The following is a 57,671-nucleotide window of genomic DNA, read 5'->3' as shown; positions in this document are numbered from 1 at the left end:
GGTCAGTTTCTCGAAGTTATCCGCGCCAGTGACACCTTCCAGCTTGTTGATGATCGACGGTTGACCGCCAACGTAAACGTCGTCCGGGGCATGGATAGTGATAGTGCCGGTGGCGCTGCCCGCCGGAATGGTCACTTTGGTGCCGTCGCTGAGGGTGAAGACCAGGCCGTTATGGCCAGTAACCGACAGACCTTGGGAGTTGGTCAGGGTGACGGTGTAAGTGATCTCGCCGCCTTCAGACACAGTGGTCTTGTCTGCGGTCAGGGTCGCGACCACTTCACTTTCGGTGTCAGCGATTTGAACAGTTGCCGAGCCACCCAGCTCCAGGTTCTCGAAGGTCTTGCCTGGGACGGTGGCATCGGTGATGCCGACAGTCAGAGAGCCCGAGTCCTTGAAGACGTCGTCGCCCTGGGCTGGCGCCTTGTACTCAACCTGCGTCTGGCCCGCAGCGATGGTGACCTTGTCGCCATTGCTCAGAGTGACGGTGAGCGGACGATCCAGCGGTTGGCTCACTTTGACAGTGAACGACGGCTGCTGGTCTTCAGTGACGTTGCCATTGCTGACGATGGTGACGGAAACCTTGTCGCCTTCGTTGCCGGTGCCCGGGGTGCCGGTACCTGGCTCGTCAGTCACTGTGGTGGTGACGGAGTTGTCGCCGAGGGTCAGTTTCTCGAAGTTATCCGCGCCAGTGACACCTTCCAGCTTGTTGATGATCGACGGTTGACCGCCAACGTAAACGTCGTCCGGGGCATGGATAGTGATGGTGCCGGTGGCGCTGCCCGCCGGAATGGTCACTTTGGTGCCGTCGCTGAGGGTGAAGACCAGGCCGTTATGGCCAGTAACCGACAGACCTTGGGAGTTGGTCAGGGTGACGGTGTAAGTGATCTCGCCGCCTTCAGACACAGTGGTCTTGTCTGCAGTCAGGGTGGCGACAACTTCACTTTCGGTGTCAGCGATCTGAACAGTTGCCGAACCACCGAGCTCGAGGTTTTCGAAGGTCTTGCCCGGAACGGTGGCATCGGTGATGCCAACAGTCAGAGAACCCGAATCCTTGAAGACGTCATCGCCTTGGGCTGGGGCTTTGTACTCAACTTGGGTCTGGCCGGCAGCGATGGTGACCTTGTCGCCATTGCTCAAGGTGACGGTCAGCGGACGGTCCAGTGGCTGGTTCACTTTGACGGTGAACGACGGCTGCTGATCTTCGGTGACATTGCCATTGCTGACGATGGTGACAGAGACTTTGTCGCCTTCGTTGCCGGTGCCTGGAGTACCAGTGCCCGGTTCATCGGTGACGTCAGTTTTCACTTCGCCCTGACCCAAGGTCAGTTTTTCGAAGTTGTCGGCACCAGTGACCGATTCCAGCTTATTCACGATGCTTGGCTGGCCGCCAACGTACACGTCGTCAGGTGCATGAATGGTGATGGTGCCGGTAGAACTGCCTGCTGGAACGGTGACTTTTGTGCCGTCCGAGAGGGTGAATACCAAACCGCCATGACCTTTGACGTCCAAGCCTTGGGCGTTGGTCAGAGTAACGGTGTAAGTGATCTCGCCGCCTTCGGACACAGTGGTCTTGTCAGCGGTCAGAGTCGCGATCACTTCACTTTCGGTATCAGCAATCTGAACGGTAGCCGAGCCGCCGAGCTCGAGATTTTCGAAAGTCTTACCTGGAACACTGGCGTCGCTGATCCCAATGGTGAGCGACCCGGAATCCTTGAAGACGTCATCTCCCTGGGCTGGCGCCTTGTATTCGACCTGCGTCTGGCCCGCGGCGATGGTGACCTTGTCACCATTGCTCAGGGTGACGGTGAGCGGACGATCCAGCGGCTGGTTCACTTTGACGGTGAACGACGGCTGCTGGGCTTCGTTCACATCGCCATTGCTGACGATGGTGACCGAGACCTTGTCGCCTTCGTTGCCAGTGCCCGGAGTGCCAGTGCCAGGCTCGTCAGTCACGGTGGTGGTGACGGTGCCGTCACCCAGCGTCAGTTTCTCGAAGTTATCTGCGCCAGTGACCGACTCCAGTTTGTTCACGATCGATGGCTGACCGCCAACGTACACGTCGTCCGGTGCGTGGATGGTGATAGTGCCGGTGGCGCTGCCAGCCGGAACGGTCACTTTGGTGCCATCCGAAAGAGTGAAGGTCAGACCACCGTGGCCTTTGACATCCAGACCTTGGGCGTTGGTCAGGGTAACGGTGTAAGTGATCTCGCCGCCTTCGCTGACAGTGGTTTTGTCTGCAGTCAGGGTGGCGACAACTTCACTTTCGGTATCGGCGATCTGAACGGTGGCCGAACCACCGAGCTCCAGGTTTTCGAAGGTCTTGCCCGGAACGGTGGCGTCACTGATGCCCACGGTCAGGGAGCCCGAGTCTTTGAAGACATCATCGCCCTGGGCCGGTGCCTTGTATTCAACTTGGGTTTGGCCCGCAGCGATGGTGACCTTGTCGCCATTGCTCAGGGTAACGGTGAGCGGACGATCCAGCGGCTGGTTCACTTTGACAGTGAACGACGGCTGCTGATCTTCGGTGACATTGCCGTTGCTAACGATGGTGACGGAGACCTTGTCGCCTTCGTTACCGGTGCCCGGAGTACCAGTGCCTGGCTCATCGGTGACGTCAGTTTTCACTTCGCCCTGACCCAGAGTCAGTTTCTCGAAGTTATCCGCGCCGGTAACACCTTCCAGCTTGTTGATGATCGATGGCTGGCCGCCAACGTAGACGTCGTCCGGCGCATGGATGGTGATAGTCCCGGTGGCGCTGCCAGCCGGAACGGTGACTTTGGTGCCGTCGCTGAGGGTGAAGACCAGGCCGTTATGGCCGGTAACCGAGAGACCTTGGGCGTTGGTCAGGGTAACGGTATAGGTGATCTCGCCGCCTTCGCTGACAGTCGTTTTGTCAGCAGTCAGGGTCGCGACAACTTCACTTTCGGTATCGGCGATCTGAACAGTTGCGGAGCTTCCCAGCTCAAGGTTTTCGAAGGTTTTGCCCGGAACACTGGCATCGGTCACGCCAATGGTGAGCGAACCGGAATCCTTGAAGACGTCATCGCCTTGAGCTGGAGCCTTGTACTCAACCTGCGTCTGGCCCGCAGCGATGGTGACCTTGTCGCCATTGCTCAGAGTGACGGTGAGCGGACGATCCAGTGGCTGGTTCACTTTTACGGTGAACGACGGCTGCTGATCTTCGGTGACATTGCCATTGCTGACGATGGTGACGGAGACCTTGTCGCCTTCGTTGCCAGTGCCCGGAGTGCCAGTGCCCGGCTCATCGGTGACATCGGTTTTCACTTCGCCCTGACCCAGAGTCAGTTTTTCGAAGTTATCGGCACCAGTGACCGATTCCAGCTTGTTGATAATCGACGGCTGACCGCCGACGTACACGTCGTCCGGTGCGTGGATGGTGATGGTGCCGGTAGCGCTGCCAGCCGGAACGGTCACCTTGGTGCCATCCGACAGAGTGAAGGTCAGGCCGCCATGGCCTTTGACGTCAAGGCCCTGGGCGTTGGTCAGGGCAACGGTATAGGTGATCTCGCCACCTTCAGACACGGTGGTTTTGTCAGCAGTCAGCGTCGCGACAACTTCACTTTCGGTGTCAGCGATTTGAACAGTTGCCGAACCGCCCAGCTCGAGATTCTCGAAGGTCTTGCCTGGGACGGTGGCGTCACTGATGCCCACGGTCAGGGAACCCGAGTCTTTGAAGACATCATCGCCCTGGGCCGGTGCCTTGTATTCAACTTGGGTCTGGCCCGCCGCGATGGTGACCTTGTCGCCATTGCTCAAGGTAACGGTGAGCGGACGATCCAGCGGCTGGTTCACTTTTACGGTGAACGACGGCTGCTGATCTTCGGTGACGTTGCCATTGCTGACGATGGTGACCGAAACCTTGTCGCCTTCGTTGCCAGTACCCGGAGTGCCAGTGCCCGGCTCATCGGTGACATCGGTTTTCACTTCGCCCTGACCCAGAGTCAGTTTTTCGAAGTTATCGGCACCAGTGACCGATTCCAGCTTGTTGATAATCGACGGCTGACCGCCGACGTACACGTCGTCCGGTGCGTGGATGGTGATGGCGCCGGTAGCGCTGCCAGCCGGAACGGTCACTTTGGTGCCGTCGCTGAGGGTGAAGACCAGGCCGTTATGGCCAGTAACCGACAGACCTTGGGCATTGGTCAGGGTAACGGTATAGGTGATCTCACCGCCTTCGCTGACGGTGGTCTTGTCAGCAGTCAGGGTGGCGACAACCTCACTTTCGGTGTCGGCAATTTGAACAGTTGCGGAGCTTCCCAGCTCGAGGTTTTCGAAGGTTTTTCCTGGAACACTGGCATCGGTCACGCCAATGGTGAGCGAACCGGAATCCTTGAAGACGTCATCGCCTTGAGCTGGAGCCTTGTACTCAACCTGAGTCTGACCCGCAGCGATGGTGACCTTGTCGCCATTGCTCAGAGTGACGGTGAGCGGACGATCCAGCGGCTGGTTCACTTTGACGGTGAACGACGGCTGCTGATCTTCGGTGACATTGCCATTGCTGACGATGGTGACCGAAACCTTGTCGCCTTCGTTGCCAGTGCCGGGAGTGCCAGTGCCTGGCTCATCGGTGACGTCAGTTTTCACTTCGCCCTGACCCAAGGTCAGTTTTTCGAAGTTATCCGCACCAGTGACACCTTCCAGCTTGTTCACGATCGCTGGCTGGCCGCCAACATAGACGTCGTCCGGAGCAGTGATAGTGACCGTGCCGGTAGCACTGCCCGCCGGGATGGTGACTTTGGTGCCATCCGAAAGGGTGAAGGTCAGGCCGCCATGGCCAGTGACATCCAGGCCCTGACCATTGGTCAGGGTGACGGTGTAGGTGATCTGGCCGCCTTCGGACACGGTGGTCTTGTCGGCAGTCAGGGTCGCGACGACTTCGCTCTCGGTGTCGCTGATCTGGACGGTGGCCGCACCACCAAGCTTCAGATCCTCGAACGTCTTGCCCGGTACGCTGGCGTCGGTCACGCCCAAGGTCACGGAGCCCGCGTCCTTGAATACGTCGTCACCCTGCGCCGGCAGGCTGTAGGTGGCCTGGGTCTGGCCTGCGGTGATGGTAACTTTGTCGCCATTGCTCAGGGTCACGGTCAGGTCGTGGTCGAGCTTCTGGCTCACGGAGACGGTGAAGGTCGGCTGTTGGGCTTCAGTCACGTTACCGTTGCTGGCAATGCTGACAGTCACGGTATCGATGCTGTCGCTGACCACGGTCTGTGCCGGGGTCGGGTTGGGCACCAGGTTCTCGAAGTTGCCGCCGGTGGCGCCGGTAATGGTGGTGCTGACCGTGCTGCCATTGACGAAGACGTCGTTGGCTGGGGTCTGGAAGTCGACCGAGCCACTGGTCTTGCCGGCTTCGACGGTGACGGTCTGGCCGTTGGACAGGGTGACGGTGACCGGCGTCTGTGCCGGGTTGGTCAAGGTTACGGTGTAGGTGATCACGCCGCCTTCGGTGACGCTTGGCGAAGCGGTCAAGGTGGCGGTGGTGGTGTCGACCGAGTCGTTGATCACGGTCTGTGCCGGAGTCGGGTTCGGCACCAGGTTCTCGAAGTTGCCGCCGGTGGCGCCGGTGATGGTGGTGCTGACCGTGCTGCCATTGTTGTAGACGTCGTTGGGCGGGGTCTGGAAATCGACCGAGCCGCTGGACTTGCCAGCCTCGACGGTGATCGTCTGGCCGTTGGACAGGGTGACGGTGACCGGCGTCTGCGCCGGGTTGGTCAGGGTCACGGTGTAGGTGATCACGCCGCCTTCGGTGACGCTTGGCGAAGCGGTCAGGGTGGCGGTGGTGGTATCGATCGTGTCGGTGATCTGGGTCACCGCAGGCGTCGGGTTCGGCGTAACGATCAGGCCATTGCCACCGGTGGTACCGGTGATGGTGGTGGAAATCTGGCCACCATCGATGTACGGCGTGTCATTGGCAGGAATGTTGACGTTGACCGAGCCGCTGGTCTGGCCAGCCGGAATCACGATCACCGCGCCGTTGGACAGGGTGACGGTCAGGTTGCTCTGCGGCGCCTGGCCAACCGTGGCGGTATAGACGATGACGCCGCCCGCTTCGCTGATCGAAGGGGTGGCGCTCAGGCTCAGGCCGGTTGGAATGGGATTGTTGTTGGTGGTGGTGTCGTTGTTGCTATCCAGCCCACCGACTTCTTCGTTTGCCAGGCCTGCGGCGAAGCCCAGGGGGCCGGTGGGGAAGCCGATGCTCGGGTCGACAACGCCTGCGGTTTCTTCCAGCAGCACGAAGCTGTGGCCACCACCGACCGAACCACCGCCTGCGGCAGCAGGGCCGGCAGCGGGCGCTTCCAGCTCGGTGGTCGGGTCGACGCCGGAGGCGATGGCCTGTTGCAGCTCTTCGATCGAGGGTGCGGCCTGCGCAGTGGCCTGGGCCAGGTCGGTGCTGCTGTCGGGCGCATCGGCGCTCCATTGAGAGTCGCGGCCCAGGTCGAGCATGCGACCGTCGGCCAATTCCAGGGTCACGGCGCCGCCCGGGCCGGTAAGGACTTCCTCGCCTGCGAACAGGCGGTCGCCTTCGATCAGCACGCGCTTGATGCCTTCCGGGGATACTGCGATGACTTGGCCAACAATGCTTTTGACGATGGCAACGACAGTGCTCATGGAACTCTCCGGGATGTGTCTCAATTGGCTTCCGGCCGGCGTGCGAACCTGCTTCCGCTGGAATGTTACAAAAATGATTTGACGCCTTTATGTGTCAATTTTCTGTCAATAATTTTCGGCTATTAAGTTTATGCCAAAGTATTGACCTTCGTCTCGCCATCCTAAACAATCGGCAAACTAATGTCACATTGATATTTGGGTAAAAGCCTCTTCCTTTCGTATTAATTACGTACAGTCTCGCAAGCTCGCCAATCGTTCAGTTTCGGCCGCTATTTTCACGGGCCAGACCCGCTTCGGCCGTGATTTGGGACAACAGCGCCACTTGGGAATCAGTAAAAATGCGTGCGTCACTTTTCACCGTTCTTCCTCTCGCCCTTGCAGCCTCCATTACCCAAGCACAAACCCTGCCGCAAGCCATGCAACAGGCCTTGGACGTGCACCCGGAAATCCAGGCCGGGGTCAACGCCCGCACCGCCGCGGACTATCAACTGCGCGCCGCCCAGGGTGGTTACCTGCCGCGCGTCGACATGACCGCCGGCTACGGCCGCGAGGGCAGCGATTCGCCGAGTACGTCGCATCGCTGGGAGACCTTGAACCGCGGCGAGTCAAGTATCCGTCTTCGACAAATGGTTTTTGACGGTTTCGCCACCTCCAGCGAAGTCGGTCGTCAACAAGCCACCGTCAATGCCCGCGCCTACTCCCTGATGGGCACCTCCGAACGCACGGCGCTGACCGTCGCCCAGGTCTACCTCGATGTGCTTTCGCGGCGCGAGATGGTGCGCCTGGCCGAAGACAACCTGCGCAACCACGAACGCATCCTCGACCAGATCAAGCTGCGCACCAGCCGTGGCGTAGGCCGCCTGGCCGACCTCGACCAGGCTGAAGCGCGCCTGGCGCAGGCGCGCAACAACCTGATCACCGAACAGACCAACCTGGCCGATGCCAACACCAACTACCTGAGCGTGGTCGGGCAGATGCCTGACGAACTGAGCGCGCCCGCGCCGTTCATCGACCTGCTGCCGGCCACCCTGGACGAGGCGCGCCACCAGATGGTCGAGAGCAGCCCGATCCTGCGTTCGGCAGAATCCGACATCGCTGCGGCCGAAAAACAATACGAAGCGGCTAAGTCTAGTTTCTATCCACGTTTTGACGCGGAGCTCGGACGGACGGCAGACAACAATCTCGACGGCTCTGTCGGCCACAACAATGAATGGCAGGCCATGCTGCGCATGAACTTCAACCTGTACGCCGGTGGTAGCAACAAGGCCGACCTGGAATCGAAGTCGTATCTGGCCAACCAGGCGCTGGATATCCGCAACAACGCCTTGCGTCAGCTCAATGAGGAGTTAGGCTTGGCATGGAATGCTCTGGACAACGCCAACGCCCAGTTGCCGATCGCCCAGCAGTATGTCGATCACAGCACCCGGGTGCGCAGCGCCTACCAGCAGCAGTTCGGTCTGGGCGAGCGAACCCTGCTTGACCTGCTCGACAGCGAGAATGAAACCTTCACTGCGCAACGTCGTCTGGTAGAAGTGAAGAACACTCAGTTGTTTACTCAGTACCGAATCAAGGCGACCATTGGTCAACTGCTGAAGAGCCAGGGTGTCGTAGCCCCCATGGCGACCGTCGTACAGAACGACCTGAAGCCAAAGGTGAACCTGCCAGGCATGAACTGAAGGCGCACCTGTCCTATCCAACCGCAAGGATGAAGAGAGCGCCGCGTGGAATCTGAAGTCAGTCGAGTACAACTCAACCATGATCCACGCAGTCAGCATGACGATCCGCTACTGGACAGCCTGCTGACCCTGTGTGTCCTGCACCAGAAGCCCGCCAGCCGGGCCATGCTGACCACCGGCCTGCCGCTGCCGGCGCAGCGCCTGAGCGTCGAGCTGCTGCCGCGCGCCGCCGCGCGCGCGGGCTTGCAGGGGCGTTTGCTGCAGCGCAAGCTCGAGCAGATCCCCAGCATGGCCATGCCGGCCATGCTGCTATTGAAGGAAGGCCGCAGCGCCGTCCTGGTCGGTTGGGAAAATGAAGACACCGCGCGCCTGCTGCTCAGCGAGAGCGACGGTGGGGAAGTGCTGGTCACCCGCGAGGCGCTGCTCAGCGACTACAGCGGCAAAGTGTTCTTCGCTCAGCCGCAGCACAAGTTCGACGTCAACCACGGCAACTTGATCCCGCGCGCCCGCTCCTGGTTCCGCGACACCCTGATGCGCAGCAAATGGCTGTACATCGACGCCATCGCCGCCAGCCTGGTGATCAACCTGATTGCCCTGGCGGCGCCGCTGTTCGTGATGAACGTCTACGACCGCGTGGTTCCCAACCAGGCCACCTCGACCCTGTGGGTGCTGGCAGTGGGTATCGCCGGTGCCTATGTCTTCGACCTCATCCTCAAGGGGTTGCGCAGCCTCTGTCTGGACCTCGCCGGCAAGAAGACCGACCTGATCATTTCCGCGACGCTGTTCGAGCGGATCGTCGGTATGTCGATGAAGTACCGCCCCGCGCGTGTCGGCAGCTTTGCGCAGAACATCCACGAGTTCCAGGGGCTGCGCGACTTCCTCGCTTCGCTCACCCTCACCAGCCTTATCGACCTGCCGTTCACCCTGCTGATCCTGATGGTGATCGCCATCATCGGTGGGCACCTGGTATGGATTCCGGTTTTGGCCTTCCCGCTGGCCCTGGGCATCGGCTATGCCCTGCAGAAACCATTGATGGCGACGATGGAGCGCACCATGGCGCTGGCTTCCGAGCGCCAGTCCAGCCTCATCGAGACCCTTGCCGGGCTGGATGCGGTGAAGGTCAACAACGCCGAGAGCGAGCGCCAGTACATGTGGGAGCAGACCCTCGGCACGCTCAGCCGCCTCGAACTGCGGGTCAAGGTGCTGTCGGGCCTGGCGATGAACATCACCATGCTGATCCAGCAGCTCGCAGGTGTGGCGATGATCTGTGTCGGCGTCTACCTGATCATCGACGGCAACCTCAGCATGGGCGGCCTGGTGGCCTGCTACATGCTCAGTGGTCGCGCGCTTGGCCCGCTGGGTCAGCTCAATGGGCTGTTGGCTCGCTACCAGCAGGCCAAGGTAACCATGGTCGCCACCGACCAGATGATGGAACTGCCCCAGGAGCGCAACTTCGAAGAGCGTCCGCTGAGCCGCCAGGTACTGCAGGGCGCGGTCGAGTTCCGCGGCGTCGAGTTCACCTACCCGAACCAGCAGAACCAGGCACTCAAGGGCATCAACCTGGTCATCCGGCCTGGTGAGAAAGTCGGCATCATCGGCCGCAGTGGTTCGGGCAAGAGCTCGCTGGCCAAGTTGATCGTTGGCCTTTATGAGGCCGACGGCGGCTCGCTGCTGGTGGATGGCGTCGATATCCGCCAGATCGACGTCAGCGAACTGCGCCACAACATCGGCTACGTGCCCCAGGATATCCAGTTGCTGGCCGGCACCCTGCGCGACAACCTGGTCAGCGGCGCCCGCTACATCGAAGACGAGCTGATCCTGCAGGCCGCAGAGCTGGCGGGCGTGCATGAGTTCGCCCGCCTGCACCCCGACGGTTACGAGCTGCAGGTCGGCGAGCGCGGCCAGAATCTCTCCGGCGGCCAGCGCCAGAACGTCGCCCTGGCCCGTGCGCTGTTGCTCAATCCGCAGATCCTGCTGCTCGACGAGCCCACCAGCGCCATGGACAACACCGGCGAAGAGCGCCTCAAGCAGCGCCTCGGCGCGGTGATCGAAGGCAAGACCGTGCTGCTGGTCACTCACCGGGCGTCGTTGCTGTCGCTGGTGGACCGGTTGATTGTCATCGATCGTGGACAGATCGTCGCGGATGGCCCGAAAGCCGCCGTCATGGAAGCGCTGAAGAAGGGGCAGATCAGTGTTGCATAAGCTGGATATCGGGCGTTTCAAGGACAACCTGCGCCGCTACTTCAAGGGCTCCGAATCGCTGGCAGGCCAGCCGCTGCCTGAGGTCAACAAGGCACTGATCGAAGATGCCCCGCGCATCGTGCGGCTGACCATCTGGGGCGTGATCGCCTTCTTCGTGTTCCTGATCGTCTGGGCCAGTGTCGCGCCCATCGATGAGGTGACGCGCGGCGAAGGCAAGGCCATCCCGTCGTCGAAGGTGCAGAAGATCCAGAACCTGGAAGGCGGGATCGTTGCGCAGATCTACGCCAAGGAAGGGGAGATCGTCGAAGTCGGCCAGCCGCTGTTGCGCCTGGACGAAACGCGCTTCGCCTCCAACGTCGACGAAACCGAGGCCTCACGCCTGGCCATGGCGCTGCGTGTACAGCGCCTGAGCGCCGAGGTCGACGACAAGCCACTGCAGATCGACGAGGAACTACGCAAGGCCGCGCCGAGCCAGGCAGCCAGCGAGCAGTCGCTGTACCAGAGCCGCCGCCAGCAACTGCAGGATGAAATCAGCGGCCTGGAGCAGCAACTGGTGCAGAAGCAGCAGGAGCTGCGCGAGTTCAACTCCAAGCGCGCCCAGTACGCCAACAGCCTGCAGTTGCTGCGCCAGGAAATCTCCATGTCCGAGCCGCTGGTGGCCCAGGGCGCGATCTCGCAGGTCGAGGTGCTGCGCCTGCGTCGCGCCGAAGTCGAGAACCGTGGCCAGATGGACTCTACCGCCCTGGCCATTCCCCGCGCCGAGGCGGCGATCAAGGAAGTGCAGAGCAAGATCGAGGAAACCCGCGGCAAGTTCCGCAGCGAGGCCCTCACCCAGCTCAACGAGGCTCGCACCGAGCTGAACAAGGCCACGGCCACCAGCAAGGCGCTGGATGACCGGGTCAACCGCACAATGGTCACATCGCCGGTGCGCGGTATCGTCAAGCAACTGCTGGTGAACACCATCGGCGGCGTGATCCAGCCGGGCAGCGACATCATCGAGATCGTGCCGCTGGACGACACCCTGGTGGTGGAAGCGAAGATCCTGCCCAAGGATATTGCCTTCCTGCACCCGGGGCAGGAGGCCACGGTCAAGTTCACCGCCTACGACTACACCATCTATGGCGGCCTGAAGGCCAAGCTCGAGCAAATCGGTGCCGACACCATCACCGATGAAGACAAGAAGACCACCTATTACCTGATCAAGCTGCGCACCGAGAAGAGCCATCTGGGCTCGGATGAGAAGCCGCTGCTGATCATCCCGGGCATGGTCGCCACGGTGGATATCCTCACCGGCAAGAAGACCATCATGAGCTACCTGCTCAAACCAATCATCAAGGCCCGCTCCGAGGCGCTGCGCGAGCGCTGATCACGACCCGGCCCGGTCCTTGTAGGAGCAACTGTCTTGTTCAAAATCTAAAGGCCAGCCCGATCCCTGTGGGAGCGGGCTTGTCCCGCGAACACGGGCGTAGCCCGTGCCAGGCAGCGCGGTGTCTTTTTCGCGGGCAAGCCCGCTCCTACAGAGGTTTTGGGCTGGTCTTTGGATTTTGAACCCCGTCAGGCCATTCCGGGCCGCATATGCATATTCGCTAAAGATATTTAAATTTCCATTCTTATGACTTTATAGTCGCTCCTACTGCGTACCTGCCGACCAATCGGCGCGCCGCACGACTCGAACCCACACGGGAAATCCCCGTGCGTTTCTGAATCGATGCGCGCCCCTGGAAGTCGCGCACTGCGTGGGAGTGAACAATGTCAGCCGCCTCGAACGCCTTGTCGTCCATCGACAGCGCGCAGCCGCAACGCTTCGAAATCCGCCCCTTCTCCGGTGCCGTCGGTGCCGAGATCATCGGGCTGGACCTGTCCCGGCCGGTCAACGCCGAGGACTTCAACCGCATCCATCGCGCCCACCTCGACCACCATGTTCTGGTGTTCCGCGACCAGCGCATCACCCCCGAACAGCAGATCGCCTTCAGCCGCCGTTTCGGCGTGCTGCAGATCCATGTGCTCAAGCAGTTCCTGCTGGAAAACCACCCCGAAATCCTGATCGTTTCCAACATCATCGAAGACGGTCGCAACATTGGCCTGGGTGATGCCGGCAAGTTCTGGCATTCGGACCTCTCCTATAAAGAGCTGCCGAGCCTCGGTTCGATGCTGCATGCCCAGGAGCTGCCCAGCGAGGGCGGTGACACCCTGTTCGCCGACATGCACAAGGCCTGGGACGCTGTGCCCGACGCGCTGCGCAAGATCGTGGAGGGGCGTAGCGCCGCGCATTCCTACACCGCCCGCTATTCGGAAACCAAGTTCGAAGGCAACTGGCGTCCGACCCTGACCGCCGAGCAACTGGCCCAGGTCAACGAAGTCATCCACCCGGTGGTGCGTACTCACCCGGAGAACGGCCGCAAGGCGCTGTTCGTCAGTGAGGGCTTCACCACTCGCATCGTCGGCCTGCCCGATGACGAAAGCCGCGATGTACTGCAGCAGCTCTACACCCTGAGCGTGCTCGAGCAGAACATCTACCGCCACGCCTGGCAGCCCCACGACATGGTGTTCTGGGACAACCGTTCGTTGATCCACCTGGCTGCCGGCTGCCCTGCGCACCTGCGCCGCAAGCTCTACCGCACCACCATCCAGGGCGATGCCCCGTTCTGACGACTGAGGACTCTCATCATGCGTAAATCCATCAGCCGCCTGGCGGCCAGCATCGGCCTGGGCGCGAGCCTGATCGTAGGCGGCCTCGCGGCGCCGGCAGTGGCCCAGGCCGAAGGCAAGATCCGTATCGCCGAGCAGTTCGGCATCGTGTACCTGTTGCTCAACGTCGTTCGTGACCAGCAACTGATCGAGAAGCACGGCAAGGAGCAGGGCATCGACATTCAGGTCGACTGGGCGCAGCTTTCCGGCGGCGCGGCGATCAACGACGCGTTGCTGTCGGGCTCGGTGGACATCGCCGGTGCCGGCGTCGGGCCGCTGCTGACCGTCTGGGATCGCACCTACGGTCGGCAGAACGTCAAGGCCGTGGCCTCGCTGGGCAATTTCCCGTACTACCTGGTCAGCAGCAATCCCAATGTGAAGACCATCGCCGACATTTCCGAGAAGGACCGTATCGCCGTGCCGGCGGTGGGTGTTTCGGTGCAGTCGCGCTTCCTGCAGTACGCGGCGGCCAAGCAGTGGGGCGACAAGGAGTACAACCGCCTCGACAAGTACACCCTGGCCGTGCCGCATCCGGATGCCACAGCCGCGCTGCTGGCCGGCGGCACCGAACTCAACGGGCATTTCTCCAACCCGCCGTTCCAGGACCAGGCCCTGGCCAACAAGAACGTGCACATCGTGCTCAACAGCTATGACCTGCTCGGCCCCAACTCGCCGACCCTGCTGTTCGCCACCGAGAAATTCCGCAAGGACAACCCCAAGACCTACAAGGCATTCATCGATGCGCTCGCCGAAGCCGCCGACTTCGCCCAGAAAGACAAGGCCGCAGCCGCCGACACTTACATCCGCGTGACCAAGGCCAAGATCGATCGCGATGCGTTGATCAAGCTGATCGACAATCCGCAGTACGAGTTCACCATCACGCCGAAGAACACTTACCCGCTGGCCGAATTCCTCTACCGGGTCGGCGCCATCAAGCACAAGCCCGAGTCGTGGAAGGACTACTTCTTCCAGGATGAGCGCCCATTGCAAGGGAGCTGATCGACCATGACCGCCCCATTGCCAGGCCACACGGCCAGCAACCTGAGCCGTGTCGACACCCCACCGCTGCTCAAGGTGGACAATCTCAGCCTCGAATACCGCACCGCGCAGCGCGTGGTGCGGGCCACTCACCAGGTCAGCTTCGAAGTCGATCGCGCCGACCGCTTCGTGCTGCTGGGCCCATCCGGGTGCGGCAAGTCGACCTTGCTCAAGGCCGTGGCCGGCTTCATCGAGCCGCGCGAAGGGCAGATCCTGTTGCAGGGCCAGCCGGTCAAGGGCCCAGGCCCTGACCGCATCGTCGTGTTCCAGGAGTTCGACCAGTTGCCGCCATGGAAGACGGTCAAGCAGAACGTCATGTTTCCGCTGCTGGTCTCGGGCCAGCTCAAGCGCGCCGAAGCCGAGGCGCGGGCGCTGCACTATCTGGAGAAGGTCGGCCTGGCCGCCTTCGCCGATGCCTACCCACACACCTTGTCTGGCGGCATGAAGGCGCGCGTGGCGATTGCCCGCGCGTTGGCCACGCAGCCGAAGGTGCTGCTGATGGACGAGCCCTTCGCCGCGCTCGACGCCCTGACCCGGCGCAAGATGCAGGAAGAATTGCTGCTGTTGTGGGAAGAGGTGCGCTTCACGCTGCTGTTTGTCACCCACTCTATCGAGGAGGCGCTGGTGGTGGGCAACCGCATCCTCTTGTTGTCGCCGCATCCGGGACGGGTACGGGCCGAGGTGCACAGCCACCAATACGATCTGGGCAGCCTGGGTGGCAGCGATTTCCAGGCCAGCGCCCGGCGTATCCATCGCCTGCTGTTCGACGAAGCCGGTGAGCCGGAGCAGGCCTCGGACCTGGGCTTCAACGATATCCGCATCGCTTACTGACAGGAGGAGCCTGCGCATGACGACCACACCTGCACGCCAGGAATACGAAGTGCCGCTGCAGCCCCTGCCAGGGCTTTCGCTGGAGCGCGATCTGCCGCTTGCCCAACGTCTGTGGCAACAGGCCTGGTTGCGCAAGACAGTGATTCTTGTACTGCTCGCCTTGATCTGGGAGGCGGTGGCGCGCTACACCGCCAACGACCTGCTGCTGCCGACCTTTCTGCAAACTGCGGCGGCATTCTGGGACGGTATGGCCAGTGGCGAGCTGCCGGCCAAGGTCGGCGTCTCGCTGGTGGTGCTGCTCAAGGGCTATGTGCTGGGGATCGTACTGGCCTTCGGTTTGACCAGCCTGGCGGTCTCGACCCAGTTCGGCCGCGACCTGCTCGGCACCCTGACCTCCATGTTCAACCCACTGCCGGCCATCGCACTGTTGCCGCTGGCCCTCTTGTGGTTTGGCCTGGGCGACAACAGCCTGATCTTCGTGCTGGTGCATTCGGTGCTCTGGGCACTGGCGCTCAACACCTACGCGGGCTTTCTCGGGGGGTCCGAGACCCTGCGCATGGCCGGGCGCAACTATGGCCTGCGTGGGTTGCGACTGGTGCTGCACATCCTGGTGCCGGCGGCATTGCCGTCGATTCTCTCGGGTCTGAAGATCGGCTGGGCCTTCGCCTGGCGCACCCTGATCGCCGCCGAGCTGGTGTTCGGCGCCAGCAGCGGCAAGGGCGGGCTGGGCTGGTACATCTTCCAGAACCGCAACGAGCTGTACACCGACAAGGTGTTTGCCGGGCTGGCGGTGGTGATCCTGATCGGCTTGCTGGTGGAGGGCCTGGTGTTCAATACCCTCGAGCGGTTGACCGTACGGCGTTGGGGGATGCAGAGGTAGTTCCGCGTGGGAGCAGTTTCTGGGCCTCGGGAAACAATGCCTCGTTATCAGGGGGCGGCAGCTTTTCTACGATGCCCGTGCGGTACATAAATCAACGTATGGAGAAAATCGTATGAAATCACTGATCACAGCCCTTGCTCTGAGCCTCGCCGCCTTGGCCCCAACCGCGTTTGCCGACAATCACAATGCGCCGAGTGGTGCAACTACCCGAGGTGTTGCCCCTGTCGTAGGTATGCCGTGCGAGCCGGGATACAAGCTGGTCGGCGATGACTGCGTACTCGCCAACATCGAGTTTGAGTAAACCCTGGGCGCTTGTCGAGCTCACCTGTGCCTGCGTCATTCGCAGGCACACTCGCGTGTTTCGCAGCGCGGATGCCTGGTTCGCGCGCCATCAGACCATGTATCGAGCTGCTGCATTACTCAGCGTCCTGCGAATCTCATCCCTCAGCGCCTCCGGCTGCTCGACCACCACCGCCTCCCCCTGGCCCAGCACCCACCAGCGCAACGTCCAGCCGTCTTCTACCGTCGCCCGCAATCGATGGCCATGTTGCAGCGCCGTCAACTGCATGTTCGCGCTCAACGGCACTTCTCGCAGCTGTCGCGCCAGCTGATCGCTGACCCACGCCTGCAGTTCCAGCCCCGTGCCCTGGCGGGGCTGCTGCGGGTCGCCGCGCAGGTAGTCCAGCAAGTCAAAATTGCCACGCGGCTCGCCCATGGCGCTGGCCGACCAATGCCAGCCGAATGGAATGCTCTTGTCATTGCGCTCCAGCGGGAAGATCAGCGACAACTCGTTGAGGTCGCGCTCGACTGTGCGCTTGCTGACATTGAAGCCGACATCGCGCAGTCGCCAGACCAGTTCGGCGCTGGTGACTCCCGGTGAACGGCTGGGCAATTGACGCAGCAGCGCCCACTGGCGGCTGAGGGTGGCGCGGGTAGTGGCGAACGGCAAAGGGTAACGTCCTTGTCTAGGCTTGCGGCATTAGCATGGCGGGCACCGCGGCAGATGGCAATTCGCTACTTTGCGCTGAGATCGCGGAACCGCGATTTGGTTGCGTCGAGGTGAATCGTTCGCGACAGGTTTCGTCGTGTCGTCGCGCAGAATCGCCTCATCACAGTCGAGGTCGGAACTGTGGGACGTTCAATGAGGATGAACATGTCTGCTGCCAGCAATATCCATTCGCTGCTCGCCCGTCTCCTGCCCGAGCGCATCGTGCCTGAGCCAGCCATTCCACGGCGACACCTGCGCCTGTTCGCTGGCGTCGGCATGCCCACCCAGTGGGCGGTGCTGGGTGAGCGCTCTGCGCTGGTGAGCCGTCTGGACGAGGCAGTGGATGTGCAGGCGATCTACACCGACCTGCGGCACCAGGCACTGGAGGGCAATGCCGCGGTGCTCAACGACCTGGGCTGGATCTGGCTCAATGGCCGCTACTGGCGCGCCGACACGGCGCTGGCCAGCCATCTGCTGCGCATGGCAGCGTTGCAGGGCAATGCTGCAGCCTGGTTCAACCTGGGGCAGCAGCACTATTTCGGCAAGGGCGTGGCGGTGTGCTATGCCACCGCTGCGGAGCATTACCGGCATGCTTTCGAGCGGGGGCTGTCGCACGCTGCCGCGGCCCTGGGCGACCTGTACGAGGAAGAAGTCTGCGATGCCGATCAGGACTGGGAGGTGGACCTGGCCGAGGCTTACCAGTGGTTCCTGCGCGGAGCCCAGCGTGGCGAGGCACGTTGCCGGTTCGAGGTGGGTTACCGGCTGCTGTATGGACTGCATGTCGAACCGGATACGCGGGCGGCGCTGTACTGGCTGGAGCTCGCGGCAGGGGCAGGGGTGATGCAGGCGGCCGAGGAACTGGCAGTGCATTTCAGTCGCCGCGATGGGGCGCGCTACCTGGAATGGCGCGATCAGGCGATCGCCTTGGGCAGCACCCTGGCCTTGACCATGAAGCTGGAGGATCAGGTTCAGTCTTGAGTCCGGTGGGGTGGTGGTGAGGCCTTCGCGGGCGCGTGGGAGCGGGCTTGCCCGCGAAGGCCTCGCCACCGATCCCGGTTGTAAACACACTGTTCATCGCCCCCGGTTGACGAGGGGGGGAGGGCTGAGCGTATATTGATAGTTAGCAAACTATGAATATCCTCGGTTCCTCCATATGACACTCGATGCACTGCACCTGAAAGTCAGCAGCGGCATGGTCGTTGCCGGTCGTCACTGGCGACGCATCTGCCATGCGGCGCTGACCGGCTATGGCATCTCCGAGGCCTGCGCGGTGCCGTTGCTGATGATCGTGCGCCTGGGCGATGGCGTGCATCAGGTGGCCGTGGCCCAGGCCGCCGGCCTGGAAAGCCCGTCGCTGGTGCGTCTGCTCGACCAACTGTGCAAGGCCGGGCTGGTGTGCCGCACCGAGGATCCGCTCGACCGACGCGCCAAGGCGCTGAGCCTGACCGCCGAAGGACGTACCCTGGCCGAATCCATCGAGCGCGAGCTGGTGCGCCTGCGTCGCGAGGTGTTGCATGGCATCTCGGCTGCCGACCTGGAAGCGACCCTGCGGGTGATCCGTGCCTTCGAAGTCGCTGCACAGGGGACGTCGGCGTGAACGGCTTCTTCAGTTCAGTGCCGCCTGCCCGCGACTGGTTCTACGGCGTGCGTACCTTCGCCGCGTCGATGATTGCCCTGTACATCGCCTTGCTGATGCAACTGCCGCGCCCCTACTGGGCGATGGCCACGGTCTATATCGTCTCCAGCCCCTTCGTCGGCCCCACCAGTTCCAAGGCGCTGTACCGCGCGGTCGGCACGCTGCTCGGTGCGGGTGGTGCGGTGCTGCTGGTGCCGCCGCTGGTGCAGTCGCCCTTGTTGCTGAGCATCGCCATCGCCCTGTGGACCGGCACCTTGCTGTTTCTCTCGCTGAACCTGCGCACGGCCAACAACTACATGCTGATGCTGGCCGGCTACACCTTGCCGATGATTGCCCTGGCCGTGGTCGACAACCCGCTCGCGGTGTTCGATGTCGCCTCTTCGCGGGCCCAGGAAATCTGCCTTGGCATCGTCTGCGCCGCCGTGGTGGGAGCGATCTTCTGGCCGCGTCGTCTGGCGCCGGTGGTGATGGGCGCCACGGGCACCTGGTTTGGCGAGGCGATCCGCTACAGCGATCTGTACCTGAGCCGAGAAGCTGTGGCCGACAAGGTCGCGGGTTTGCGCGGCTCGATGGTTGCCACCTTCAACAGCCTGGAGCTGATGATCGGCCAGCTCGGCCACGAAGGCGCCGGCCCGCACACCGTGAAGAACGCCCGCGAGCTGCGCGGCCGGATGATTCACCTGCTGCCGGTGATCGATGCCCTCGACGACGCGCTGGTCGCCCTCGAAGGCCGTGCGCCGGAGCAGTTCGCACAGGTCCAGCCGCTGCTGGCATCGGCCCGCGAGTGGCTCAAGGGCACCGCCGACAGCGCTTCGGTCGCGCGCTGGACCGCGCTGCACGAGCAGATCGACCGCCTGCAACCGCGCGCCGATGCGCTCGACCAGCGTCACGCCCTGCTGCTGTCCAACGCCCTCTACCGCCTCAGCGAATGGCTCGATCTCTGGCAGGACTGCTGCACCCTGCAGCATGCACTGCGCCTGGACGACACCAAGCCCTGGCGGGCGGTCTACCGTCATTGGCGGCTGGGCCGCCTGACGCCATTCTTCGACCGCGGCCTGATGCTGTATTCGGTGTTCTCCACCGTCACCGCGATCGTCGTCGCCTGTGGCCTGTGGATCGGGCTGGGGTGGAACGACGGCGCCAGTGCCGTGATCCTCGCCGCCGTGGCCTGCAGCTTCTTTGCGGCGATGGACGACCCAGCGCCGCAGATCTACCGCTTTTTCTTCTGGACGCTGATGTCGGTGATCTTCTCCAGCGTCTACCTGTTCCTGGTGCTGCCGAACCTGCACGACTTCCCGATGCTGGTGCTGGCATTCGCCGTACCCTTCATCGTGGTCGGCACCCTCACCGTGCAGCCGCGCTTCTACCTCGGCACCCTGCTGACCATCGTCAACACCTCGACCTTCATCAGCATCCAGGGCGCCTACGACGCCGACTTCTTCACCTTCCTCAATGCCAACCTGGCAGGCCCGGTGGGGCTGCTGTTTGCCTTCATCTGGACCCTGGTGGTGCGCCCGTTCGGTGTGGAGCTGGCCGCCAAGCGCATGACCCGCTTCACCTGGCGCGACATCGTCGAGATGACCGAGCCTGCGACCTTGGCTGAACAGCGCAAGGTAGGCGTGCAGATGCTCGATCGCCTGATGCAGCATCTGCCGCGCCTGTCGCAGACCGGCCAGGACAGCGGCATCGCCCTGCGCGACCTGCGTGTGGGCCTGAACCTGCTCGACCTGCTGGCCTACATGCCGCGCGTGGGCCAGCAGGCCCGTGAGCGCCTGCAGACCGTCATCGAGGAAGTCGGCGGCCACTACTCGAATTGCCTGCGTGCCGGCGAGCGCCTGCACGCACCTGCAGCGCTGCTGCGCAACATGGAGCGGGCACGCCTGGCGTTGGCGCCTGACCAACTGAACGAGCGCGGCGAGCCCCGTGTCCACCTGCTGCATGCCCTGGCCGGCTTGCGCCTGGCACTGTTGCCAGGCGTCGAGGTGATGCTCGAGCCGGTCGAACAACCGCAACTGCCACCTGGAATCGACGGAGCGCCGCTGTGATCGGTGAACTGGATATCAGCGGGGTGTTCCTGCCCACGCTGCTGGTGATGATGTTTGCCACCTACCTGCTGTTCCTGGGCGTGCACGCTGTGCTGGTGCGCCTGCATTTCTACCGCCTGGTCTGGCACCGGGCGTTGTTCAACGTTGCCCTCTACGCCGTACTGCTGGGTGCGGTGGATCACTTTTGCCGAAGCCTGATGCTGCCATGAAAAAACCGTTGTTGACCTTGGGCCGTGTGGTCCTGACATTGCTGGTGGTGACCTTCGCGGCCGTGCTGGTCTGGCAGATGGTCGTGTACTACATGTTCGCCCCCTGGACCCGCGACGGCCATATCCGCGCCGACGTGATTCAGATCGCCCCGGATGTGTCCGGGCTGATCCAGAAGGTCGAGGTGCGCGACAATCAGGTGGTCAAGCGTGGTGACGTGCTGTTCACCATCGACCAGGACCGCTTCGGCCTGGCCTTGCGCCAGGCCCGGGCGACCCTGGCCGAGCGCGAGGAAACCCTGGCCCAGGCCGCCCGCGAAACCCGGCGCAATCGCAAGCTGGGCAACCTGGTGGCGGCCGAGCAGCTTGAAGAGAGCCAGTCGCGCGAGGCCCGTGCCCGCTCGGCGGTGAGCGAGGCGCAGGTGGCGGTCGATACCGCCCAGCTCAACCTCGACCGTTCGGTGGTGCGCAGCCCGGTGGATGGCTACCTCAACGACCGCGCCCCGCGTGCCCATGAGTTCGTCACGGCGGGCCGGCCAGTGCTGTCGGTGGTCGACAGTGCCTCGTACCATGTCGATGGCTATTTCGAGGAAACCAAGCTCAGTGGCATCCATGTCGGCGATGCCGTGGACATCCGCGTGATGGGCGATGACACGCGCCTGCGCGGCCATGTCGAAAGCCTGTCGGCAGGGATCGAGGACCGTGACCGCGTCAGTGGCGCCAACCTGTTGCCCAACGTCAACCCGGCGTTCAGCTGGGTGCGCCTGGCCCAGCGGATCCCGGTGCGCATCGCCTTCGATGAGGTGCCGGCAGATTTCCGCATGATCGCCGGGCGTACCGCGACAGTGTCGATCATCGAGGGCCCGCGGCCATGAAGCGCCTGATGCTGGCAGGGCTGGCGCTGTCGCTGGGGGCCTGCGCCATGGTCGGCCCCGACTACCAGGTGCCCGAGGATGCCGCGGTGCAGCGCAGCGACCTGAACGGCCCGTTGCGCCAGGATGCCGCGAGCGTGGTGTCGGCACCGGTGCCGGATGATTGGTGGCAGTTGTACCAGGACCCGCGCCTCAATGCGCTGGTGCGCCAGGCGTTGAGCGCCAACACCGAGTTGCGCGTGGCGGCGGCGAATATCGCCAAGGCCCGCGCGCAGGTCGAGGTCGCCGAGTCGCAGGGGGGCTTCAGCGGCGGCGCTAAGGCCGGTGCCCAGCGTCTGCAGGAGTCCGGCGAAGCGTTCCTGCTGCCGGAGAAAGTCCCGGTGGCCAACATCGGCGAGGCGATTCTCAGCGCCTCGTACCAGTTTGACCTGTGGGGCACCTTCAAGCGCGGCACCGAAGCTGCCAAGGCCAATGCCGACGCGGTGCAGGCAGCCGCCGACACCGCGCGCATCACCCTGGTGGCCGATGTGGTCAAGGCCTACACCCAGGTGTGCTCGGCCAATGAGGAGTACCACATCGCCCGCGAATCGCTCGACCTGCAGCAGCAGAGCGTGCAGTTGAACCAGCGCCTGCGCGATGCCGGCCGTGGCGACGAGACCCTCGTCACTCGCTCGCAGACCCAGTTCAAGTCGTTGCGCGCCGAGCTGCCGCGCTTCAAGGCCGAGCGCGAGGCTGGGCTCTATACCCTCGCCGCATTGCTGGCCAAACCGGTCGACCAGTTGCCGCCTGGCACCGCCGAGTGCGCCGAGCTGCCGCATCTGGCCCAACTGATTCCTGTGGGCGATGGCGCGGCGCTGCTCAAGCGCCGTCCCGACGTGCGTCAGGCCGAGCGCCAACTGGCGGCTGCCACCGCGACCATTGGCGTGGCCACCGGCGCCCTGTATCCGAACATCAGCATTGGTGCCCAGGTCGGCACCATCGGCATTCTTGATAACCTCGGCGAGCCTTCGACCAACCGCTGGGGCTTCGGCCCGCAGATCAGCTGGGCCATCCCAACCAACGGCACCCGCGCCCGGATCCGCGAAGCCGAAGCCTCGACCCAGGCCGCGCTGGCGCATTTCGATGGCGTGGTGCTCAACGCCATCCGCGAAACCCAGACCCGCCTGGCGCAGTACAGCGCCCTGCTGGACCGTCGCGATGCCCTGGCCGACGCCGAGCGTTCGGCGCAGGAAGCGGCCGACCAGACCCATCGCCGCTATGAGGCCGGGCGCGAGTCGTTCCTCGCCGACCTGCAGGCGACCCGCGCCTACACCGACGTGCGTGCGCAACTGGCGGCAGCCAATACCCAGGTGGCGATGGGACAGATCGGCGTGTTCCTGGCGCTGGGTGGTGGCTGGAAGGCCACAGCGGGGCAGTGAGTAGCACCGCGTCGTTGTATTGGTGAGTTTGTAGGAGCGGGCTTGCCCGCGAAGCAGGCGCCGCGATTCCACGGTCACACCGCATGGAAAACGTTTGCGCATTTCCCGGTCCGACACTCAAGTATTCCCCCGCGACGCCGATCTATTAGCACCAGCGTCCCGGAAGAGGACGCGATTTCCCGTTCAATATGAAGCGGGTGGTCAGCGTGATCAGGACGATCCCGGCCTCTTGCCAGGAGCTTCGCAATGTCTCGACCCCGTGCCCGGATTGCCTCGCAACTCGGCATCGCCCTCGCCATCGTGCTGGCGCTGGTGATCACCGGCAGTACCCTGTTCGCCCTGCGCTCGCTGGACGACGCCAACCTCGCCACCCGCCAGCAACACCTGGCCAGTGAAGCGCGGCTGCTGGCCGACCAGCTCGATACCTTCCACGGCTCGCTCAAGGACAACACCCAGCGCCTGAGTGGCCTGTTCGAGCGCCGTTTCGCCTCGGGCCTGTCGCTGCATGCCGGCGAGACCGTGCAGGTAGCCGGCCAGGCCACGCCCGCCCTGTACCTGGGCGACCAGCTGATGAACAACGACTTCAGGGTCGTCGATGAATTCCAGCAGATGACTGCCGGCATCGCGACGCTGTTCGTGCGCAGCGGCGATGACTTCGTGCGCATCACCACCAACCTCAAGAAGCAGGACGGCAGCCGCGCCATCGGCACGCAGCTGGATCGCCAGCACCCGGCCTACGCCAAGCTGCTCGCCGGGCAGATGTATGTAGGGCGTGCGCTGCTGTTCGACCGCAACTACATGACCCGCTACGTGCCGGTGAGCGATGCCAGCGGCCGGGTGATCGCCGTGCTGTTCGTCGGCTTCGACTACACCGATGCGCAGAATGCGCAGTTCGCCAATCTCAAGCGCTTCCGCATCGGCCAGACCGGCTCGCTGGCGCTGCTCGACAACCAGGGGCAGTGGCTGGTGCCGCCTGCGGGCGTGGCCGATCCGCAGGCTGCGGTTGCCGCAGTGGCCGGCCTGGGCGCCAAGGGCCGCTTCTGGACCAACGGCCAGCAGCAACTGTTCAGCGTGGTCGAACCCTTTGCCGAGGGGCCGTGGACTGTTGTGGCGAGCATGCCCGAGGCGGAAATCCGCGAGGTGACCTGGAGTGTCGGCCTGCGCCTGGCGATCGGCAGCCTGCTGGCGATGGTCCTGGCCGTGCTCGCCACGCTCTGGCTGCTGCGGCGCAAGCTGCGCCCGCTGGACGATCTGGTGCGCCAGGCCGAAGCCCTGGGCGCGGGTGATCTCAGTGCGCGCCTGGCGGTGACCAGCGAAGACGAGATTGGCCAACTGGCGCGCAGCTTCAACCAGATGGGGAATGCCCTGGCGACCATGGTCGAGCACATTCGCAGTGCTTCCGAGCAGGTCAGCGCGCGCTCGCGCTCCCTGGCCGGGCTTTCGTCTGGTGCCTGCGAGGGCATGGAGCAGCAGTCAGGCGAGATCACCAGCATGGCTGGCGCTGTCGAGGAGTTCAGCGCCACGTCGATGAACATCGCCGAGAACATGGCCGGCACCGAGCGCATGGCCCAGGACAACGCCCAGCAGACGCGCATCGGCCGCAGCGCCATGGACCAGGCGTCCGTCTCGCTCAAGCAGATCGCCGAGGCGCTGGGCGGCACCGCCACGGTGATGGACAGCCTGGGCGCACGGTCGCAGGAAATCGGCGGCATCGTCGGGGTCATCACCGCGATTGCCGAGCAGACCAACTTGCTGGCGCTCAACGCCGCCATCGAGGCGGCCCGCGCTGGCGAGCAGGGCCGTGGTTTCGCCGTGGTCGCCGACGAAGTGCGTGGCCTGGCGGCGCGCACGCGTCAGGCCACCGACGAGATTTCCGGGATGATCGCCAGTATCCAGCAGCAGACCGGGCATGCCATCAGCACCCTGGAGCAGGGCAATCGCCTGATGCAGGAAGGCCTGGAACGCAACGACAAGGTCGCCGAGGCACTGGCGCGCATCGACGAGCAGAGCCGCGCGGCGGGCGAGCAGTTCACGGCCATCAGCACTGCGACCCAGGAGCAGAGCAGCACCGCGAACCTGCTCAGCCGTAACCTGCAGAGCATCGCCCAGGCCAACAGCGAGCAGCACGACGTGGCCAATGAACTGGCGGCCACGGCCAAGGAGCTCGAGGGCCTGGCCGGGCAGTTGCGCCAGGAAGTGGATCGCTTCCGGGTCGGCGGTTGACCTGATCGGACCAGGGCTGCGATGCGGCCCTGGATGCAAGTTTTTCCGCAACATCGTCGATCCCTTCCTAGACTTGTAAGTCTCCACGAGAACTGGTCCAGGAAGAGAAGATCGCCATGTCCCAGTCGCCATCCCTGCAGCAACTGCAAGTGCCCAACCCTTTTCTGCAGCGCCATCTGGGCCCCGATGCCAGCGAGCAGAGCGCCATGCTCGCGGCCCTGGGCGTTGCCAGTCGCGATGCCCTGATCGAGCAGACTGTCCCGCCAGGTATCCGCTTTGGTCGCCCGCTTGACCTGCCCCCCGCCCTCGACGAGCAGGCGGCCCTGGCCAGGCTGGCCGGATACGCCGGGCAGAACCAGGTGTGGACCAGCCTGATCGGCATGGGCTATCACGGCACCGTCACGCCAACCGTCATCCTGCGCAACGTGCTGGAAAACCCTGGTTGGTACACGGCCTATACACCGTATCAGCCCGAGATCGCTCAGGGCCGCCTCGAGGCGCTGCTCAACTTCCAGCAGATGATCATCGACCTCAGTGGCCTGCCGCTGGCCAACGCGTCGCTGCTCGATGAGGCGACCGCCGCCGCCGAGGCCATGGCCCTGGCCAAGCGGGTTGCACGCAGCAAGAGCAATGCGTTCTTCGCCGACGAGCACTGCCACCCCCAGACGCTCTCGGTCTTGCGAACCCGTGCCGAAGGTTTCGGCTTCGAGCTGATCGTCGATTCGCTGGAAAACCTCGGCAAGCACTCGGTGTTCGGCGCGCTGCTGCAGTACCCCGACACCCATGGCGAGGTCCGCGACCTGCGGCCGCTGATCGAGCACCTGCACGGTCAGCAGGCGCTGGCGTGCGTTGCCGCCGACCTGTTGAGCCTGGTGGTGCTGACACCGCCTGGCGAAACCGGGGCCGACGTGGTGCTTGGGTCGAGCCAGCGCTTCGGTGTGCCGATGGGCTATGGCGGGCCTCATGCTGCGTATTTCGCCTGTCGTGACGATTACAAGCGGGCGATGCCTGGGCGCATCATCGGCGTGTCCCGCGATGCCCGTGGCAACACCGCCCTGCGCATGGCCCTGCAGACCCGCGAGCAACACATCCGCCGCGAGAAGGCCAACTCCAACATCTGCACCGCCCAGGTGTTGCTGGCCAATATCGCCGGCTTCTACGCCGTCTACCATGGGCCCGACGGCCTGCGGCGCATTGCCCAGCGTGTGCAGCGCCTGACCCAGATCCTGGCGGCCGGGCTGCAGGCCAAGGGCATCAAGCGCCTCAACCAGCACTTCTTCGACACCCTCACCCTTGACGTGGGCGGCACCCAGGCCGCGATCATCGAAAGTGCCGAAGAGGCGCGCATCAACCTGCGCATCCTAGGGCGCGGGCACCTGGGCGTGAGCCTGGACGAGACCTGTGACGAAGCGACGGTACTCAAGCTGTTCGACGTCTTCCTTGGTGTCGACCATGGTCTGGACGTCGCCACCCTCGACCAGCAGCCCCTGCCCCCGGCGGTGCCGGACACTCTGCTGCGCAGCACGCCGCTGCTCGAACACCCGGTGTTCAACCTGCACCACAGCGAAACCGAGATGCTGCGTTACCTCAAGCAGCTGGAGAACAAGGACCTGGCGCTGAACCAGTCGATGATCCCGCTGGGCTCGTGCACCATGAAGCTCAACGCCACCAGCGAGATGATCCCCATCACCTGGCCTGGCTTCGCCCTGCTGCATCCCTTCGCACCGGCCGCACAGGTGCAGGGCTACAAGGCGATGATCGACGAGCTGGAGGCTTGGCTGTGCGCGATCACCGGGTTCGATGCGATCTGCATGCAGCCCAACTCCGGCGCCCAGGGTGAATATGCCGGGCTGATGGCCATCACCCGTTATCACCGCAGCCGTCATCAACCGCAGCGCACCCTGTGCCTGATTCCGTCGTCGGCCCATGGCACCAACCCGGCGTCGGCGCAGATGGCGGGCATGGAGGTGGTGATCGTCGACTGCGACGAGGCGGGCAATGTCGACCTCGATGATCTCAAGGGCAAGGCGCGCCAAGCCGGGGATCGATTGTCGTGCCTGATGGTCACCTACCCCTCGACCCATGGGGTGTACGAGGAGGGCATTCGCGAAATCTGCGAGGTGGTCCATCAACAGGGCGGGCAGGTGTACATGGACGGCGCCAACCTCAACGCCCAGGTGGGCCTGGCGCGCCCGGCGGATATCGGTGCCGACGTCTCGCACATGAACCTGCACAAGACCTTCTGCATCCCTCACGGCGGTGGTGGGCCGGGCATGGGGCCGATCGGGGTGCGGGCGCACCTGAAGCCTTTCGTCGCCAGCCATCCGGTGGTGCCTGTAGCGGGCCTGGACCCGAACAACAGCGCTGTCAGCGCAGCGCCCTGGGGCAGTGCCAGTATCTTGCCGATCAGCTGGATGTATATCGCCCTGATGGGGCCGCAACTGGCCGATGCCAGCGAGGTGGCGATCCTCAGCGCCAACTACCTGGCCAGTCGCCTGGCGGGGGCCTTTCCGGTGCTCTATCGCGGACGTAACCAGCGGGTCGCCCATGAATGCATCCTCGACCTGCGTCCGCTCAAGGCGCAGACCGGGATCACCGAGGAGGACGTGGCGAAGCGCCTGATGGACTATGGCTTCCATGCGCCGACCATGTCGTTCCCGGTGCCGGGCACGCTGATGGTCGAGCCGACCGAGAGTGAGTCGAAGGCGGAGCTGGATCGCTTTGTCGAGGCGATGCTGGCGATCCGTGACGAGATCGCTCAGGTGCAGGAGGGGAACTGGCCGGCGGACGATAACCCGCTCAAGCATGCGCCGCACACGCTGGCCGATGTACTGGGGCCCTGGGATCGGCCCTATGGTCTGGAGCAGGCGGTCGCACCCAGTGCGCATGTGCGCTTGCACAAGTACTGGCCGGCGGTGAACCGGGTGGACAACGTGTACGGCGATCGCAACCTGTTCTGTGCTTGCGTGCCGGTGGACGCGTATCGCTGAGCCCGGGCCTGCTGTGGAGGCGGTGCTGCGCGGGTCTGTGCGCGCAGCCCGCTCCCGCAGCGGGCGTGGGGGGCAGGTTACTGAGCGGTGAGGTTACGGGCCAGGATTGCGTTGGCCAGTTCCATGTCGCTGGCCTGGACACCAGGGTTGTCGGCGCGCACCTGACGCATCGCCGCTTCCAGGTAAGGGCCGCGGATCGATCCTTCGCTCGCCACGAAGCTGCCGGCATCGTCCTGGGCGGCCGCGACGAGCTTGTGGTCCTTGAACGTCAGGTAGGTGGAACCGGTGGTCGCACCGGACGAAATGACGTTGCGCCAGAAGCCGTCGGCCATGGCGGAGCCGATCGGCAGGGACAGCAGGGCAGCAGCCGCAATGGCGGTTTTGAAACGCATGTGAATTACCTCGAACGATGAGGGCGGGTGATGCGAGTTTGGATCGCCGCGCGGGCCGCAAGTTCCTTTGCACGCTGCGTATGCCGGGCGCTCAGGCACATACCCGCAGGACTTCTTCCAGGCTGGTCAGGCCCCTGGCCACCCGGTCTTCACCGCAGCGGCGCAGCTCGCGCATGCCCTGTGCCAGAGCCTGCTGGCGCAGGCTGGCAAGTTCGCTGCCCGGGCCAATCCGGGCTCGCAGGGCGTCGTCGAGCACGAGCAGTTCGAACAGCCCGGTGCGCCCCTGGTAACCGGTGCCGCGACAGAGGCGACACGCCGCTTCACGTGTGCCAGGACATCCCTTGCAGGCGCTGCAGAAGGTGCGTGCCAGGCGCTGGGCCATCACGCCGATCAACGTGGCCTTTATCAGGTAATCGGCCACACCCAGCTCCTGCAGGCGAGTAATGGCGCTGCAAGCGTCGTTGGTGTGCAGGGTCGATAGCACCAGGTGTCCGGTCAGCGCTGCTTGCACCGCCACCTGGGCGGTTTCGCGGTCGCGTATCTCGCCGATCATGATGATGTCCGGGTCCTGGCGCAGCAGAGCGCGCACGCCGTTGGCAAAGCCGAGGTCGAGGCTGGGTTGGACCTGCAACTGATTGAAGCCGGGCTCCAGGCGCTCGATCGGATCTTCGATGGTGCACAGGTTGACCTGTGGCGTAGCCAGGTGCTTTAGGCTGGCGTAGAGCGTGCTGGTCTTGCCCGAGCCGGTGGGGCCGGTGAGCAGAATGATGCCTTGGCGTTTTGCCAACAGCGCGTGCCACTGACCCAGCAAGGTCCCTTCGAGCCCCAGGCGCTCCAAGTCTTCGTGCAGCTGTTCGGGGTCGAAGAGGCGCAACACCAGTTTTTCGCCGAACGGTGTCGGCAGGGTCGACAGGCGCAGCTCCACCTGCGCGTTGCCGGGCAGGCGGCTTTTCAGGCGTCCATCCTGTGGGCGGCGTTTCTCGGCGACATCCATGCGCCCCAGGTGCTTGAGGCGGCTGACCAGCGCCAGGACCACGCTGGCCGGAAACAGGTAGACCGTATGCAGCAGGCCGTCGATACGGTAGCGCAGGCGGCCCTCGTCGCGCTGCGGCTCGAGATGGATATCGCTGGCGCGCTGCTCGATGGCGTACTGCAGCAGCCAATCGACGATATGCACGATGTGCGCATCGTCGGCGCTGATGGCGCCGCCGCGCCCACCGAGCTCCAGCAACTGCTCAAGTTCGCCCAGGCTTGCCCGCTGCTGCTGGTGGGCGCCCTGTACGGATCGCGACAGGCGCTGGAACGTGTCGCCAAGCTGGCGCAGTTGTACAGGGCTGGCCAGCACCCGGCGAATCGGCTGGCCGAGGCTGCGGCTCAGGTCGGCTTCCCACTCGCGTTGGTAGGGTTGTGCGCTGGCCACCGTAACACCGGTCGCGTCCATGGCCACGGCAAGGATGCCGTGGCGCTGGGCGAAGGCGGGGGAGATCAGGCCGGCGACGTGGGCCAGATCGACCTGCAACGGGTCCAGGCGCAGGAAGGGTTGGCCGACGCTGTCGGCGAGCCATTGGCAAAGGGTGTCGAGGTCCAGCGTATGGCCGGGGCGCAGGCGGTCGCTCAGGGCGAGGCTGGCAAGGATTTCGAGTGGATGGCCAGGGTGGCTGGGGGCCTGTTCGAGTGCACGCAGGGCGTCGCCGGGGGCCAGGCGATGTTCGGCGAGCAGCCTGTCGAGAAGGCGCTTGAGGTCGAGGCTGTCATCTTGAGTGTTGTGCATGGCGGCGTCCTTGCCGAGGCTGCTGAAAGGCCCAGGCAAGGGTAGCTGCACAGCGGGGCAGTGCCTTGGCTAAGGCGTTTCTGGATCTTGCGGGGCAGATGTCAGCCCGCCGCCACCTCAGACAGTTTCGGCACGCTTTCCAGAAAGACCTCGCCGACACACACCAGGTTACGCATCTTCTGCGCGATCACCCCGGCGCGGTGCCAACTGAGGCCGTCGATCCCGATCTCCAGCTCCAGCAGGTCGTCGCGCTGGCACACCTGCACGCTGTGCGGCGTGAGGAACTGCAGGGCGAAGAGGTTGAGTACCCGGCACAGGCTGTCCGGCTCGGCCTCGATGTCGAGGCGGTAGCGGACCTCGCCATGCAGGGCGCTGGCGGCCCAGGCGTCGCTACGGGGCTGAGGGGTGTGCCGTTCGAGTGCATTCATGGAGCGTCTCCTTCGATGTGGAGAAATTCTCGCAGGTCGAAACCGGCATTTCTTCGCTATGATTCACCTGGTTTTGTAGTTTGGCGAATAATAATTGTCGCATTGGTAGGCTTTGGAGAATTGATCATGCAAAGCGAGTTGGATGCCTACGACCGACGCATCCTTGAACTGCTGCAGGAGGATGCGTCGTTGTCCAGCGCGCAGATCGCCGAACGTGTCGGGCTGTCGCAGTCGCCGTGCTGGCGTCGGATACAGCGCCTGAAGGATGAAGGGGTGATTCGCGGCCAGGTCACCTTGCTGGACCGCAAGAAGGTCGGGCTGAACACGCAAATCTTCGCCGAGGTGAAACTCAACGCGCACGGGCGGTCGAACTTCACCGAATTCACCGAGGCGATCCGCGGCTTTCCGGAAGTGCTGGAGTGTTATGTGCTGATGGGGGCGGTCGACTTCCTGCTGCGTATCGTCACCTCGGACATCGAGGCCTACGAGCGGTTCTTCTTCGAGAAGTTGTCGAACGTACCAGGGATACAGGAAGTGAACTCGATCGTGGCGCTGTCGGAAATCAAGTCCACGACCTGCCTGCCGCTATCGAGGTGAGGCCTTCGCGGGTACATCGGTTCGGTGCCCCGATATACCCGCGAAGCAGCTGATGCGGTCTTACACCTTGAGCAGGTGCTTCCAGGCGCGGCTCTGGTCGATGGCGCGGGCCTGCTCGATGCGGGCTTCGAACAGCTCGCCCGACTGCTCTTCGGCCAGCGGCTGCTCGGCCAGTTCATGCAGCTTCTTCAGATCGCCGTACAGGCGGTCCAGTTGCGGCACTTCCAGCACCTGGCGGGCGTGGTGCAGCCAGGTCAGCAACTGCTCGATGCGCGGCAACTGTTCACCCAGATCCTCCGGGCGCTGGGTGTACAGCGGCAGCTTCAGCGCGCGGCCTTCTTCACCCAGCTGGTGGTGCAGCCAGCTGGCCAGTTGCGCCTTGCCCTGGCGCTCACCGCGGCCCTTGCGCTCGACGGTCCAGGCGCGCGCCAGCAGCCAGCGCGAGGTTTCCAGTGAGAACTGGCCCCAGCGCGTGTCTTCCAGCTCTTCGGCGAACTGCTCGGGTGCGGCGCGGCGGATGTCTTCGTCGTCGTTGCCGGCCTGTACCAGTGGGCGCCAGTCTTCGAGCAGGGCGTCGAGGCGGCTGCGCAGGTCACGGGTGGTGGCCCGTGGCGCGGCCTGGCCCAGGCTGCTGGTGAGGGCGCGCAGCTCTGCCAGGCACTGCACCCATTCCTGCAGCAGGCGCCAGTGGCCGTTATGACGGTACTGTTCGGCCAGGCGCTGGCTGCTGCCCAGCAGTTGCCAGGCGAGCGCGGTGTAGGCGTCGTCCACGGCCATTTCGGCGTCCAGCTCGGTGTGTGGCAGGCTCAGCTCGTAGCTGTCGGGATCGAGCAGACGATAGCCCCGCTCGGCCTTGCTGATGTCGCAGGGCATCAAGGCCAGCGTGGCGGACAGCTCGGCGGCCAGCTCCAGCAGAGCTTCCGGGGCGCCTTCACGCAGCTCCAGTTCGAGCTCGCAGATTTCTTCCTTGCGTTTGCCGGCGATGACGAAGCCTTGGTCGAGCGCGGCTTCGATCACCACCTTGGCCTTGCCGCGACCCCAGGAGATCTCGGCGTATTCGCGGGTGAAATCGGTGGTGAACAATGGCTTGATGGTTTTTTTGTCCAGCTCGGCCAATTGCTCGGGCCAGCAGCTGGCGTCGAGTTTCTTCAGGTCCAGCTTGACCTTGTCCAGGTACCACTCGTACTCGTTGCGCTCGGACAGGCCGGCAACGCTCTGCCCACGGCATTTGAGGGTCTGGATGATGACCTCGCCGTCGCGGCGCAGGCGAAGGGCGACGCGGGCTGCAGAGAGCTCGCGGTCGGGGGTGTCGAAGTACTGGTTGAGCAGTTCGCGGGTCTGCCAGCCGGACTTGTTGCGCTTCTTCAGCAAGGGGTGCTCGCGCAGGGCGGCAAGGGTCTCGCGGCTGGCGCGGAGCTTGAGTTCGGTTTCTTTGTGCATCGCTGGCTCGAAGGAAGGCGTGGTTGGCGGAGAGTCTACAGGAGTTGCCCTGCCAAGGGACGGCATTGCTATGATGACCCCATGCTTTACGAGGAGTCCGTGCATGCCGTTGCCATCGCTCAAAGACCAGTTCGCCGCCCTGATCGCCGCCCCCTCGGTCAGCTGCACCCAGGCCGCATTGGACCAGTCCAACCGTCAGGTCATCGACCTGCTCGCCAACTGGCTGGGCGATCTGGGTTTCCGTTGCGAGATCCAGGAGATCACTCCAGGCAAGTTCAACCTGCTCGCCAGCCGCGGTACCGGCCCGGGCGGCCTGGTGCTGGCCGGCCACAGCGATACGGTGCCGTTCGATCCTCAGTTGTGGAGCAGCGACCCGCTGAAACTCACCGAAGTGGACGGCCGCTGGATCGGGCTGGGCAGTTGCGACATGAAGGGCTTCTTCGCCCTGGTGATCGAGGCGGTGATCCCGCTGCTGGAGCACGATTTCAAGCAGCCGCTGCTGATCCTCGCCACCTGCGATGAAGAAAGCTCGATGTCCGGTGCCCGCGCCCTGGCCGAAGCCGGGCAACCGCTGGGCCGGGCGGCAGTGATCGGCGAACCCACTGGGCTGAAGCCGATCCGCATGCACAAGGGCATCCTCATGGACCGCATCGATATTCTCGGGCGCAGCGGCCATTCGTCGGATCCAAGCCTGGGCCACAGTGCCCTGGAGGCCATGCACGCGGTGATGGGCGAGCTGATGGGCCTGCGCCAGCAGTGGCAGCAGACCTACCGCAATCCGCAATTCACCGTGCCCACGCCGACGATGAACTTCGGCTGCATCCATGGCGGCGACAACCCCAATCGCATCTGTGGCCAGTGCGCCCTGGAGTTCGACCTGCGCCCGTTGCCAGGGATGGACGTGGAGCAACTGCGTGCGGCGATCCGCGCGAAGCTGACGCCCGTGGCCGAGCGCCATGAAGTGCGCATCGACTATGCGCCGCTGTTCCCCGAGGTGCCGCCGTTCGAGCAGACCGCCGATGCCGAGCTGGTGCAACTGGCCGAGCGTCTGACCGGCCATCGTGCCGAAGCGGTGGCCTTTGGCACCGAAGCGCCTTATCTTCAACAGCTGGGTTGCCAGACCATCGTGCTCGGCCCCGGCGACATCGCTTGCGCCCATCAGCCGGGCGAGTACCTTGAAATGTCACGAATCGAGCCTACCGTGCGTCTATTGCGTGATCTTGTCCGGCACTACTGCCTGAGCTAAACGTCCACTGACCTGATTCGTTCCTGCCTAGAGGAGACCGCGCGTGACCGCAAGCCTGTTCCGACGATGACTTTCGAACGTTGTGCGCCTTCACCCGTCTCGTTCACTTATCCACAGGCCCTGTCATGCCCGAATACGTCAACTGGCTGCGTCATGCCTCCCCGTACATCAATGCCCATCGCGACTGCACCTTCGTGGTCATGCTCCCCGGCGATGGCGTCGAACATCCCAACTTCGGCAATATCGTCCACGACCTGGTGCTGCTGCACAGCCTGGGCGTGCGCCTGGTGCTGGTGCACGGTTCGCGCCCGCAGATCGAAAGCCGCCTGGCTGCTCGCGGCCTGACCCCGCACTACCATCATGGCCTGCGCATCACCGACGCCGCGACCCTGGAGTGCGTGATCGACGCCGTCGGCGCCCTGCGCCTGGCCATCGAAGCGCGCCTGTCGATGGATATCGCCGCATCGCCCATGCAGGGCTCGCGCCTGCGCGTGGCCTGCGGCAACCTGGTGACTGCACGGCCGATCGGCGTGCTGGAGGGTGTCGACTACCACCACACCGGCGAGGTGCGGCGCATCGATCGCAAGGGCATCAGCCGCCTGCTCGACGAGCGCTCCATCGTGCTGCTGTCGCCGCTGGGCTATTCGCCGACGGGCGAGATCTTCAACCTGGCCTGCGAAGACGTCGCCACCCGCGCAGCCATCGAGCTGGGCGCCGACAAGTTGCTGCTGTTCGGCGCCGAGCCGGGCCTGCTGGACGAAAAAGGCAAGCTGGTGCGTGAGCTGCGGCCGCAGCAGGTCCCGGCGCACTTGCAGCGCCTGGGCAGCGACTACCAGGGCGAGCTGCTCGATGCTGCCGCCGAGGCCTGCAAGGGCGGCGTGGCGCGCAGCCATATCGTCAGCTATGCCGAGGACGGTGCGCTGCTCACCGAGCTGTTCACCCGCGACGGCGGTGGCACGCTGGTAGCGCAGGAGCAGTTCGAGATCGTCCGCGAGGCGACCATCGAGGATGTCGGCGGCCTGCTGGAGCTGATCAGCCCGCTGGAAGAGCAGGGCATCCTGGTGCGCCGTTCGCGCGAGGTGCTGGAGCGGGAGATCGAGCAGTTCAGCGTGGTGGAGCGCGACGGCATGATCATCGCCTGTGCGGCGCTGTATCCGATCGCCGAGTCCGAGGCGGGCGAGCTGGCGTGTCTGGCGGTGAATCCGGAGTACCGGCATGGTGGTCGGGGGGACGATCTGCTCGAGCGTATCGAGACCCGCGCGCGGCAGTTGGGCCTCAATACCCTGTTCGTGCTGACGACCCGTACGGCGCACTGGTTCCGCGAGCGCGGGTTCCAGCCCAGTGGCGTGGAGCGCCTGCCGGCGGCGCGGGCTTCGCTGTACAACTACCAGCGCAATTCGAAGATTTTCGAGAAGTCGTTGTAGGTCAGTACCGGCCCTATCGCGGGACAAGCCCGCTCCCACAGGTACTGCAGAGATCTCAAGACCGATGCAGAGCCTGTGGGAGCGGGCTTGTCCCGCGATAGGGCCCGCCAGGTCCAATGAAAAACGCCGCCCCTGAGGGCGGCGTTTTCGTTTACACGGTATGCAGGTACCAGTTGTACTCGAGGTCGGAGATCGAGTGTTCGAACTCCTCCAGCTCGCTCTCCTTGCACGCGACGAAGATGTCGATGTACTTCGGATCGATGTACTTGTTCAGGATCTCGCTGTCGTCCAGCTCGCGCAGGGCATCGCGCAGGTTGTTCGGCAGGCTCTGTTCCAGCTGCTCGTAGGAGTTGCCTTCGATCGGCTCACCCGGCTCGATCTTGTTGGTCAGGCCGTGGTGCACACCGGCCAGGACCGCCGCCATCATCAGGTACGGGTTGGCGTCGGCACCGGCCACGCGGTGCTCGATGCGCACGGCGTCCGGCGAGCCGGTTGGCACGCGCAGGGCCACGGTGCGGTTGTCCAGGCCCCAGCTCGGCGCGTTCGGTACGTAGAACTGCGCGCCGAAACGGCGGTACGAGTTGACGTTCGGGCAGAGGAACGCCATCGAAGCGGGCAGGGTCTCGAGCACACCGCCGACAGCGTGACGAAGCGCGGCGTTCTGCTCGGGATCCTCGCTGGTGAAGATGTTGTTGCCATCTTTGTCCAGCACGGAGATGTGTACATGCAGGCCGTTGCCAGCCTGGCCCGGGTAGGGCTTGGCCATGAAAGTGGTGTCCATTTCATGGTCGTAGGCGATGTTCTTGATCAGGCGCTTGAGCAGCACTGCATAGTCACAGGCCTTCAGCGGATCGGGCACGTGGTGCAGGTTGACCTCGAACTGCGCCGGGGCGCTTTCCTTGACGATCGCGTCGGCCGGGATACCCTGCTCCTTCGCGCCTTCGAGGATGTCCTGCAGGCAGTCGGCATACTCGTCCAGGTCGTCGATCAGGTAGACCTGGGTCGACTGCGGACGCTTGCCCGAGATCGGCGAGCGCGGCGGCTGCGGACGGCCGTTCACGTTCTCCTGGTCGATCAGGTAGAACTCCAGCTCGAACGCGGCACAGATGGTCAGGCCCATGTCGGTGAACTTGCTCACCACCTGGCGCAACACTTCACGAGGGTCGGCGAAGAACGGCTCGCCTTCGATTTCGTGCATGGTCATCAGCAGTTGCGCGGTCGGGCGCTTCTGCCAGGGTTCGTTGGAGAGGGTGCCAGGGATCGGGTAGCAGATGCGGTCGGCGTCGCCGATGTCCAGGCCGAGGCCCGTGCTTTCGACGGTCGAGCCGTTGATATCCAGGGCGAAGAGGGAGGCGGGCAGGTTGATGCCTTTCTCGTAAACCTTGTGAAGGCTCGTGCGTTCGATACGCTTGCCACGAACCACACCATTCATATCTGCAATCAGAAGGTCAACGTAGAGAACCTCAGGATGTTCCTTAAGGAACGCGTTCGCTTCGTTAAGCTGAACGGCACGCGGGGGTACCGACATGATGCAACACCTTTGTTGTTAAAAATATCAATCAAGGGGGGCTTGCAGACCCAGTCAATCGAAAAGACAAACTGATGTCAAGCCAACCTCCTGATGCCCTGAAATGGCACATCAACGGCGGATTTGCTGCATATAAGGGCATCCCATTATCCGCTAAATCTGTAGGAAAGGGCTACGGCGATGGTGGCGTATTTTATTTTTTACGGAGGTGTTGTGAAAAAAAATGAACGAGGCTAAGCTCGGTCGCAACCCATAACAGTAATAATACGAGGGTCACATGGTCCGCCAGTCGCGACCTGAAAGCGCCGCCTGCGCTGCGCAGTCAGGTATTTTCACCGCTTGCCGAAAGGCCCTCGCGCGCCTGGCCCATCCCTGGAGCAGACTGGCCGCAATAATTGACGACCGGCACAGTCAGCCCTCGCCCCGTAGCAGTTTACTGCACGCTTTTCTTCCTTCCTGCCCTTTGCTTTCGAGATCGATACGCGTTTTGCGCGTGAATCGGCTGCCGTCCTGCGCATGGGTTTTTGCTTTGGCAACATACTCCATCCAGAATCAATGCGTGGGCCTTGCCAGGCCCTGCCGCGCCGAATGCGCCGACATTGACCGACGCCAGGCGTCAGTAGCGCCCGCCCCGCAGGGGCCGGGTCAAATGACCTCCTGAGGTATTTATGAGTAACAACCTCGACCAGCTCACCGATTGGTTGAAAGAGCACAAGATCACCGAAGTCGAATGCCTGATCAGCGACCTGACCGGCATCACCCGCGGCAAGATCTCGCCGACCAACAAATTCATCGCCGAAAAGGGCATGCGCCTGCCCGAAAGCGTTTTGTTGCAAACTGTGACTGGCGACTACGTCGATGACGACATCTATTACGACCTGCTCGACCCGGCCGACATCGACATGATCTGCCGCCCCGACCAGGACGCCGTGTTCCTCGTGCCCTGGGCCATCGAGCCGACCGCCCAGGTGATCCACGACACCTACGACAAGAAGGGCAACCCGGTCGAACTGTCGCCGCGCAACGTCCTCAAGAAAGTGCTCAAGCTCTACGCCGACAAGGGCTGGCAGCCGATCGTCGCGCCAGAGATGGAGTTCTACCTGACCAAGCGCAGCGAAGACCCGGACTTCCCGCTGCAACCGCCGGTGGGCCGCTCCGGCCGTCCGGAAACTGGCCGCCAGTCGTTCTCCATCGAGGCCGCCAACGAATTCGACCCGCTGTTCGAAGACGTCTATGACTGGTGCGAACTGCAGCAGCTGGACCTCGACACGCTGATCCACGAAGACGGCACGGCGCAGATGGAGATCAACTTCCGTCACGGCGACGCGCTGCACCTGGCCGATCAGATCCTGGTGTTCAAGCGCACCATGCGCGAGGCCGCGCTCAAGCACAACGTCGCCGCGACCTTCATGGCCAAGCCCATGACCGGCGAGCCCGGCAGTGCCATGCACCTGCACCAGAGCGTGATCGACATCGCCACCGGCAAGAACATCTTCTCCAATGAAGACGGCAGCATGAGCACGCTGTTCCTGCATCACATCGGCGGCCTGCAGAAGCTCATTCCCGAGGCGTTGCCGCTGTTCGCACCGAACGTCAACTCGTTCCGCCGCTTCCTGCCGGACACCTCGGCGCCAGTGAACGTGGAGTGGGGCGAAGAGAACCGTACCGTCGGCCTGCGCGTACCGGATGCGGGCCCGCAGAACCGCCGCGTGGAAAACCGCCTGCCGGGCGCCGACGCCAACCCCTACCTGGCCATCGCCGCGAGCCTGCTGTGTGGCTTCATCGGCATGGTCGAGGGCATCGAGGCCAGCGCGCCGGTCCAGGGCCGTGGCTACGAGCGGCGCAACCTGCGCCTGCCGCTGACCATCGAGGACGCCCTGGAGCGTATGGAGAACAGCCGGTCGCTGGTGCAGTACCTGGGCAAGAAGTTCATTACCGGCTACGTCGCCACCAAGCGCGCCGAGCATGAAAACTTCAAGCGCGTCATCAGTTCCTGGGAGCGCGAGTTCCTGCTGTTTGCCGTGTGATCAACCCTGGGGCCGCAGGAGCGCGGCCATCGGATAGTGGAGAAGCAGATGAGCGTCAACAACCCGCAAACCCGTGAATGGCAGAACCTGAGCGGCGAGCACCACCTGGCACCCTTCAGCGACTACAAGCAGCTGAAGGCGAAGGGGCCGCGCATCATCACCAAGGCCCAGGGTGTGCATTTGTGGGACAGCGAGGGGCACAAGATCCTCGATGGCATGGCCGGCCTGTGGTGCGTGGCGGTCGGCTATGGTCGCGAAGAACTGGTCCAGGCGGCAGAGAAGCAGATGCGCGAGCTGCCGTACTACAACCTGTTCTTCCAGACCGCTCATCCGCCGGCGCTGGAGCTGGCCAAGGCCATCACCGACGTGGCACCCGAAGGCATGAGCCATGTGTTCTTCACCGGCTCCGGCTCCGAAGGCAACGACACCGTGCTGCGCATGGTTCGCCACTACTGGGCGCTCAAGGGCAAGCCGAACAAGCAGACGCTCATCGGCCGGGTCAACGGCTACCACGGCTCCACCGTCGCTGGCGCCAGCCTTGGCGGCATGAGCGGCATGCACGAGCAGGGCGGCCTGCCGATCCCGGGTATCGTGCACATCCCGCAGCCGTACTGGTTCGGTGAGGGCGGCGACATGACCCCGGATGAATTCGGGGTGTGGGCTGCCGAGCAGTTGGAGAAGAAGATTCTGGAAGTCGGCGAGGACAACGTCGCCGCCTTCATCGCCGAGCCGATCCAGGGCGCCGGCGGGGTGATCATTCCGCCGGACACCTACTGGCCGAAGATCAAGGAGATCCTCGCCAAGTACGACATCCTGTTCGTCGCCGACGAAGTGATCTGCGGCTTTGGCCGTACCGGCGAGTGGTTCGGCTCCGATTATTACGATCTCAAGCCTGACCTGATGACCATCGCCAAGGGCCTGACCTCCGGTTACATCCCCATGGGCGGTGTGATCGTGCGTGACAAGGTGGCCAAGGTGCTCAGCGAAGGGGGCGATTTCAACCACGGCTTCACCTACTCCGGCCACCCGGTGGCAGCGGCGGTGGGGCTGGAGAACCTGCGCATCCTGCGTGACGAGAAGATCGTCGAGCGCGCACGCACGGAAGTGGCACCGTACTTGCAAAAACGACTGCGCGAGCTGCAAGACCACCCGCTGGTGGGCGAGGTACGTGGCCTTGGCCTGCTCGGCGCAATCGAATTGGTCAAGGACAAGGCGACCCGCAGCCGTTACGAAGGCAAGGGCGTGGGCATGGTTTGCCGCAACTTCTGTTTCGACAACGGCCTGATCATGCGCGCGGTGGGCGACACCATGATCATCGCGCCGCCACTGGTGATCAGCCATGAAGAAGTGGACGAGCTGGTGGAAAAGGCGCGCAAGTGCCTGGATCTGACCCTGGAAGCGATTCGATAGGCGTTTGCTAGGCTAGCGATGTGACATTAAGTCGTTACAAGGCCCTGCTTTTGTTGAAACAGCGCCTTGTAACTTGCCAGACTAGCGGTTGTTTCAGTCGTCCGGCGCTTGCACCACGGGACCTGGCAGCTGAACAGATGGCTACTAAAAAAATTCTGGAGCATAACGCATGAAGAAAATGGGCAAGACGTTGCTGGCCGCCGCCCTGATGGGTGCCATGGCCACTGCTGTTCACGCTGAAGACAAGGTGCTGAACGTCTACAACTGGTCGGACTACATCGCTCCGGACACCATCGCCAAGTTCGAGAAGCAGACCGGCATCAAGGTCAAGTACGACGTCTTCGACAGCAACGAAACCCTGGAAGCCAAGCTGCTGGCAGGCAAGTCGGGCTACGACATCGTCGTGCCGTCCAACAACTTCCTGGCCAAGCAGATCAAGGCCGGCGTCTACGAGGAGCTCGACCGCTCCAAGCTGCCGAACTGGAAGAACCTCGACGAAGACCTGCTCAAGGCCGTTGGCGACGCCAGCGACAAAGGCAACAAGTACGCCTTCCCGTACATGTGGGGCTCCATCGGCATCGGCTACAACCCGGCCAAGGTCAAGGCCGCGCTGGGCGTGGACAAGATCGATTCGTGGGACGCCGTGTTCAAGCCCGAGAACATCGCCAAGCTCAAGAGCTGCGGCGTGAGCTTCCTCGATGCACCGACCGAAATGCTTCCGGCCGCGCTGCATTACCTGGGCAAGCCGACCGACAGCACCACCAAGGAAGACCTCAAGGCGGCCGAGGACCTGTTCCTGAAGATCCGTCCTTCGATCACCTACTTCCACTCCTCCAAGTACATCGGCGACCTGGCCAACGGCAACATCTGCGTGGCCGTCGGCTACTCGGGTGACCTGGAGCAGTCCAAGGCCCGCGCCCACGAAGCCGGCGACAAGGTCAAGCTGGACTACATCATTCCGAAAGAAGGCGCTGGCACCTTCTACGACATGGTCGCCATCCCGAAAGATGCCGAGCATAAAGATGCTGCCTACCAGTTCATGAACTTCCTGCTGCAACCGGAAGTCATGGCCGAGATCACCAACGCCGTGCGCTTCCCGAACGGTAACAAGGCCGCGACCCAGTTCGTCGACAAGGACATCACCAGCGACCCGAGCATCTATCCGCCAGCGGAAGTGAAGAAGCATCTGTACGCGATCGCCGCCCCTGAAGCGGCCGCCCAGCGTTTGATCACCCGTAGCTGGACCAAGATCAAGTCGGGCAAGTAAGCCCTGTGCAGGGCTCTCTGGGCCGGGGTTTTCCGGCCCAGGGGGCATAAACCTCGATTGTTGATTGCGACATCCCAGCCACGCAGGTAAGTTGCGCGCCGGTTTTGCGTGTACGGCTGCTCCCAGCCGCCACCGAAGGCTCTGATTGTGAGGACCAACCACTTGTCTATTTCTGTATTGCGCAAGGCCATGATGGCTGGAGCAGGTCTGACGCTGGCCTGCAGCGTTCAAGCGGCGCCCACGGTGCACTTCTACAACTGGTCCGACTATGTCGGCCCGACCACGCTCGCGGACTTCGAGAAAGAGACGGGCATCAAGCCCGTGCAGGATGTCTTCGACTCCAACGAAACCCTGGAAGGCAAGCTGCTGGCCGGTAACACCGGCTATGACGTGGTGGTGCCGTCCAACCATTTCCTCGGCAAGCAGATCAAGGCGGGCGCGTTCCAGAAGCTCGACAAGCATCTGCTGCCCAATTATTCCAACCTGGACCCAGCGCTGATGAAGCGCCTGGAAAAGAACGATCCGGGCAACCAGTACGCCGTGCCTTACCTGTGGGGCACCAACGGCATCGGCTACAACGTCGACAAGGTCAAGGCCACGCTGGGCGTGGACAAGATCGACTCCTGGGCGGTGCTGTTCGAGCCCGAGAACATGAAGAAGCTCTCCAAGTGCGGTGTGGCCTTCCTCGACTCGGCGGACGAGATGCTCCCGGCGGTGCTCAACTACATGGGGCTCAACCCCAACAGCACCGATCCCAAGGATTACGCCAAGGCCGAGAAGAAGCTGCTGGCGGTACGTCCGTACGTGACCTACTTCCACTCGTCCAAGTACATCACCGACCTTGCCAATGGCGACATCTGCGTCGCGGCAGGCTTCTCCGGCGATGTCTTCCAGGCCAAGGCCCGTGCTGAAGAAGCCAAGAAGGGCGTGAACCTGGCCTACGCCATTCCCAAGGAAGGCGGCAACCTCTGGTTCGACGTGCTGGCGATTCCCAAGGACGCCAAGAACGTGAAAGAGGCCCACGCCTTCATCAACTATTTGCTGAAACCTGAGGTTATCGCCCAGGTCAGTGATTACGTCGGTTATGCCAACCCCAACCCCAAGGCTGGCGACCTGATGGACCAGGCTGTGAGAACTGACGCCGCGGTTTACCCACCGCAGGAAGTGCTGGACAAGATGTTCGTCAACGCGGAGTTGCCCCCCAAGGTGCAACGTCTGATGACCCGCAGCTGGACCAAGGTCAAGTCGGGCAAGTAAAAATCCAGACCCGACGTGGCCCTGCACACAGGCCGCTCGGGCACAAAAATCTTGTTGGGAGTTTCACTCATGGCAGTTGCCTCCGGTGCCTATAAGAAAGCCCTCGAGGGTGACCAGCAGCCCAAGCAGGTGCTGGTCAAGATCGACCGGGTCACGAAGAAGTTCGACGAAACCATCGCCGTGGACGATGTGTCCCTGGAAATCCGCAAGGGCGAGATCTTCGCCCTGCTGGGCGGCTCCGGTTCCGGCAAGTCCACCTTGCTGCGGATGCTCGCAGGCTTCGAGCGTCCGACCGAAGGTCGGATCTTCCTCGATGGTGTCGACATCACCGACATGCCGCCCTACGAGCGGCCGATCAACATGATGTTCCAGTCCTACGCGCTGTTCCCGCACATGACCGTGGCGCAGAACATCGCCTTCGGCCTGCAGCAGGACAAGATGCCCAAGGCCGACATCGAAGCCCGCGTGGCCGAGATGCTCAAGCTGGTGCACATGACCCAGTACGCCAAGCGCAAGCCGCACCAGCTCTCCGGCGGCCAGCGTCAGCGTGTGGCCCTGGCCCGCTCGCTGGCCAAGCGTCCGAAACTGCTGCTGCTCGACGAGCCGATGGGCGCGCTGGACAAGAAGCTGCGTTCGCAGATGCAGCTGGAGCTGGTCGAGATCATCGAGCGGGTCGGTGTGACCTGCGTGATGGTGACCCACGACCAGGAAGAGGCCATGACCATGGCCCAGCGCATCGCCATCATGCACCTGGGCTGGATCGCCCAGATCGGCTCGCCTGTGGATATCTACGAGACGCCAACCAGCCGCCTGGTGTGCGAGTTCATCGGCAACGTCAACCTGTTCGAAGGTGAAGTGATCGACGACGCCGAAGGCCACGCGCTGATCGCCTCGCCGGAGCTCGAGCGCAAGATCTACGTCGGCCACGGTGTCACCACCTCGGTCGAGGACAAGCACATCACCTACGCGCTGCGTCCCGAGAAGCTGCTGGTGACGACGACGCAACCCGAGTTCGAGCACAACTGGTCGCGCGGCAAGGTCCACGACATCGCCTACCTGGGCGGTCACTCGGTGTTCTACGTCGAGCTGCCGAGCGGCAAGATCGTCCAGTCGTTCGTCGCCAACGCCGAACGCCAGGGCGCGCGCCCGACCTGGGGCGATGAAGTCTACGTGTGGTGGGAAGACGACAGCGGCGTGGTACTGCGCTCATGAAACCGCGAAAGCTCAAACGAGCCCTCCAGCGCATCATCCCCGAGGGACGCCATCTGGTGATCGGCGTGCCGTTCATCTGGCTGTTCCTGTTCTTCATGCTGCCGTTCTTCATCGTGCTGAAGATCAGCTTCGCCGAAGCCGACGTGGCGATCCCGCCTTACACGGAGATCTACACCTACGTCGAGGACAAGATCCAACTGGTGCTGAACCTGGCCAACTACGGCCTGCTCACCGAAGATGACCTGTACATCTCGGCCTACCTGGGCTCGCTCAAGGTCGCCTTCTTCAGCACCCTGCTGTGCCTGCTGATCGGCTACCCGATGGCCTACGCCATCTCCAAGGCCGAGAAAGAGATGCAGACGGTCCTGTTGCTGCTGATCATGATGCCGACCTGGACCGCGATCCTGATCCGCGTCTATGCCTGGATGGGCATCCTCAGCAACAACGGGCTGCTCAACAGCTTCCTGCTGTGGACCGGGCTGATCGACCAGCCGCTGCAGATCCTCAACACCAACCTGGCGGTGTATATCGGCGTGGTCTATTCGTACCTGCCATTCATGATCCTGCCGCTGTACGCGAACCTGGTGAAGCATGACCAGAGCCTGCTGGAAGCCGCGAGCGACCTGGGCTCGAGCACCTTCAACAGCTTCTGGAAGATCACCGTGCCGCTGTCGAAGAACGGCATCATCGCTGGTTGCATGCTGGTGTTCATCCCGGTGGTGGGCGAGTTCGTGATCCCTGAACTGCTCGGCGGTCCGGAAACCCTGATGATCGGTAAGGTGCTGTGGCAGGAATTCTTCAACAACCGTGACTGGCCGGTGGCATCCGCGCTGGCAGTGGTGATGCTGGCGATCCTGATCGTGCCGATCCTGCTGTTCAACCGCAGCCAGGCCAAAGAGATGGAGGGTCGGGCATGAAGCGCTTCAGTTTCTCCAAGCTGATGCTGGTGCTCGGCTTGCTGTTCATCTACCTGCCGATGCTGATCCTGGTGATCTACTCGTTCAACGCCTCGAAGCTGGTGACGGTGTGGGGCGGCTGGTCGGTGAAGTGGTACGTCGGCCTGCTCGACAACACCCAGCTGATGGGTTCGGTGATGCGCTCGCTGGAGATCGCCTGCTATACGGCGGTGGCTGCGGTCGCGCTGGGCACCCTGGCGGCCTTCGTGCTGACCCGGGTCACCCGCTTCAAGGGCCGCACGCTGTTCGGTGGCCTGGTCACCGCGCCGCTGGTGATGCCCGAGGTGATCACCGGTCTGTCGCTGTTGCTGCTGTTCGTGGCCATGGCGCAGATGATCGGCTGGCCGCAGGAGCGTGGCGTCGTCACCATCTGGATCGCCCACACCACCTTCTGTGCCGCGTATGTGGCGGTGGTGGTGTCGGCTCGCCTGCGCGAGCTGGACCTGTCGATCGAGGAAGCGGCGATGGACCTGGGTGCCAAGCCGTGGAAGGTGTTCTTCCTGATCACCATCCCGATGATCGCGCCTTCTCTGGCAGCAGGCGGCATGATGTCGTTCGCCCTGTCGCTGGATGACCTGGTGCTGGCCAGCTTCGTGTCCGGCCCTGGCTCGACCACCTTGCCGATGGAAGTGTTCTCGGCCGTGCGCCTGGGCGTGAAGCCTGAGATCAACGCCGTGGCCAGCCTGATCCTGCTGTCGGTGTCGTTGGTGACCTTCCTGGTCTGGTACTTCAGCCGCCGCGCCGAAGAGCGCCGCCGCCGGGCGATCCAGCAGGCCATCGAGGAAGGTGCTGCAGCGAACGTCGGGCAGCCGCAGGTGCGGCGTCCGGCTCCGGCTGCTGCGTCGGCCTGACGGGCCCTTTCGCGGGCAAGCCGGCTCCCACAAGGATGGTGCAACGTGCACTGAACCTGTAGGAGCGGGCTTGCCCGCGAAGGCTTCACCACCGATTCAAAGCCAGACCGCATCCCAATGCGGATACTCCCGCACACTGCTGACCAGCCCTGCTCTCAGTGGATTGGCGATGATGTATCTGGCTGCCTGCACCACTTCCTCCTCCTTGCGCAAAGCGGCATCGTGATACCCCGGTTGCCAGACGGGTACATGCCTCACTCCGGCCTTGCGCAGGGTGATGGCGCTGCGCGACTTGAACCTGCGCATCAAACTCCCAAGCGTCACCCCCCTCAACTCGATCAACCAGTGCAGATGGTCCGGCATCAGCACCCAGGCCAGCGTGCGGCTGGCGTTTTCCTGATCTGACAGGCGTAGCTGTTTCACCACCAGCCGGGCGCTGCGCAGGTCGTGGAACAGGGGTTGTCGTTCGTGGGTGACAGTGGTCAGCAGGTAGCACCTGCCAGGCTCTGAGCAGCGGCCGCGGCGCAGGCGGGGAGAGTGGGCCAGGAGCATCGAATTTCCTCCATGAAATTGACCTTTGGAGGTTAGCGGTGCTGTTCGGACCTTGGCGCCAGTCATGGTTTCCGGATTTTGCGGTGGCCTCTTCGCGGGCAAGCCCGCTCCTACAGGCACCACAACTCTCTGTAGGAGCGGGCTTGCCCGCGAAAAGGCCACCGCCAATCCAAAGCCGACCCCACCAGTGCCGATTATTGAACCCTGAACTACGCTGACAGTCGCATCCCACGAATCATTTGCGCGCAAGCAAGGAGCCTGCATGACGTTTACGCGTCCGCTGTTGGTCGTTTGCCTGGGGTTGTTGGCAGTGCTGTCAGGCTGCAAGGAACAGGCGTCCAGCCCTGAACTGCCACGCGTCGGCGTGGCACGGGTCGAACCTACCGATTTCGCCGCCAACGTCACCCTTACCGGTGATGTGCAGGCGCGCGTACAGACCGACCTTTCATTTCGCGTGGGCGGCAAGATCATCGCCCGCAGCGTCGACGTGGGCGACCACGTCAAGGCCAACCAGGTGCTGGCGCGCCTGGACCCGAAAGACCTGCAGAACAATGTCGACTCGGCCAAGGCCGAGGTGTTCGCCGAGCAGGCGAGGGTCACCCAGACCCGCGCCGCCTTCGTGCGTCAGCAGAAACTGTTGCCCAAGGGCTACACCAGCCAGAGTGAATACGACTCGGCTGAAGCTGCCCTGCGCAGCAGCCAGAGCGCGCTCAAGGCGGCCCAGGCACAACTGGCCAATGCCCGCGAGCAATTGAGCTACACCGACCTGGTGTCCGAGGCGGACGGCGTGATCACCGCGCGCCAGGCCGAGGTCGGCCAGGTGGTGCAGGCGACCATGCCGATCTTCAGCCTGGCCACCGACGGCGATCGTGATGCCGTCTTCAACGTCTATGAGTCGCTGCTGGTGTCGCCACCCAGTGACGAGGGGGTGATCGTCCGGCTTGTGGATAACCCCAAGGTGCAGGCCGAAGGACGGGTTCGCGAAATCACTCCGACGGTGTCTGCCGAGAGCGGTACGGTGCAGGTCAAGGTAGCGTTGCGTAACGTGCCGGCTGCCATGCAGTTGGGCTCGCCGGTAACCGCCACGGCTCACGCACAGGGACGCCCAAGCATCGAATTGCCCTGGTCGGCGCTGACCAAGGCGCTGCATGAGCCGGCGGTGTGGGTGGTGGGCGAGGGCGACAAGGTCGAACTGCGCAAGGTTCAGGTGGCGCGTTATCTCACCGGGCGCATCGTCATCAGCGACGGCGTGAAAAGCGGCGAAACCGTTGTGGTCAGTGGCGGCCAGTTGCTGCATCCGGGCATGCAGGTGCAGAAAGTCGACGCCAAGAGCCCCGGAGGTGAGCCATGAAGCCCTTGCTGGTGTTACTTGCCGCAGCAGCCCTGCTGCCCGGTTGCAAGGGTGATGAGCCGGCGCCCGAGCCCGTACGGCCGGTGCTCTCGACCCTGGTCGAGCCGCAGACGCAGTCGCAGCTCGGTCGTTTTGCCGGCACCATCCAGGCCCGCTTTGAAAGCACCCTGGGCTTCCGAGTGTCCGGGCGCATTGCGCGGCGCTGGGTGGACGTGGGCGCGCAGGTGAAACCGGGCGACACCCTGGCCACTCTCGATCCCACCGACCAACAGAACCAGCTGCGCGCCGCCGAAGGCGACCTGGCGCGAGTCCAGGCGCAATGGATCAACGCCCAGGCCAATGCCCGTCGCCAGCAGCAGTTGTATGACCGCGGCGTCGGCGCCCAGGCCCAGCTGGACATGGCCCAGACTGACCTGAAGACCACCGGCGCCTCGCTCGAACAGGCGCGTTCGGCGCTCAGCCAGGCACGCGACCAGCTCGGCTACAGCACGCTCAAGGCCGACCATGGCGCCGTGGTCACGGCCTGGCGCGCCGAAGCCGGGCAGACGGTCAGTGCCGGCCAGGAAGTGGTCACGCTGGCGCGCCCGGACGTCAAGGAGGCGGTGATTGATCTGCCGATCCCAGTCGCCGAGCAGTTGACCCCGTCGCTGGTGTTCACCGTGGCATCGCAACTGGAGCCGGCCATCAGCACCACCGCCACGCTGCGCGAGCTTGAGCCGCAGGCCGATGCCGCCACCCGCACCCGACGTGCGCGGCTAAGCCTGGCCAGTACGCCGCAGGCGTTCCACCTCGGCACCGCCATCAGCGTCACGCTCAGCTCGGCGATCGCGCCGCGCACCGAGCTGCCGGCCACCGCCCTGCTGGAGCGAGACGGCAAGATCCAGGTCTGGGTGGTCGATCCGCAGCACAAGACCGTGGCCACCCGTGAGGTCACACTCGTGGAGCGCAGCGAACGGCGCGTCGTGCTGGGCGCCGGTGTGCAGCCGGGCGAACGGGTGGTGACGGCGGGTGTGAACAGCCTGAAGCCGGGCCAGCAGGTCAAATTCGACGAGGACGCACGATGAAAGGAAGCTTCAACCTGTCGGACTGGGCCCTGAAGCACCAGTCCTTCGTGTGGTACCTGATGTTCGTCGCCTTGCTGATGGGCGTGTTCTCCTACATGAACCTGGGCCGGGAAGAAGACCCGTCCTTCACCATCAAGACCATGGTGATCCAGACCCGCTGGCCCGGTGCGACCCAGGACGAAACCCTGTACCAGGTGACCGACCGGATCGAGAAGAAGCTCGAGGAACTGGACTCGCTCGACTACGTCAAGAGCTACACCCGGCCCGGCGAGTCGACGGTTTTCGTCTACCTGCGCGACACCACCAAGGCCGAGGATATCCCGCAGATCTGGTACCAGGTGCGCAAGAAGATCCAGGACATCCGCGGTGAATTCCCCCAGGGCCTGCAAGGGCCGGGTTTCAACGACGAGTTCGGTGATGTGTTCGGCTCGATCTACGCCTTCACCACCGATGGCCTGGACCTGCGCCAGTTGCGCGATTACGTCGAGCAGGTGCGCGCCGAAGTGCGCGAGGTGCCGAATATCGGCAAGGTCGAAACCATCGGCGTGCAGGATGAAGTGCTGTACCTGAACTTCTCCACCCGCAAGCTGGCGGCACTGGGCATCGACCAGCGCCAGGTGATGCAGGCGCTGCAATCGCAGAATGCGGTGACGCCGGCCGGGGTGATCGAAGCCGGGCCAGAGCGCATCTCGGTGCGCACCACCGGCCAGTTCGCCTCGGAGAAGGACCTGCAGGTGGTCAACCTGAGAATCAACGACCGCTTCTTCCGCCTGGCCGACATCGCCGATATCGAGCGCGGTTTCCAGGATCCGCCCGCCCCCATGTTCCGCTACAACGGCCAGTCGGCCATCGGCCTGGCGATCGGCATGAAGAAGGGTGGCAACATCCAGGAGTTCGGCAAGGCACTGCGCGACAAGATGGACAGCATCACCGTTGAGCTACCGGTGGGTGTGGGCGTGCATACCGTGTCGAACCAGGCCGTGGTGGTCGAGGACGCCGTGGGCGGCTTCACCAGTGCGCTGTTCGAGGCGGTGATCATCGTGCTGGTGGTCAGTTTCATCAGCCTGGGCATACGCGCAGGCCTGGTGGTGGCCTGTTCGATCCCGCTGGTGCTGGCGATGGTTTTCGTGTTCATGGAGTACAGCGGCATCACCATGCAGCGCATCTCGCTGGGTGCATTGATCATCGCCCTGGGCCTGCTGGTCGACGATGCAATGATCACCGTAGAGATGATGGTCACGCGCCTGGAGATGGGCGAGAGCAAGAACGACGCGGCGACCTATGCCTATACCTCGACGGCATTCCCGATGCTCACCGGCACCTTGGTCACCGTTGCCGGCTTCGTGCCCATCGGCCTGAACGCCAGCTCTGCGGGCGAATACACCTTCACCCTGTTCGCGGTGATCGCGGTGGCGCTGCTGGTGTCGTGGGTGGTGGCGGTGTTCTTCGCGCCGGTGCTGGGCGTGCATATCCTCAGCAGCAAGGTCAAACCCCATGATGGGGAACCCGGCCGCATCGGCCGCGCCTTCGAAAGCGGCTTGCTGTGGTGCATGCGCAACCGCTGGCTGACCATCGTTGGCACCGTGGTGCTGTTCGCCCTGGCGGTGTTGAGCATGCGGTTCGTGCAGAACCAGTTCTTCCCGTCTTCGGATCGCCCGGAGATCCTGCTGGAACTGAACCTGCCGCAGAACGCGTCGATCCAGGAAACCCGCCGTGCGGTTGATCGCCTGGAGGCCACCCTCAAGGACGATCCGGACATCGACCACTGGAGCACCTATATCGGCCAGGGCGCGGTGCGTTTCTACCTACCGCTCGACCAGCAGCTGCAGAACCCGTACTACGCGCAACTGGTCATCGTCAGCAAGGGGCTGGAGCAGCGCAACACGTTGATTCCCAAGCTGCAGGAGCGGCTGCGCAATGATTTCGTCGGCATCGGCACCAATGTGCAATCGCTGGAGATGGGCCCGCCAGTGGGGCGTCCGATCCAGTACCGGGTCAGCGGCAAGGATATCGACCAGGTGCGCAAGCACGCCATCGACCTTGCGACCTTGCTCGACCAGAACCCCAACATTGGCGAGATGATGTACGACTGGAACGAGCCCGGCAAAGTCCTGCGGGTCGAGATCGCCCAGGACAAGGCGCGCCAACTGGGCCTGTCGTCCGAAGACGTCGCCAACGTGATGAACAGCATCGTCACCGGTGCACCGGTGACCCAGGTCAACGACCAGATCTACCTGGTGGACGTGGTCGCGCGCGCCAAGGACAGTGAGCGCGGCTCGCCCGATACCCTGCAGAACCTGCAGATCGTCAGCCCCAGCGGCACCTCGATCCCCTTGCTGTCGTTCGCCACGGTGCGCTACGAGCTCGAACAGCCATTGGTTTGGCGGCGTGACCGCAAGCCGACGATCACCATAAAGGCATCGGTCAACGGCGAGATCCAGCCCACCGACCTGGTGGCCCAGCTCAAGCCGAAGATCGAAGAGTTCGCCGCTTCGCTGCCGGCCGGTTACGAAGTAGCCACCGGCGGCACCGTGGAGGAGAGCGGCAAGGCGCAGGGGCCGATCGCTCAGGTGATTCCGCTGATGCTGTTCCTGATGGCGACCTTCCTGATGATCCAGTTGCACAGCGTGCAGAAGCTGTTCCTGGTGGTCAGCGTCGCGCCGCTGGGGCTGATCGGCGTGGTGCTGGCGCTGGTGCCGACGGGAACGCCCATGGGCTTTGTTGCGATCCTCGGGATTCTTGCGCTGATCGGCATCATCATCCGCAACTCGGTGATCCTGGTGACCCAGATCGACGAATTCGAGGCCCAGGGCTACTCACCTTGGGACGCGGTGGTCGAGGCTACCAACCATCGGCGTCGGCCGATCCTGCTCACGGCCGCAGCGGCCAGCCTGGGGATGATCCCCATCGCCCGCGAGGTGTTCTGGGGCCCGATGGCCTACGCCATGATCGGCGGGATCGTCAGCGCAACGCTGCTGACCTTGCTGTTCCTGCCGGCGCTGTACGTGGCCTGGTACAAGATCCGCGAGCCGCAGGCGCATAACTGAAGCTTCAACTTCCTGTAGGAGCGGGCTTGCCCGCGAATGCAACAGTGGCCGCACCACAGCATTCGCGGGCAAGCCCGCTCCCACAGTCACCCGCTTACCTGCTCAGCAATTCAGTTATATAAAAATTCTTAAACAGTATTTTTAAGAATATCCCGCCCTCACTAAGATTGCCCTCAAGCCAGGCGCACTCCCCTTCTTCTGCCCGGCACCCTTACTCAATGGAGAACGAGCATGAGTGCATCTCTGCGTAGCATCGACGGTCAGGACGAAGCCACCATTCTGCGTGAAATCCAGAGCGCGCTGCGCGACCTGCGCTTCGGTGCAGTGGAGATCACCGTGCACAACGCTCAGGTCGTGCAGATCGAGCGCAAGGAGAAATTCCGCCTGCAGCAGCCCGGCAACAAGTCCGGCTGATCCGACACATCCAACTAGAAAAAATGCCAATCGGGAGCTTCACTATGTCCATCCGCCGTTATGCGCTCGCCGCTCTGGCCAGTGCCGTTTTTGCCGGTTCCGCCATCGCCAAGGATTACGAACTGCTCAACGTGTCCTATGACCCGACCCGTGAGCTGTACCAGCAGTACAACGCCGAATTCATCAAGCACTGGCAGCAGGCGCACCCGGACGACAAGGTGAAGATCCAGCAATCCCACGGTGGCTCGGGCAAGCAGGGCCGCGCGGTGATCGACGGCCTGCGCGCCGACGTGGTGACCCTGGCCCTGGCTGGCGACATCGACGAGATCGCCAAGCTCGGCAAGACCCTGCCGGACAACTGGCAGACCCGTCTGCCGGACGCCAGCACCCCCTACACCTCGACCATCGTGTTCCTGGTGCGCAAGGGCAACCCGAAAGGCATCAAGGACTGGGGTGACCTGGTCAAGAAAGACGTCTCGGTCATCACCCCCAACCCGAAAACCTCCGGCGGCGCGCGCTGGAACTTCCTCGCCGCCTGGGCCTATGGCCTGAAATCCGGTGGCAGCGAAGCCAAGGCCAAAGAGTACGTGCAGGAGCTGTTCAAGCACGTACCGGTGCTGGACACCGGCGCACGCGGCTCGACCATCACCTTCGTCAACAACGGCCAGGGCGACGTCCTGCTGGCCTGGGAAAACGAAGCCTTCCTGGCGCTGAAGGAAGACGGCGGCAGCGACAAGTTCGAGATCGTCGTGCCTTCGCTGTCGATCCTCGCCGAGCCGCCAGTGGCGGTGGTCGACAAAAACGCCGAGAAGAAGGGCAACACCGAGATCGCCACCGAATACCTGAAATACCTCTACAGCCCTGCTGGCCAGAAGATCGCTGCAGAAAACTTCTACCGTCCGCGTGACGAGAAAGTCGCCGCCGAATTCGCCAAGCAGTTCCCGAAACTTGACCTGGTGACTATCGACAAGGACTTCGGTGGCTGGAAAACTGCGCAGCCGAAGTTCTTCAACGACGGCGGTGTGTTCGACCAGATCTACCAGGCGCAGTAAAGGCCAAGGAAAAAGCGGGGCCGCAAAGCAGCCCCAGGATTTCAGAAGTTTGCACCGGCCCGGAATCTGTTCCGGGCCAAGTGCGTTCAACCAGGGATATTTATGTCACGTCGCATCTCCCCCGTCATACCCGGCTTCGGGCTGACGCTGGGCTACACCTTGGTGTATCTCAGCCTGATCGTGCTGATACCGCTGGCGGCCATGTTCATTCATGCCTCGCAGCTGACCTGGGAGCAGTTCTGGAACATCATCAGTGCACCGCGGGTCATCGCGGCGCTCAAGCTGAGTTTCGGTACCGCCCTGTTCGCCGCCATCATCAATGGCGTGATCGGCACCCTGCTGGCCTGGGTGCTGGTGCGTTACACCTTCCCCGGGCGCAAGATCATCGATGCGATGATCGACCTGCCGTTCGCCCTGCCCACCGCCGTCGCCGGTATCGCCCTGACTGCCCTGTACGCGCCTGCGGGCTGGGTCGGCCAGTTCGCCACCGACCTGGGCTTCAAGATCGCCTACACCCCGCTGGGCATCACCCTGGCCCTGACTTTCGTCACGCTGCCATTCGTGGTGCGCACGGTGCAGCCAGTGCTGGCGGACATCCCGCGTGAGGTCGAGGAGGCTGCCGCCTGCCTGGGTGCCAAGCCGTTGCAGGTGTTCCGCCATGTGCTGGCGCCAGCACTGCTGCCGGCCTGGCTGACCGGCTTCGCCCTGGCATTCGCCCGGGGTGTTGGCGAGTACGGTTCGGTGATCTTCATCGCCGGCAACATGCCGATGAAGACCGAGATCCTGCCGCTGCTGATCATGGTCAAGCTCGACCAGTACGACTACACCGGCGCCACCGCCATCGGCGTGCTGATGCTGGTGGTTTCCTTCATCCTGCTGCTGCTGATCAACTTGCTTCAGCGGCGCATCGAAACCCCTTGAAGGAGGCCCGGTCATGTCTTCGTCATCCATAACTGCAAGCTCCGCCGCCAATGCCGCCCGCCGTGGCAGCGCCACGTCGCGCCGCGTACTGATCGGCCTTGGCTGGCTGGTGTTCGCGCTGTTCCTGCTGCTGCCGCTGGTGATCGTGGTGTCCCAGGCGCTGAAGAATGGCTTCGGCACCTTCTTCGAGGCGATCTTCGAGCCTGACGCGCTTTCGGCGCTCAAGTTGACCCTGCTCGCGGTGGTCATCTCGGTGCCGCTGAACCTGGTGTTCGGCGTCAGCGCTGCCTGGTGCGTGAGCAAGTACAGCTTCCGTGGCAAGAGCGTGCTGGTCACCCTGATCGACCTGCCGTTCTCAGTCTCGCCGGTGATTGCCGGCCTGGTCTACGTGCTGATGTTCGGCGCCCAGGGCCTGCTCGGCCCCTGGCTGCAGGACCACGATATCCAGATCGTCTTCGCCCTGCCGGGTATCGTGCTGGCGACCATCTTCGTCACCGTGCCCTTCGTCGCCCGTGAGCTGATCCCGCTGATGCAGGAGCAGGGCACGCAAGAGGAAGAGGCCGCGCGCCTGCTGGGCGCCAACGGCTGGCAGATGTTCTGGCATGTCACCCTGCCGAACATCAAGTGGGGCCTGATCTACGGCGTGGTGCTCTGTACCGCGCGGGCCATGGGCGAGTTCGGTGCGGTGTCGGTGGTCTCCGGCCATATCCGCGGCGTCACCAACACCTTGCCGCTGCACGTGGAGATCCTCTACAACGAGTACAACCATGTCGCGGCCTTCAGCGTGGCCAGCCTGTTGCTGATCCTGGCGCTCTTCATCCTGCTGCTCAAGCAGTGGAGCGAGAACCGTATTAACCGCCTGCGCCACAGCGCAGCGGAGGAATAAGTCATGTCGATCGAAGTTCGTAACGTCAGCAAGCGCTTCAACAGTTTCCAGGCCCTGAACAACATCAACCTGGATATCCACAGCGGTGAGCTGGTCGCGCTGCTCGGCCCCTCCGGCTGTGGCAAGACCACCCTGCTGCGCATCATCGCCGGCCTCGAGACGCCGGATGACGGCAGCATCGTGTTCCACGGCGAGGATGTCTCGGGCCACGATGTGCGTGATCGCAACGTCGGGTTCGTGTTCCAGCACTATGCGCTGTTCCGCCACATGAGCGTGTTCGACAACGTCGCCTTCGGCTTGCGCATGAAGCCCAAGGGCGAACGCCCGAGCGAGAGCAAGATCGCCGAGAAGGTCCATGAGCTGCTGAACATGGTTCAGCTCGACTGGCTCGCCGACCGCTATCCCGAGCAGTTGTCGGGGGGCCAGCGCCAGCGTATCGCCCTGGCCCGTGCCCTGGCGGTGGAGCCGAAGGTGCTGCTGCTCGATGAGCCGTTCGGCGCCCTCGATGCCAAGGTGCGCAAGGAGCTGCGCCGCTGGCTGGCGCGGTTGCACGAGGATATCAACCTGACCTCGGTGTTCGTCACCCACGATCAGGAAGAGGCGATGGAAGTGGCCGACCGCATCGTGGTGATGAACAAGGGCGTGATCGAACAGATCGGCTCGCCGGGCGAGGTGTACGAGAAACCGGCCAACGACTTCGTCTACCACTTCCTCGGCGACTCTAACCGCCTGGCCTTGAGCGAGGGCAACCATGTGCTGTTCCGCCCTCACGAGGTGTCGCTGTCGCGCCATGAGACCGAGGGCCATCACGCTGCCGAAGTCCGCGACATTCGCCCGCTGGGCGCGACCACCCGGGTGACCCTGAAGGTCGAGGGGCAGAGCGAGCTGATCGAGGCCGAAGTGGTCAAGGACCACGACAGCCTGACTGGGCTTGCGCGCGGCGAGACCCTGTTCTTCCGGCCGAAGGTCTGGCAGAAGGTCGCCGATATCTGACGCTTGTGCAGATGTTGAAAAACCCGGGTTCGTAGCCCGGGTTTTTTTATGCCTGGACGAAGGGTGGGGTGGCGATGTGGCCCTTAGTCCGCCGTTTTCCATACCTTGCACGAATATTTTGCATGCCGACCGTGCATTAGTTTCCGCCCTCACCGCTACAGCCCTTGCGCCACGCGGCTTTGCGGAAACCCTGAAAATCTTATATTCGATAACGATATAGCTTTAATTTTAAACATTACTTTCAGAGATAAGCCTCTAAAACGGATGATTCAGTCACGAGGACCGGCCAAGGTCCGAAGACCTGCATCACGTTTCCAGGAGTCGATTCAATGGGTAATGTCCAGACGGCCGCGAGGGCCTACGACCAGCCATGGCGCCCGGCCCCGGGCGACCTGGTCGAGCTTGGACGCACGCTTCGCCTGCCGCTGGCGCAGCTGCGCCTGCAGCGCACGCCGGTCAGTGGTCTCAAGCGTCGCGACAAGCTGGCGCTGGGGTTGCTGGTGCTGGTGCTGCATGGCGCTGCGGCCTACTGGGTCAGCCAACGACCAACCCCCGAGCTGCCGGTAATCCCGCCCGAGATTCCGCCGATGACCATCGAGTTCGCCGCCCCGGCGCCGCCGGTCGTCGAGCCGCCACCGCCTGTGCCTGTGGTCGAGCCACCACCGCCACCACCACCGGTGGTCGATGAGCTGGCCGCCAAGCCTGCGCCGAAACCTGTGCCCAAACCAAAACCTGTGCCCAAGCCCGTACCCAAGCCGCAGCCCAAGCCGGTCGAGGCGCCGCCACCGGTGCCGACGCCCGCGCCTGCACCGCCTGCTCCGGCACCTGCACCACCAGCACCAGCACCGGTCACGCCCGCTTCGGCCAATGCCGCGTACCTGAAGAACCCGGCGCCGGAATATCCGCAACTGGCCCAGCGCCGTGGATGGGAAGGCACCGTGCTGTTGCGGGTCGAGGTACTGCCCAGCGGCAAGCCGGGGCAGATCCAGATCCAGAAGACCAGCGGCCGCGATGCCCTGGACGCCGCCGCGCTGGCTGCGGTTAAGCGCTGGAGCTTCGTGCCGGCCAAGCAGGGAGACGTGGCCCAGGTGGGCTGGGTCAGTGTCCCGATCGATTTCAAGCTTCGTTAACTCGCGCCATCGAACCGAACATAGGAAGACTTCATCATGAGCCTGTTGGCATCCCCTCTCGAATCCGTTGAAAGCGCCGTCATCTGGCTGCTGGTTGGTTTTTCCGTGGTCACCTGGGCGTTGGCCCTGGTCAAG

General features: G+C 63.5%; 44 protein-coding genes (2 of these 44 cut by a window edge). 36 read left to right on the top strand and 8 right to left on the bottom strand.

Features of this window, described 5'->3' with window-relative positions:
• Positions 1 to 6,627 carry the 5' portion of a retention module-containing protein gene (locus tag ACK3BK_RS24735; protein WP_411383494.1) on the bottom strand. It extends 11,964 nt beyond the left edge of the window, so only the first 6,627 of its 18,591 coding nucleotides appear in the window; its start codon is at positions 6,625 to 6,627; its stop codon lies off the left edge, out of view.
• A 338-nt stretch (positions 6,628 to 6,965) separates the two neighbouring features.
• Between ACK3BK_RS24735 and ACK3BK_RS24730 the strand changes: the two genes are divergently transcribed.
• The 8 genes from ACK3BK_RS24730 (at position 6,966) to ACK3BK_RS24695 (ending at position 16,243) form a co-directional block, all read left to right on the top strand.
• Positions 6,966 to 8,303, top strand: coding sequence for a TolC family outer membrane protein (locus ACK3BK_RS24730; protein WP_411383493.1), 1,338 nt, complete (start codon positions 6,966 to 6,968; stop codon positions 8,301 to 8,303).
• Between the two features lie 45 nt (positions 8,304 to 8,348).
• On the top strand, positions 8,349 to 10,505 hold the full coding sequence (locus ACK3BK_RS24725) for a type I secretion system permease/ATPase (RefSeq protein ID WP_186665447.1): 2,157 nt from the start codon (positions 8,349 to 8,351) through the stop codon (positions 10,503 to 10,505).
• Positions 10,495 to 11,871, top strand: coding sequence for an HlyD family type I secretion periplasmic adaptor subunit (locus tag ACK3BK_RS24720; protein ID WP_186665448.1), 1,377 nt, complete (start codon positions 10,495 to 10,497; stop codon positions 11,869 to 11,871). Before ACK3BK_RS24725 ends, ACK3BK_RS24720 begins: the two co-directional genes overlap by 11 nt.
• Positions 11,872 to 12,254: 383 nt before the next feature.
• Positions 12,255 to 13,154, top strand: a complete 900-nt coding sequence (locus ACK3BK_RS24715) for a TauD/TfdA dioxygenase family protein (RefSeq protein WP_411383492.1) — start codon at positions 12,255 to 12,257, stop codon at positions 13,152 to 13,154.
• A gap of 18 nt (positions 13,155 to 13,172) precedes the next feature.
• The gene (locus ACK3BK_RS24710; RefSeq protein WP_186710844.1) at positions 13,173 to 14,192 is read left to right on the top strand and encodes an ABC transporter substrate-binding protein; all 1,020 of its coding nucleotides are present in this window, start codon (positions 13,173 to 13,175) and stop codon (positions 14,190 to 14,192) included.
• Between the two features lie 6 nt (positions 14,193 to 14,198).
• Positions 14,199 to 15,062, top strand: a complete 864-nt coding sequence (locus ACK3BK_RS24705; protein ID WP_054895006.1) for an ABC transporter ATP-binding protein — start codon at positions 14,199 to 14,201, stop codon at positions 15,060 to 15,062.
• A gap of 16 nt (positions 15,063 to 15,078) precedes the next feature.
• Complete coding sequence (locus ACK3BK_RS24700; RefSeq protein WP_411383491.1) at positions 15,079 to 15,942, top strand: ABC transporter permease; 864 nt, start codon at positions 15,079 to 15,081, stop codon at positions 15,940 to 15,942.
• A gap of 112 nt (positions 15,943 to 16,054) precedes the next feature.
• On the top strand, positions 16,055 to 16,243 hold the full coding sequence (locus ACK3BK_RS24695; RefSeq protein ID WP_186710857.1) for a hypothetical protein: 189 nt from the start codon (positions 16,055 to 16,057) through the stop codon (positions 16,241 to 16,243).
• A gap of 90 nt (positions 16,244 to 16,333) precedes the next feature.
• On the opposite strand, the gene ACK3BK_RS24690 is transcribed toward ACK3BK_RS24695, so the two are convergent.
• The gene (locus ACK3BK_RS24690) at positions 16,334 to 16,891 is read right to left on the bottom strand and encodes a WYL domain-containing protein (protein WP_186710841.1); all 558 of its coding nucleotides are present in this window, start codon (positions 16,889 to 16,891) and stop codon (positions 16,334 to 16,336) included.
• Between the two features lie 204 nt (positions 16,892 to 17,095).
• Between ACK3BK_RS24690 and ACK3BK_RS24685 the strand changes: the two genes are divergently transcribed.
• The 8 genes from ACK3BK_RS24685 (at position 17,096) to gcvP (ending at position 28,320) form a co-directional block, all read left to right on the top strand.
• Complete coding sequence (locus ACK3BK_RS24685; protein ID WP_411383490.1) at positions 17,096 to 17,908, top strand: tetratricopeptide repeat protein; 813 nt, start codon at positions 17,096 to 17,098, stop codon at positions 17,906 to 17,908.
• Between the two features lie 175 nt (positions 17,909 to 18,083).
• Positions 18,084 to 18,527 (top strand): MarR family winged helix-turn-helix transcriptional regulator, encoded by a 444-nt coding sequence (locus tag ACK3BK_RS24680; RefSeq protein WP_186665457.1) that lies wholly within the window; start codon positions 18,084 to 18,086, stop codon positions 18,525 to 18,527.
• The gene (locus ACK3BK_RS24675; protein WP_411383489.1) at positions 18,524 to 20,611 is read left to right on the top strand and encodes an FUSC family protein; all 2,088 of its coding nucleotides are present in this window, start codon (positions 18,524 to 18,526) and stop codon (positions 20,609 to 20,611) included. The genes ACK3BK_RS24680 and ACK3BK_RS24675 overlap by 4 nt, the downstream gene beginning before the upstream one ends.
• Positions 20,608 to 20,820, top strand: a complete 213-nt coding sequence (locus tag ACK3BK_RS24670; RefSeq protein WP_054895000.1) for a DUF1656 domain-containing protein — start codon at positions 20,608 to 20,610, stop codon at positions 20,818 to 20,820. The genes ACK3BK_RS24675 and ACK3BK_RS24670 overlap by 4 nt, the downstream gene beginning before the upstream one ends.
• Positions 20,817 to 21,692: an HlyD family secretion protein gene (locus tag ACK3BK_RS24665; protein WP_186665461.1), complete on the top strand. Its 876-nt coding sequence runs from the start codon at positions 20,817 to 20,819 to the stop codon at positions 21,690 to 21,692. The genes ACK3BK_RS24670 and ACK3BK_RS24665 overlap by 4 nt, the downstream gene beginning before the upstream one ends.
• Positions 21,689 to 23,107, top strand: a complete 1,419-nt coding sequence (locus ACK3BK_RS24660) for an efflux transporter outer membrane subunit (protein WP_186665463.1) — start codon at positions 21,689 to 21,691, stop codon at positions 23,105 to 23,107. The genes ACK3BK_RS24665 and ACK3BK_RS24660 overlap by 4 nt, the downstream gene beginning before the upstream one ends.
• Before the next feature lie 246 nt (positions 23,108 to 23,353).
• The gene (locus ACK3BK_RS24655; protein WP_288376378.1) at positions 23,354 to 25,330 is read left to right on the top strand and encodes a methyl-accepting chemotaxis protein; all 1,977 of its coding nucleotides are present in this window, start codon (positions 23,354 to 23,356) and stop codon (positions 25,328 to 25,330) included.
• A gap of 116 nt (positions 25,331 to 25,446) precedes the next feature.
• On the top strand, positions 25,447 to 28,320 hold the full coding sequence (gcvP, locus tag ACK3BK_RS24650; RefSeq protein ID WP_411383488.1) for an aminomethyl-transferring glycine dehydrogenase: 2,874 nt from the start codon (positions 25,447 to 25,449) through the stop codon (positions 28,318 to 28,320).
• A gap of 77 nt (positions 28,321 to 28,397) precedes the next feature.
• On the opposite strand, the gene ACK3BK_RS24645 is transcribed toward gcvP, so the two are convergent.
• From ACK3BK_RS24645 to ACK3BK_RS24635, 3 genes are all read right to left on the bottom strand, one after another.
• Positions 28,398 to 28,712, bottom strand: a complete 315-nt coding sequence (locus ACK3BK_RS24645) for a DUF2388 domain-containing protein (RefSeq protein ID WP_054894995.1) — start codon at positions 28,710 to 28,712, stop codon at positions 28,398 to 28,400.
• A gap of 91 nt (positions 28,713 to 28,803) precedes the next feature.
• Positions 28,804 to 30,483: a GspE/PulE family protein gene (locus tag ACK3BK_RS24640; RefSeq protein WP_411383487.1), complete on the bottom strand. Its 1,680-nt coding sequence runs from the start codon at positions 30,481 to 30,483 to the stop codon at positions 28,804 to 28,806.
• A gap of 101 nt (positions 30,484 to 30,584) precedes the next feature.
• Positions 30,585 to 30,911, bottom strand: coding sequence for a hypothetical protein (locus ACK3BK_RS24635; protein WP_065862344.1), 327 nt, complete (start codon positions 30,909 to 30,911; stop codon positions 30,585 to 30,587).
• Between the two features lie 126 nt (positions 30,912 to 31,037).
• Between ACK3BK_RS24635 and ACK3BK_RS24630 the strand changes: the two genes are divergently transcribed.
• Positions 31,038 to 31,508, top strand: coding sequence for an Lrp/AsnC family transcriptional regulator (locus ACK3BK_RS24630; protein ID WP_186665468.1), 471 nt, complete (start codon positions 31,038 to 31,040; stop codon positions 31,506 to 31,508).
• 60 nt (positions 31,509 to 31,568) lie between these two features.
• Here the strand turns inward: ACK3BK_RS24630 and ACK3BK_RS24625 are convergent, their stop codons facing one another.
• Positions 31,569 to 32,948, bottom strand: a complete 1,380-nt coding sequence (locus tag ACK3BK_RS24625; RefSeq protein ID WP_186665469.1) for an inorganic triphosphatase — start codon at positions 32,946 to 32,948, stop codon at positions 31,569 to 31,571.
• Positions 32,949 to 33,051: 103 nt separating this feature from the next.
• On the opposite strand from ACK3BK_RS24625, the gene argE reads away from it, so the two are divergent.
• A complete protein-coding gene (argE, locus tag ACK3BK_RS24620; protein ID WP_411383486.1) occupies positions 33,052 to 34,194 on the top strand; it encodes an acetylornithine deacetylase in 1,143 nt (380 codons plus the stop codon).
• 125 nt (positions 34,195 to 34,319) lie between these two features.
• On the top strand, positions 34,320 to 35,618 hold the full coding sequence (gene argA / locus ACK3BK_RS24615; RefSeq protein ID WP_186665472.1) for an amino-acid N-acetyltransferase: 1,299 nt from the start codon (positions 34,320 to 34,322) through the stop codon (positions 35,616 to 35,618).
• Positions 35,619 to 35,769: 151 nt separating this feature from the next.
• Here the strand turns inward: argA and ACK3BK_RS24610 are convergent, their stop codons facing one another.
• On the bottom strand, positions 35,770 to 37,146 hold the full coding sequence (locus tag ACK3BK_RS24610) for a glutamine synthetase family protein (RefSeq protein WP_054894988.1): 1,377 nt from the start codon (positions 37,144 to 37,146) through the stop codon (positions 35,770 to 35,772).
• Between the two features lie 668 nt (positions 37,147 to 37,814).
• Between ACK3BK_RS24610 and ACK3BK_RS24605 the strand changes: the two genes are divergently transcribed.
• The 7 genes from ACK3BK_RS24605 (at position 37,815) to ACK3BK_RS24575 (ending at position 46,126) form a co-directional block, all read left to right on the top strand.
• Positions 37,815 to 39,173, top strand: a complete 1,359-nt coding sequence (locus ACK3BK_RS24605) for a glutamine synthetase family protein (RefSeq protein WP_054894987.1) — start codon at positions 37,815 to 37,817, stop codon at positions 39,171 to 39,173.
• Between the two features lie 48 nt (positions 39,174 to 39,221).
• Positions 39,222 to 40,583 (top strand): aspartate aminotransferase family protein, encoded by a 1,362-nt coding sequence (locus tag ACK3BK_RS24600; protein WP_186665477.1) that lies wholly within the window; start codon positions 39,222 to 39,224, stop codon positions 40,581 to 40,583.
• 169 nt (positions 40,584 to 40,752) lie between these two features.
• Entirely contained in the window at positions 40,753 to 41,850 is a 1,098-nt protein-coding gene (locus ACK3BK_RS24595) for a polyamine ABC transporter substrate-binding protein (RefSeq protein WP_186665478.1), read from the top strand.
• Between the two features lie 162 nt (positions 41,851 to 42,012).
• The gene (locus ACK3BK_RS24590; RefSeq protein ID WP_063541738.1) at positions 42,013 to 43,107 is read left to right on the top strand and encodes a polyamine ABC transporter substrate-binding protein; all 1,095 of its coding nucleotides are present in this window, start codon (positions 42,013 to 42,015) and stop codon (positions 43,105 to 43,107) included.
• Positions 43,108 to 43,176: 69 nt separating this feature from the next.
• A complete protein-coding gene (locus ACK3BK_RS24585; protein ID WP_186711035.1) occupies positions 43,177 to 44,319 on the top strand; it encodes an ABC transporter ATP-binding protein in 1,143 nt (380 codons plus the stop codon).
• 35 nt (positions 44,320 to 44,354) lie between these two features.
• Positions 44,355 to 45,236: an ABC transporter permease subunit gene (locus ACK3BK_RS24580; protein WP_172964842.1), complete on the top strand. Its 882-nt coding sequence runs from the start codon at positions 44,355 to 44,357 to the stop codon at positions 45,234 to 45,236.
• Positions 45,233 to 46,126: an ABC transporter permease subunit gene (locus tag ACK3BK_RS24575; protein ID WP_186665480.1), complete on the top strand. Its 894-nt coding sequence runs from the start codon at positions 45,233 to 45,235 to the stop codon at positions 46,124 to 46,126. Before ACK3BK_RS24580 ends, ACK3BK_RS24575 begins: the two co-directional genes overlap by 4 nt.
• Before the next feature lie 96 nt (positions 46,127 to 46,222).
• On the opposite strand, the gene ACK3BK_RS24570 is transcribed toward ACK3BK_RS24575, so the two are convergent.
• Complete coding sequence (locus ACK3BK_RS24570) at positions 46,223 to 46,678, bottom strand: REP-associated tyrosine transposase (protein WP_288376385.1); 456 nt, start codon at positions 46,676 to 46,678, stop codon at positions 46,223 to 46,225.
• 262 nt (positions 46,679 to 46,940) lie between these two features.
• On the opposite strand from ACK3BK_RS24570, the gene ACK3BK_RS24565 reads away from it, so the two are divergent.
• From ACK3BK_RS24565 to ACK3BK_RS24520, 10 genes are all read left to right on the top strand, one after another.
• Positions 46,941 to 48,029, top strand: coding sequence for an efflux RND transporter periplasmic adaptor subunit (locus ACK3BK_RS24565; RefSeq protein WP_186665484.1), 1,089 nt, complete (start codon positions 46,941 to 46,943; stop codon positions 48,027 to 48,029).
• Positions 48,026 to 49,093, top strand: coding sequence for an efflux RND transporter periplasmic adaptor subunit (locus ACK3BK_RS24560; protein WP_411383485.1), 1,068 nt, complete (start codon positions 48,026 to 48,028; stop codon positions 49,091 to 49,093). Before ACK3BK_RS24565 ends, ACK3BK_RS24560 begins: the two co-directional genes overlap by 4 nt.
• Positions 49,090 to 52,140, top strand: coding sequence for an efflux RND transporter permease subunit (locus ACK3BK_RS24555; protein ID WP_288376388.1), 3,051 nt, complete (start codon positions 49,090 to 49,092; stop codon positions 52,138 to 52,140). Before ACK3BK_RS24560 ends, ACK3BK_RS24555 begins: the two co-directional genes overlap by 4 nt.
• A gap of 231 nt (positions 52,141 to 52,371) precedes the next feature.
• Positions 52,372 to 52,554, top strand: coding sequence for a sulfur starvation response protein OscA (gene oscA, locus ACK3BK_RS24550; protein ID WP_016489716.1), 183 nt, complete (start codon positions 52,372 to 52,374; stop codon positions 52,552 to 52,554).
• 44 nt (positions 52,555 to 52,598) lie between these two features.
• Positions 52,599 to 53,606 (top strand): sulfate ABC transporter substrate-binding protein, encoded by a 1,008-nt coding sequence (locus ACK3BK_RS24545; protein ID WP_186665490.1) that lies wholly within the window; start codon positions 52,599 to 52,601, stop codon positions 53,604 to 53,606.
• Positions 53,607 to 53,708: 102 nt separating this feature from the next.
• Positions 53,709 to 54,527, top strand: a complete 819-nt coding sequence (gene cysT / locus ACK3BK_RS24540; protein ID WP_186665492.1) for a sulfate ABC transporter permease subunit CysT — start codon at positions 53,709 to 53,711, stop codon at positions 54,525 to 54,527.
• Between the two features lie 13 nt (positions 54,528 to 54,540).
• Positions 54,541 to 55,413: a sulfate ABC transporter permease subunit CysW gene (cysW, locus tag ACK3BK_RS24535; RefSeq protein ID WP_112899462.1), complete on the top strand. Its 873-nt coding sequence runs from the start codon at positions 54,541 to 54,543 to the stop codon at positions 55,411 to 55,413.
• 3 nt (positions 55,414 to 55,416) lie between these two features.
• Positions 55,417 to 56,406: a sulfate/molybdate ABC transporter ATP-binding protein gene (locus tag ACK3BK_RS24530; protein WP_054891101.1), complete on the top strand. Its 990-nt coding sequence runs from the start codon at positions 55,417 to 55,419 to the stop codon at positions 56,404 to 56,406.
• Between the two features lie 329 nt (positions 56,407 to 56,735).
• Positions 56,736 to 57,536, top strand: a complete 801-nt coding sequence (locus ACK3BK_RS24525) for an energy transducer TonB (protein ID WP_411383484.1) — start codon at positions 56,736 to 56,738, stop codon at positions 57,534 to 57,536.
• 36 nt (positions 57,537 to 57,572) lie between these two features.
• Positions 57,573 to 57,671, top strand: the 5' portion of a protein-coding gene (locus ACK3BK_RS24520) for a MotA/TolQ/ExbB proton channel family protein (RefSeq protein WP_186665497.1). The gene runs 624 nt beyond the window's last position; only the first 99 of its 723 coding nucleotides appear in the window; it begins with the start codon at positions 57,573 to 57,575; its stop codon lies beyond the right edge, outside the window.

The sequence above is a fragment of the Pseudomonas sp. L7 genome (assembly GCF_046605565.1).
GTDB lineage: Bacteria > Pseudomonadota > Gammaproteobacteria > Pseudomonadales > Pseudomonadaceae > Aquipseudomonas > Aquipseudomonas wayambapalatensis.
The sequence above is the reverse complement of the archived record's forward strand: the minus strand, read 5'-3'. Positions and strand labels throughout refer to the sequence as shown.

What these genes read in the sequence shown, in the direction of transcription:
- ACK3BK_RS24730 (WP_411383493.1), top strand. Translation starts at nt 6,966, where the DNA reads ATGCGTGCGTCACTTTTCACCGTTCTTCCTCTCGCCCTTGCAGCCTCC.
- ACK3BK_RS24715 (WP_411383492.1), top strand. Translation starts at nt 12,255, where the DNA reads ATGTCAGCCGCCTCGAACGCCTTGTCGTCCATCGACAGCGCGCAGCCG.
- ACK3BK_RS24710 (WP_186710844.1), top strand. Translation starts at nt 13,173, where the DNA reads ATGCGTAAATCCATCAGCCGCCTGGCGGCCAGCATCGGCCTGGGCGCG.
- ACK3BK_RS24705 (WP_054895006.1), top strand. Translation starts at nt 14,199, where the DNA reads ATGACCGCCCCATTGCCAGGCCACACGGCCAGCAACCTGAGCCGTGTC.
- ACK3BK_RS24700 (WP_411383491.1), top strand. Translation starts at nt 15,079, where the DNA reads ATGACGACCACACCTGCACGCCAGGAATACGAAGTGCCGCTGCAGCCC.
- ACK3BK_RS24695 (WP_186710857.1), top strand. Translation starts at nt 16,055, where the DNA reads ATGAAATCACTGATCACAGCCCTTGCTCTGAGCCTCGCCGCCTTGGCC.
- ACK3BK_RS24685 (WP_411383490.1), top strand. Translation starts at nt 17,096, where the DNA reads ATGTCTGCTGCCAGCAATATCCATTCGCTGCTCGCCCGTCTCCTGCCC.
- ACK3BK_RS24680 (WP_186665457.1), top strand. Translation starts at nt 18,084, where the DNA reads ATGACACTCGATGCACTGCACCTGAAAGTCAGCAGCGGCATGGTCGTT.
- ACK3BK_RS24665 (WP_186665461.1), top strand. Translation starts at nt 20,817, where the DNA reads ATGAAAAAACCGTTGTTGACCTTGGGCCGTGTGGTCCTGACATTGCTG.
- ACK3BK_RS24660 (WP_186665463.1), top strand. Translation starts at nt 21,689, where the DNA reads ATGAAGCGCCTGATGCTGGCAGGGCTGGCGCTGTCGCTGGGGGCCTGC.
- ACK3BK_RS24655 (WP_288376378.1), top strand. Translation starts at nt 23,354, where the DNA reads ATGTCTCGACCCCGTGCCCGGATTGCCTCGCAACTCGGCATCGCCCTC.
- gcvP (WP_411383488.1), top strand. Translation starts at nt 25,447, where the DNA reads ATGTCCCAGTCGCCATCCCTGCAGCAACTGCAAGTGCCCAACCCTTTT.
- ACK3BK_RS24645 (WP_054894995.1), bottom strand. Translation starts at nt 28,712, where the DNA reads ATGCGTTTCAAAACCGCCATTGCGGCTGCTGCCCTGCTGTCCCTGCCG.
- ACK3BK_RS24640 (WP_411383487.1), bottom strand. Translation starts at nt 30,483, where the DNA reads ATGCACAACACTCAAGATGACAGCCTCGACCTCAAGCGCCTTCTCGAC.
- ACK3BK_RS24635 (WP_065862344.1), bottom strand. Translation starts at nt 30,911, where the DNA reads ATGAATGCACTCGAACGGCACACCCCTCAGCCCCGTAGCGACGCCTGG.
- ACK3BK_RS24630 (WP_186665468.1), top strand. Translation starts at nt 31,038, where the DNA reads ATGCAAAGCGAGTTGGATGCCTACGACCGACGCATCCTTGAACTGCTG.
- ACK3BK_RS24625 (WP_186665469.1), bottom strand. Translation starts at nt 32,948, where the DNA reads ATGCACAAAGAAACCGAACTCAAGCTCCGCGCCAGCCGCGAGACCCTT.
- argE (WP_411383486.1), top strand. Translation starts at nt 33,052, where the DNA reads ATGCCGTTGCCATCGCTCAAAGACCAGTTCGCCGCCCTGATCGCCGCC.
- argA (WP_186665472.1), top strand. Translation starts at nt 34,320, where the DNA reads ATGCCCGAATACGTCAACTGGCTGCGTCATGCCTCCCCGTACATCAAT.
- ACK3BK_RS24610 (WP_054894988.1), bottom strand. Translation starts at nt 37,146, where the DNA reads ATGTCGGTACCCCCGCGTGCCGTTCAGCTTAACGAAGCGAACGCGTTC.
- ACK3BK_RS24605 (WP_054894987.1), top strand. Translation starts at nt 37,815, where the DNA reads ATGAGTAACAACCTCGACCAGCTCACCGATTGGTTGAAAGAGCACAAG.
- ACK3BK_RS24600 (WP_186665477.1), top strand. Translation starts at nt 39,222, where the DNA reads ATGAGCGTCAACAACCCGCAAACCCGTGAATGGCAGAACCTGAGCGGC.
- ACK3BK_RS24595 (WP_186665478.1), top strand. Translation starts at nt 40,753, where the DNA reads ATGAAGAAAATGGGCAAGACGTTGCTGGCCGCCGCCCTGATGGGTGCC.
- ACK3BK_RS24585 (WP_186711035.1), top strand. Translation starts at nt 43,177, where the DNA reads ATGGCAGTTGCCTCCGGTGCCTATAAGAAAGCCCTCGAGGGTGACCAG.
- ACK3BK_RS24575 (WP_186665480.1), top strand. Translation starts at nt 45,233, where the DNA reads ATGAAGCGCTTCAGTTTCTCCAAGCTGATGCTGGTGCTCGGCTTGCTG.
- ACK3BK_RS24570 (WP_288376385.1), bottom strand. Translation starts at nt 46,678, where the DNA reads ATGCTCCTGGCCCACTCTCCCCGCCTGCGCCGCGGCCGCTGCTCAGAG.
- ACK3BK_RS24565 (WP_186665484.1), top strand. Translation starts at nt 46,941, where the DNA reads ATGACGTTTACGCGTCCGCTGTTGGTCGTTTGCCTGGGGTTGTTGGCA.
- ACK3BK_RS24560 (WP_411383485.1), top strand. Translation starts at nt 48,026, where the DNA reads ATGAAGCCCTTGCTGGTGTTACTTGCCGCAGCAGCCCTGCTGCCCGGT.
- ACK3BK_RS24555 (WP_288376388.1), top strand. Translation starts at nt 49,090, where the DNA reads ATGAAAGGAAGCTTCAACCTGTCGGACTGGGCCCTGAAGCACCAGTCC.
- oscA (WP_016489716.1), top strand. Translation starts at nt 52,372, where the DNA reads ATGAGTGCATCTCTGCGTAGCATCGACGGTCAGGACGAAGCCACCATT.
- ACK3BK_RS24545 (WP_186665490.1), top strand. Translation starts at nt 52,599, where the DNA reads ATGTCCATCCGCCGTTATGCGCTCGCCGCTCTGGCCAGTGCCGTTTTT.
- cysT (WP_186665492.1), top strand. Translation starts at nt 53,709, where the DNA reads ATGTCACGTCGCATCTCCCCCGTCATACCCGGCTTCGGGCTGACGCTG.
- cysW (WP_112899462.1), top strand. Translation starts at nt 54,541, where the DNA reads ATGTCTTCGTCATCCATAACTGCAAGCTCCGCCGCCAATGCCGCCCGC.
- ACK3BK_RS24530 (WP_054891101.1), top strand. Translation starts at nt 55,417, where the DNA reads ATGTCGATCGAAGTTCGTAACGTCAGCAAGCGCTTCAACAGTTTCCAG.
- ACK3BK_RS24525 (WP_411383484.1), top strand. Translation starts at nt 56,736, where the DNA reads ATGGGTAATGTCCAGACGGCCGCGAGGGCCTACGACCAGCCATGGCGC.